Origin of the sequence: Inquilinus sp. CAU 1745 (assembly GCF_039839375.1) — a bacterium.
Lineage (GTDB): Bacteria > Pseudomonadota > Alphaproteobacteria > DSM-16000 > Inquilinaceae > JBDOQU01.
In genome coordinates this window covers 54,547-110,095 of the sequence record NZ_JBDOQU010000007.1, presented here as the reverse complement: position 1 = coordinate 110,095, position 55,549 = coordinate 54,547, and the positions used below count along the sequence as shown (strand labels likewise).

Here is a 55,549-nt window from a genome sequence, read left to right as displayed (position 1 = left end):
GGAGTCTGCTGCCTCGCCGGCTGAAACCCTATTGGGTGTGGAGAGAGCTTGGACTATCGGCTCGCTGAGCGAACCTATACCCAGGTTCACACCCATGGAGGCGCACACGCACCGGATGCTGGGCAACGGCGCTAAACCCGGTCGAGATCGTCCTAAGGTAGCCGATTGAGGATTTAACAGCGGACAGGGCATCCTGATCGATGACCGACACGACGCACGACACGAACCGCTATACCCGCCGCTCCCGGCGGGGCGCCCCGCAGGAGCGGCGGCTGGCGATGATCCAGGCGGCATCCGAGGTGTTCTTCGAGGCCGGCTATGCGGCCGCCAGCATCGACATGATCATCGCACGCGCCGGCGGCTCGAAGCGCGACCTTTACGCCGAATTCGGCAACAAGGAAGGCCTGTTCGCCGCGATCATCACGGAGAACGCGAGTCGGGCCTTGGATGCGCTCGCGCCGGAGCAGCTCACGGGTCATGATCTCCGATCGACGCTACGTCATTTTGGACGGCGGCTTGTCGCCTTGCAGATGGCGCCGCAACTCCTGGCCCTCTATCGTGCCGGGATTGCCGAGAGTACGCGCTTTCCCGATCTCGCCCGAGCCTTCTTCGAAAGCGGTCCTGGCCGGGCGAGCGCACGGCTTGCGGAGGTGCTCGAGGAATACCGCGACCGTGGCGAGATCAAGGTCTCCGACTGCCGGCGCGCGGCCGAGCACTTCATCGGGATGGTCCGCGATGACCTGCACCTCCAGGTGCTCCTCGGATTGCGTCCGCCGCCCAATGACGCCGAGGTCGAAGCGACGGTCGACGCGGCGGTGCGGATATTTCTCGACGGCGTTGGCGAAAACCGGTGACGACCCGGTTCTGAGCGATCGGCGGCATGTCATGCCAGCGGCCTCTCAGGGCATCGGCGCCATGCGGACCATAAGCGGTTATGAAAGTCCCAGACCGCCATCGACAGCAATCACCTGTCCCGTCACCCATTCGGAACAGGGATCGGCGAGCTGCACGATCCACCGGGCCACATCATCCGGCTCTCCGCGCCGCTTGAGCGGTATCTGCCCGCGCTCCTGCTCCTTGACGGCCGCGGCCTGTTCCGCCGAGAGCCCCATCATTCCCGTCAACGCGCCGGATTCGGTCGGCCCCGCCGCGACGGCGTTGACGCGCACGCCATGGGAGGCAAGTTCTAGCGCCCAGCAGCGGGTCAGATGCTCCAGCGCAGCCTTGCTGGCGGCGTAATGGGAGAGCCCGGCAGCGGGCTTGTGACCGAACGTGCTCGATACATTGATGATTGTTCCCCTCGTCGCCATCAGATGTGGAAGCGCCGCCGTGGCGAGCAGACTTGGGCCGAGCACGTTCACGGCGAAGATGTCCGTGATCCGCCCGGCCGTGGCGTCGGCCAGCGGGAGGATGGCGCCCGCGCCGGCATTGTTGACCAGAACATCCAGGCGGCCCCATGTGTCGATCGCCTTGGCGATCGTGCGTCCGGCATCGTCCGGCGCGGCTGCGTTCGCAACCATGCCGGCGATATTGGGGTGGCCGGAGGCCGCCTCGTCGACGAGCGCCGCGCGGCGGCCGGTGATAAGCACCTTTGCACCTTCGGTGGCAAAGCCCAGCGCCGTGGCGCGGCCAATGCCGGAGCTTCCGCCGGTAACGATGACGACCTTACCATTCAACGTGCTCATGATATTTCCTATTCGCGATATTGGGGTGGCCCGTTTCGGACTCAGGCGGATGCCGCCCCGTCGGCGCCTGACTGACGGATGGCCCAGAGGGTAAGCGCGATGCCGATGATCGCCGGCAGTGTGACGGCCGGGAAATCGCGCGGAATGACTGATGGGGAGCAGATGCCGACGGCAACTTCCCATAGGTGGAAAACGGCATGCGCGCTGAGCCACAGCGTCGCGACGGCCCACAGGCCGATGCGGCGTTCCGGCCGGATCATCCCAATACCGAAAGCGACGCCGAGGAAGAGCTGAATGATCCCGATATCGCGGATGAAGTGCTGATTGAAGAAGCCGGTATCGCTTACGCCTGGCACGGAACCGTACCAAGTGGCTGGCGCGACAAGCATGAACAGCCCGTTCACGGACAGAAATATCCCGTTGAAGGCCACCATCACGGACACGGCGATCAACATTGTTCGATCACTCCAGGCCGCCGTTTTCATGCTCGGCTGCCTTGTCCTTGAGGGAAGGAGCGATTGAGCCAATCGGCGAAACATACCGGGGCGATGCGCGGATCGTCGCCCGGGGTCAGCGATTGGTCGTTCAACACCGTGCCGAAGTATTGGGCGTTGGCGTCGGTCACCACCTGGCGCGGGTCCTTGTTTGCATGCAGGAACTGGCGAACCAGTTCGTCGAGACGGATTTGTTCGGGGGCAGCCAGTTCCAAAGTCTCATTCGTCGGCGCCCCGAGTGCGACCTCAGCCAGCGCGTCGGCAACGTCGTCCGACACGACCGGCTGCATAAGGGCGGGAGACAAGCGGATCGTATGGCCGTCGGTGGCCGATTGCGCGATAGCGCCCGTGAATTCGAAGAACTGTGTCGACCGGAGGATCGTGTAGGGGATCTTGGCGGCCTTGATCAGATTCTCCTGCGCCAACTTCGCGCGGAAATAGCCGCTCTCCGGAAGGCGATCGGTACCGACGACGGACAACGCAACGTGATGTCCAACGCCGGCGGCCATCTCGGCTGCAAGAAGGTTGCGGCCTGACGTTTCAAAGAATTCCAGGACGGCGCGGTCCTCGAACGACGGCGAGTTCGCCACGTCGACGACGACCTGGGCGCCTGCAAGCGCCTCGGCCAACCCTTCGCCCGTGATGGTGTTGACGCCCAAATTTGGCGACGCTGCCACGACCTCATGGCCATTCCGGCGAAGCCTGCTTACGAGCTTCGCCCCGATGAGGCCGCTGCCTCCGATAACGACGATCTTCATGTTGCACCTCCGATTGCAGATGGGGCACCGCCGCTGCGCGGGCCGGGAACGGAGCTTTTGCCGCAGGGGCCAGCCGGCCGCGATGGGCCGTCTCAACCCTTGATGAAGGCCAGAAGGTCGGGGTTGATCACGTCGGCGTGTGTCGTGCACATGCCGTGGGGGAGCTTCTCGTAGATTTTCAGAGCGCCGTTCTTGAGCAGCTTCGCCGACAGCGGCGCTGAATCGGCGATCGGCACGATCTGGTCATCGTCGCCATGCATGACGAGCGTTGGGACGTCGATGACCTTCAGGTCCTCGGTGAAGTCGGTTTCCGAGAAGGCCTTGATGCCGTCGTAATGGGCCTTGGCTCCGCCAGTCATTCCCTGTCGCCACCAGTTTTGGATCGCGGCCTGCGATACCCGCGCTCCCGGCCGATTGAAGCCGTAGAAGGGACCGCTCGCGACATCGAGATAGAATTGCGGGCGGTTGGCGGCGAGCTGCTGGCGGAAGCCGTCGAACACCTCGATCGGCAGTCCGCCCGGATTGGCAGGCGTCTTCACCATGATCGGCGGCACGGCGCCGATAAGCACAAGCTTGGCGACACGGCCTCTGCCGTGGCGGGCAACGTAACGGGTCGCCTCGCCGCCGCCGGTCGAATGTCCGATATGGACGGCGTTTCGCAGGTCGAGATGTTCGACCACGGCGGCGACGTCGGCGGCGTAGTGATCCATGTCGTGACCGTCGCCGACCTGGCTCGACCGGCCATGTCCGCGCCGGTCATGCGCGATGACGCGATAGCCCTGCCCGACGAAATAGAGCATCTGCGCGTCCCAATCGTCGGCGCTCAACGGCCAGCCATGGTGGAAGACGATGGGCTGGGCGTTCCTGGACCCCCAGTCCTTGTAGAAAATCTTGACGCCGTCTTCGGTGGTGATCGTGCTCATCGTCTGACTCCTATGTCTGGGTGGGGAATGGGAAGGACACGCTTTGGGGTTTTCCGGGTGAAGATCGAGGTGGGCAGGCCAGCCGCGCCGTTTCGAAAATCGCTTGAACGCTTGCGCATCTAGCCTTTCCTTCAAGTGACCCACCTGGATGGGATGGAGATTGCGCGTTCCGACACGCAGCCGGCATCGTGCCGCCGGATAGGTTGAGGTCGCCAATTGTTAGGTGAACCTGGCGGTCGGCACGACCGGCTCAATTCGAGGTGACATGCAGACCCGGTCATGCGGACAGCAATGTTGGCGTAATTCACAGGAAATCGGATTGTCTGCGCCGTTGCATTTAATTCGCCATACCTCCACGCAATGCATGGATATCCATAGGGTGCGGCTGGGGGTATGGCGGGATTAGGCTGAAGCGTGAGTCTTCCGACAGGTCCAGGTATTGAAAACAATTGCTATACCAAGCGCTGACAATCCCCAGGCTGTCCTTGTCCGGCGGGAGAAGCCAATGACGATGGCGTCCAACTCACTTGGCGAAATCGGCTCCGAAGCAACGCGCGCGCTGCAAATTATTGAGAGTATGCCAGGGCACGCATGGTCGGCCGACGCCGCGGGAAGATTTACTTATGTCAGTCCAAACACCCTGGCCTTCCTCGGCAACGCCCGCGAAGACCTCAATAAATCCGAGGGCGAGGATGAGTTCGGCTGGCGTCGGGTTGTCCATCCTGACGATTATGATCGTGTCGCCGCAAGATGGCGCCATTGTCTCGAAACCGGCGATCACTATGACACCGAGCATCGTCTGCGGTGCTCCGACGGCGTCTATCGTTGGTTTCGAAATTCAGGATGGCCCTCACGCGATAGTCAGGGGCGCATCACCCAATGGTACGGCACGACGATAGACGTTGAGGACCAGAAGCGGGCCGAGGCGGCGTTGCGCGATCGCGAGCGGGAGCTCTCGCAACTCGTGGACATGGTTCCGAGCCACCTCTGGCGGCTGACTCCGGACGGCGAGCCGATTTTCTTCAACAAGCGCATGGTCGATTTCCTTGGCATCGACGTAGCGGATACGGACAGACCGGGCGTGAGCCGACTGGAGGCGGTCATAGAGACCGTCCATCCGGACGACGCAACGAAATTCAGGAACGCCCTCAGCCACTGCCTCGTCACCGGCGAGCGCTTCTCCATGAGATATCGCCTTCGGCGCACCGATGGCGTCTATCGCTGGATGTCCAGTCGCGCCGAACCCATGCGTGATCAGCACGGGCGCATCGTCCAGTGGTATGGCCTCTGTCACGACATAGACGATCAGATGCATGCCGGAGAGGCGCTGCGAGAGAGCGAACGCTCGCTCCGCCAGCTTGTTGAAACGCTGCCCGCACTGATCTACTGCGCCACACCCGAGGGCAAGCCGATATATCGCAGCCAAAAGCTATGCGAATTCCTTGGATTCAACCTTGAAGATAAGGATGAAGAGGGAAAATCTCGGCTAGCCGGCACGCTCGACGCAATTATTCACCAGGACGATCTGGTGGCCGTCAAGGAAAGCTATGGCCATTCATTGTCTACTGGCGAGCCCTATGCGCTGAAGCACCGCCTGCGACGCTTCGACGGTGAGTACCGCTGGGTTGAGACGCGCGCGGCGGCAATGCGCAACGCCGAAGGCGCTATCGAGCAGTGGAACGGCGTCTGCCTGGACATCGAAGATCAGGTCCGTATCCAGGAAGATCTGCGTCTGGCGCAAGAGAGTCTTGCGCGTGCGAGCCAAGCGGCGAGCCTTGCGGAACTCTCGGCATCGATCGCCCATGAGGTCAATCAGCCGCTCGCCGCGGTCGTTGCAAATTCGCACGCCTGCCATCGCTGGCTCACGGCGGAACCGCCCAATATCGAGCGGGCACGGAAAACGGTCGAGCGCATCACTCGCGACGCAAACGCCGCCGCCGACGTCGTGAGCCGTATCCGGGCCTTGTTCAAGCAATCGGCGGGCCCGAGGAGCCGCACGGCTGTCGGCGGCATCATCGCCGAGGCGCGCGACCTCATGGCTGAGGAGGCGGCGCGGCTTTACATCCGTATGGATGTTGAGGTCGAGCGCGATCTTCCGCTTGTCGCGCTCGATCGCGTTCAGATTCAGCAGGTTCTGATCAATCTTCTTCGCAACGGCATGGAGGCGATGGACTCCGTTGCGAGGGACCGAATTCTTCGGATGCATGTATGCCGAATGGGGAACGCGGTTCAGTTCGAGATCAGTGATCGCGGCCGCGGCGTCGAATTTCCCGACAAGGTTTTCCAGCCGTTCTTCACAACCAAGGAGAACGGGATGGGCATGGGATTGGCGATCTGCCGTTCGATTGTCGAGTCCCACGGCGGACGGCTGTGGACAGAGAAGAACGAACCTTACGGAACGACATTCATCTTCACGTTGCCAATCGAGGCGAAAGCAGCGCCATGACGGCGGATGATCATATTGTCTTCATCGTGGATGACGATGCGAGCCTCCGAGAGGCGCTCAGTGAATTACTGGCCTCGCATGGTATGCGCGCCCTCGCGTTCGGATCGGCCGGCGACTATATCAGCGCCGACAAGCCGGACATCCCTGCCTGTCTCATCCTCGATGTCGAGTTGCCGGATATCAACGGGCTCGATCTGCAGAGGCAGATCGCGGAGGGCGATCATCCGCCGATCATTTTCATAACAGGGCATGGCGACATCCCGTCATCCGTCCGGGCAATCAAGCATGGCGCTTTGGACTTCCTGACCAAGCCGTTCAGTGATGCGGATCTCATGACCGCAATTGACGCAGCGGTCACCCAGGATCGGGAAAAGCGATCAGAGCGCGCCGAACTTGGCGTGCTGAAGCAACGCTATCTAGATCTGACGCCACGCGAACGCGACGTGCTGCCCCTCGTGGTGAGCGGTCTCCTTAATAAGCAGGCCGCCGCTGAACTGGGGATCAGCGAGGTCACGCTGCAAATCCATAGAAGGAACGTCATGCAGAAAATGGCGGCGGCGTCGCTCGCCGATCTCGTGCGCATCGCGGAGCGATTGGCAATTCCGATCACCCACTCGCGTCGAACGGGAGGGGCTTGAGCGTGAGCAAGTCAGGACCTGTTGTAGCGATTGTTGATGACGATCCAAGAGTGCTGGAGTCGCTGGAGGACCTTCTGGAGTCGGCGGGCTATGTGCCCCGCAGCTTCTCGTCGGCGGGATCGTTGCTCATCAGCGGACTCTCGGGCGTGGACGTGCTCATCACCGACATTGGCCTGCCCGGCACGGACGGCTTCGAACTTCGGGGCCTGGTGAAGACGGTGCGGCCGGATTTGCCCGTGTTCCTGATCACCGGCCGCCACGAAACCGCCGATCAGGGCCGCGCCCAGGGCATTAGCGGTTTCTTCCGCAAGCCCTTCGACGCCCAGGCCCTTCTAGCGGCCGTCAACGACGCCTTGTTCGATTGAGAAATGGAGGGTGAGCATGAGAGTTGACCAGCCGTTGCCGCAGAGATCGGCGTCCTTGTCATTGCAGCGGAGGAGTGAAGGGGAACACCCGCTTGTCATTATTGTCGATGACGATGCATCTATTAGGGAGGCGCTGTCGGAGTTGATCCTATCGGCGGGCTTCCAGCCGGTCTGCTTTGCCTCGACCCGTGAATTGCTGGACGCCGACGTGCTGGACAGCCCCGGCTGCGTGATCCTCGATGTGCGCATGCCAGGAGCAAGCGGTCTAGACCTGCAGCATCATCTGGCGCGAAACGGCAACCCCAAGCCGATCATCTTCCTGACCGGGCATGGCGACATTCCGATGACTGTTCAGGCGATGAAGGCCGGCGCTGTGGACTTTCTCACCAAGCCGGTGCGGGATCAAACGCTGCTTGACGCTGTTAATGCGGGTCTTGCGATGGATGCGGCATGGCGGGCGGAAGCCGTGATCGTCAGGCGCAATACCGAACGTCTTGAGACGCTGACGCCTCGCGAGCGCGAGGTTCTGCGTGAAGTGGCCCGTGGTCGCGTCAACAAGCAGATCGCCTTCGACCTCGGCATTAGTGAGGTGACGGTCAAGCTGCATCGCGGCAATGTCATGCGCAAGATGGGGGCTGCTTCCATCGGCGAGCTGATCCGAGCGTGGGAAACACTGCCCGCGTCGACGCGCGAGGTCGGCGCGACCTTGACCCCCAGAGAGTCCGCCGCTTCGGAGACAGTGCTGAAGATCGGGGAGTTCAGGAGGATGACTGAGTTTCAGCGCTGACCCCATTGGGCCTGTGGAACTTTATCTTGAACCAGTTGGAGAAGGCCTCCCTTTCCTCCGACGTAAGGTGCAAGCCCTGTTTTGTGCGGCGCCAGAGAACGTCTTCCGGCCTCAGCGCCCACTCCTGCGCGACCAGATAGTCAACCTCCCTCTCATAAAGGTCGGCGCCGAAATGTCGGCCAAGATCCTCAACGCTCGCCGCGCCGTCGACAATCATACGCAGCCGCGTACCGTAAAGCCGTGCATAGTGGCGCAGTAGGCGTTTCGGCAACCAGGGGTGGGTTGAGCGGGTGTCTTCCAGAAACTGCACGAAGTCGGCCCCCGGAAAATCGCCGCCCGGTAATGTCGCGCGAGCCGTCCATGCGCCGCCCATATGCGGAAAGATCTTCGCCAGCCGCGCGGACGCATGCTCTGCGAGTTCACGGAAAGTGGTGATCTTGCCGCCATAGACGTTGAGAATGGGCGCGCCGCCTGCCTCATCGAGATCGAAGCTGTAATCACGGGTGACGGCCGACGGATTTCCCCTGCCATCATCGAAAAGCGGGCGGACGCCGGAGAAGCTTTCCAGCACGTCGCTGCGGTGCAGCTTCTCCTTGAAATAACGGTTCACGGCCGCGAGAAGATATTCGATCTCCGTCTCGTCGACCTTCACGTCGCCCGGCTCGCCTTCATAGGGGATGTCGGTTGTCCCGATCAGCGCCTTGTCGCCTTCATAGGGGTTGATGAAGATGACGCGCCTGTCGTGGTTCTGGACGAGATAGGCGTGCGTGCCGTCCCAGAATTTCGGCACGATGATGTGGCTGCCCTTGACCAGGCGTACATTGCGCCGGCTGTTGACGCCTGCGACACGCCCAACGAAGTTGTTGACCCAGGGGCCCGCGGCATTGACGATGCAACGTGCGCGAAGCGTTCTCGTCTCCCCGGAAACCTGGTTTGCAAGCTCGATGCGCCAATGGCCGTTCTCGCGCCGGGCGCCGACGCAGGCGGTCCGACTGAGAATCTCCGCGCCTTTCTCGGCGGCGTCCACGGCGTTCAGCACCACCAGGCGGGCATCGTCCACCCAGCAGTCGGAATACTCGAACCCCTTGGTGTAGATGTCGAGAAGGGGCGCACCTTCGGGATCGCACCTCAGGTCGAGCGTACGCGTGCCCGGCAGCTTCCTGCGTCCGCCCAGATGGTCGTAAAGGAAGAGGCCGAGACGCACGAGCCAGGCGGGTCGATCCTCCGGGCTGTGCGGTAGCACGAAGCGCATCGGCCAGATGATGTGGCTTGCCGCGTTGAGCAGCACCTCGCGCTCGATCAGCGCCTCGCGCACCAGTCGGAACTCGTAATATTCGAGATAGCGCAGGCCGCCATGGACGAGTTTTCCCGAGCGCGATGAGGTTCCTTCAGCCAGATCGTCCTTCTCGCAAAGAACGACGGACAGGCCGCGGCCGGCCAGGTCGCGGGCGATGCCGACGCCGTTGATGCCGCCGCCCACGACGAGCACGTCGGTAATGCCGGCCCCGCTCACTACCCGTTACCCCGCGAAACCATTCCAATAGCGCCGACGGCCGCGCCAGTCTGGCGCATCCTTCGATTTTCGGCCAAGCGCGCCCATACCGGCGGCAAGGCTTGACGGGCGTCCAAGTAAGCGGCGTAGAGCCGGTCATAGGGTTCGATCAGGGTCGGGTCGGGATCTTCCCGAGCGCCGAGGAGCGGCTTGACCCATGCCGCGATGGATTCGTCCATCGTGGCATAAACGCCGGTCGCCACGGCCGCCATCATCGCTGCTCCCGCCGCCCCCGTCTCTTCGCGTCGGCAAATGCGCACAGGAACTCCGAGCGCAGCGGCGAAAATGCTACGCAGCACTTCGGAACGGGCGGCTCCGCCGGTCAGGCGCACTTCTTCCGGCATGTCGCCCATGGCGCGGTAGCAGTCGCGCGCAGCCAGGGCGAGACCTTCGACAACGGCTCGCAGAAGGTCGGGGAAGCGATGCGCGCTCGACAGCCCGATGAAGCCGGCTCGTGCGTCGGGATCGACGAACGGTCCTCTCTCTCCCGCTGAGATATAGGGATGGTAAAGCACCGCCCCGGGCTCAGTCCCGACCAGCCAATCTTCCATCCGGGCAACCAGTTCGCCGCGGGAGACGGTGTTGCCGAGAGCGCTCGCCACATCATCGACGACGTTCAGAAGCCAGTCGACGTTGAGCGATGCCGCCATGTTCGTCTGCACTTGCGTGACCAGACCCGGCACCGGAAGCGCGATGACGTAGCCTGTCCCTTCGTCGTTGAGAAACACTTGTTCCGGCCGAACCGCCCGCATATGGACGCCGGTCGAGCCGATCGTCGAGGCGGCGACGGAGAGTTCACCGGTGTGGACGCCGGACCCCAACCCCGTCAGCGCCATGTCCACATAGCCGAGGCTGACCGGCGTTCCCGGAATGAGACCGGTCTGCCGGGCGGCCTGCGGCGACAGCTTGTGCGTGGTCGAGGAGCCGTCGAGGATCGGGGGCAGAAGGTATCGGCGCGAGCGAAGGCCGAGGCCTTCTATAACGGAGTCGTCATACTGGCGCGTGCGGAAATTTCCGAAGGTGAAGCTCGCCTCCGAGGGGTCGGTCGCGCGTTCCCCCGTCAGTTTGAGATAGATCCAGTCCTTGCAATGAAGCGCAACGCTGGCGCGATCCAGAAGCTCAGGCTGGTTCTCCTCGATATGGGCTAGTTGGACGCCTTGCTGGCAGGCATTGAGCCCGGTGCCCGTGGCTTCGAAACGCGAGCGCTCGCCCGGCGACCGCGCAAGCCGCCGAACCGTCGGCGCGGCGCGCGCGTCCAGCCATATCCAGGCGTCCGCCACCGGCTGGTTGTCCTCGTCGACGAGCCACGTCCCGTCGCCCTGTCCCGTCACGGCCAGCGCGATCGTGCGGCCGGCGAGCCCGTCAATCTTGTCGCCGAGCCGGCGAAGCGCCGTAGCGCAGTCTTCCCAGGTGCGCGCCATCGGCTGCACCGCGGACCCGTCATGGCCTTCCTGGTAACGGTTGGGCATCGAACTCATTGCGAGTTGTCGGCCGGCGGTGTCGAAGGCGACCGCCTTGATGACGGAGGTGCCCGCATCGACCCCGATCAGAATGTTTCGGTCTTCAGCCATGGAGATGCGCCGCCCGACCGACCGTTCGGTAAAAGCGTGCGAGGGCAGGCGGCCGGCTCATCCTCTGCTTGATGTCGCGCATCGTTCTCTCCTCCGATCACCCTTGCGTCCCTTCCCCCTCCAGAAGCGCACCTGCGGTGCGTTCGTCGACGATCAGTGACGTCACATAGCCGCTCATCAGCACGGAGCGGATGGCGTCGACCTTCTCGCGCCCGCCCGCCAGCGCCACGACGCGACGCCCTTTCAGGTGCGCCAGATCGGGCGAGATGGTGCGGCCGCTCAAGGAGGTGGCCACGGCCCCGCCGGACGCGTCGAAGAAATGTCCCAGCAGTTCGCCGACGCCGCCGGCCCGACGAACCTCGGCTATCTCCTCGGCCTCGATCATCTGGGAGGCCACGAGTTGGGCATCGGGCTGCGCGGTGCCGATGCCGACCACCATAAGTTCCGCGCTGAGGGCGAGGTCGTAAACGTCGCGCACACCGCGTTGGGAGAGAAGGACCGTGCGATCCTGCTCGGTATTGGCGAAGAACGGCACCGGAAGAATGTAGCTCGCCGCGCTGGTCTTGCGCGCGAGGCGGAACATCACATCATGCGGGTTTGCCGCAAAGTTCCTAGTCACCCCGCCAAGCAGCGACACGAAGCGCATTGAGCCGGCGTCGACCGCCGGCATTGCGTCGATTGCGGCGGCAAGCGTGCGCCCATGGCCCAGCCCCATGAGAGTGGCGTCGCCCTCGGCGATCGTCTTCTGAAGAAAGCGCGATCCGGCCTCTCCCAAGGCGCGCAGCGGCAGCTTCTCCTGGTCGAGATCCGGCACGACCTCGCAGCCATCGAGGCCAAAGCGTTTCATGACCCGGGCTTCCAAGGCGATGCATTCGGCAACGCCGCCGATGATGGAGACCTTGACTGCGCCGCTCTCGTGGGCGCTCGCGATCAACCGGCTGGCCGTGGCGCTCGAGATCCCGAGCCGGCGGGCCACCTCCACCTGCGTGATGCCGCCAGCGTAATGAAGCCATGCGGCGCGAACCGAAAGACTGGCATCCTCGACACGCTTCGCTGAAGCCCTGCTCATCGGGCATATCCCTTCCCAAGCTGCGTAGTGTAAGAAATTTCACAATAAGAAATATATTGCAATTCCTATTTAAGTGTCTCTACGATGCGGCCGCGTTGGAAGGACATTGCGCAGGTCGCGCATGTCTCGACGAGAAGGTTCCGGAGGGACGCCGGTAAGGGAATGTTGGATAGGCTGACGTTGCGTCGGCTCCACCTCCCTAACCTCTGTTCGCGCTCCTCCGACCTTCCGGTGATTTCGGTGGCGGGAGGCGCGTAGGTGAACGCTCAAACTGCAACTCGATTGCCACTGCCGGCCGGTCTGCGGTCGGCGCGCGTCGTCGCGGGTGTCGCGGTCGTCGCTCTTCTTGCCGCGATGGCGCTCGACACCACTGTCGTTAAGATCGGCTCTGAAAACGATGTGCGCTCGGCCGGCTTCTCGCCCGAGCAGTTCGCGCGGCGCGAGTTTCCCAAAGTCAAGGAGAGTATAGAAAGCCGCGCGGTGCCGGCTACGACGCTTGCCGCTGCAATCGAAGCGGACAAGGCGGCGGCGGGCCAGGAATACGGCGTTCCCGCGAGTATCGGATCGATCTTTCCCGTGAGCTTTACCGGCGTCGCCGGAGAAGGAAGCTCGGGTATTCACACGGTGGCCGTCGAAGGATTGCCGAACGACCTGGTCATCCGCGTTCAGACCGGCCCGGCGATCAACGGCACCGCATTGCGCGATTCCACCGGCGCTTACAGCTTCGGGGACTTCACCAATCAGATTGAGTATCAGAACGCCGGCGCGGCTCTTAACGAAGAGATGAAGCGCGAGGTGCTCTCTCAGGTCGACATCTCGGATCTGGAGGGCGAAACGGTCAGCGTCACCGGCGTCTTTCAACTCATCAATCCGCAGAACTGGCTCGTCACGCCGGTCGGGCTGGAAGTGCAATGATTGCCGTGACTGAAGCGATCGGCGGCCGGGACTCTGTGGTTCTGTCCGCCCGCAATGTCTCCAAATCCTTTGGCAAGATACAAGCGCTCAAGGATGTCGATTTCGATGTCTTCGGCGGCGAAGTCACGACCCTTTTCGGAGAGAACGGCGCCGGCAAGTCGACGCTGATGCGCATCCTGTCTGGCGTGATGCGTCCCAGCGACGGGAGCATCCTTCTCGATGGCGCGCCCGTGTCCTTTGGCTCCGCCTCTCAAGCGCGCGACCACGGCATCTCCATAATCCATCAGGAACTGAGTCTCGCCCCCAATCTCAGCGTCCGGGACAACATCTTCATGGGCCGCGAGATTCGCCGCCTGACCGGCGTCGACTATGCTGAAGAAGAGCGTCAGACCAGGCGGCTTATGGCCGGGCTGGGAGAGGACATCGATCCGCTCACCCGGGTCGCCGACCTGCGGCTCGGGCAGCAGCAGCTTGTGGAGATCGCGCGGGCGCTCTCGGTCGATGCGCGCATTCTCATCATGGACGAGCCGACCTCCGCGCTCAGCGCCTCGGAGGTCGACATTCTCTTTAAGGTGGTGCGCGACCTGAAAAGCCGGGGCGTCTCGATAGTCTACATTTCTCACCATCTCGAAGAAGCATTGCAGATCACCGACCATGCCGTCGTGTTGCGCGACGGTGTCATGACCGCCCGCGCACCGCGTTCGGAAATCGATCTGGAATGGATCGTGCGCAATATGGTTGGCGAAGATTTCGATCTCGGCTCTCCGCCCACCGGTTACGAAGCCGGCGACGTCGTGCTGTCGATCCAGGGCTTAAGCGTTCCTGACGCCGCTCGTCCGGGACGCTCCGTCGTCGACAGGCTTTCCCTCGACGTCCGAGCCGGCGAAATCGTGTGCATATACGGCCTCATGGGCGCCGGCCGCACGGAACTGTTGGAATGCGTGGCCGGCCGGCTGACTGCCAGCGCGGGCAGAGTCTTCTTTCACGGCGTCGACATCGCCGGCCTGTCGATCGCCGGCAGGATCGCACGGGGGCTGGTTCTCGTGCCCGAAGACCGGCAACGCGACGGGCTGGTCCGGACGATGTCGGTCGGAAGCAACCTGTCTCTTGCAAGCATCGGCGCTTTCACGCGCGGCTGGTTCACGTCCCGGCAGCGCGAAGGCGCGCTTATCGACGACGCAATCCGCGACGTGGGCATCAAGGCGGGTGGAAAGCAGGATGGAATTGAATCCCTGTCGGGCGGAAACCAGCAGAAGGTCGTCATCGGCAAGATGCTGGCGACGCGGCCGGAGGCGATGCTTCTCGACGAGCCGAGCCGCGGCATCGACATCGGCGCGAAGGCCGAGGTCTTCGGGCTTTTGGCCGACGGCGCCCGGCGCGGGCTCGCCGTCATCTACTCCACTTCGGAAGTCGGCGAGTGCCTCTCCATCGCCCATCGCATCGTCGTAATGCATCGCGGGCGAATTTCCGCGGAGTTCGACGCCAACGCCTCAAAGGAACAGATCATGGCCGCATCCGGCGAATCGAAGGCGGCCTGAGGTCCTCAATATGCGAGCGCTCGTGCCATGACAGATTTCAGCAAAGTCCAGAAGTCGGCTGGTTTTTTCGAGAAGGGTTTCGACCTCACCCGGATCCTCATCGAGGGGCGCGCGTTCTTCGCGCTGATCGCGATCGTCGCCGTTTTCTCGGTGCTGTCACCCTATTACTTCTCGATCGGCAACTTTCTGATCATGTCGTCCCATGTGGCCGTATTTGGCCTTCTGGCGATCGGCATGCTCCTCGTCATCCTGACCGGCGGTATCGATCTGTCCGTCGGCTCCACGCTTGGCCTGTGCGGCGTGGTGGCGGGCTTTCTCATGCAGGGCGTGACGCTTCCGGCCTTCGGAATCATCCTCTACCCGCCGGTCTGGGTCGTGGTCGTCCTGACCTGCCTGACGGGAGCGCTGGTCGGCGCGGTCAACGGCGTTCTGATCGCCTATTTCAAAGTGCCGGCCTTCGTCGCCACACTCGGTCTTCTTTATGTCGCGCGCGGCGTCGCCCTCCTTATGACGAATGGCCTGACCTACAACAATCTCGAGGGCCGCGCGGAACTCGGAAACACGGGCTTCGACTGGCTCGGCTTCGAAAGGCTTCTCGGCATTCCGATGGGCGTCCTGGTTCTTGCGGCCGTCGCGATTGTCTGCGGTCTTCTCCTGAACCGCTCCGCCTTCGGCCGCTGGGTCTACGCCACCGGCGGCAATGCGAGAGCGGCCGAACTCTCCGGTGTGCCCGTGCGCCGCGTGACCTTGTGCGTCTACGTACTGTCCGGCATCTGCGCGGCCATTGCGGGTCTCGTGCTTTCGTCGCAGCTGACCTCGGCGGGTCCGACCGCCGGCACGACATATGAACTCACCGCCATTGCCGCCGTGGTCATAGGAGGCGCGGCGCTCACCGGCGGTGTGGGGAATGTCCGCGGAACCCTGCTCGGCGCGTTCGTCATCGGGTTCCTGTCGGATGGTTTGGTCATTATCGGCGTGTCCGCCTACTGGCAGACCGTGTTCACCGGCGCCGTCATCGTGCTCGCCGTCCTTCTCAACTCGATCGACTACCCCGTGCGCGTCCGCAAGACTCCCGCGCGCGGCGCCCGGTCGACCGGGTCGCCGCAAACCGGAGCCTGACAGTCGCCGCGCTTCGGAACCGCCGGCCGGAGCTTTCCGGCCAGATCGATCCAGCAATTTAAAGGGAGGAAAAAGACAATGATCAAAATTACACGCCGCCTTCTCATCGCCACGGCGGCCGCCGCCCCGCTTCTGGCGGGCACGGCCTTCGCACAGGACGGGGGACTCATGACCATCATCGTGAACGATCCCTCGAATCCCTATTGGTACACCGAGGGCGAAGTGGCGCGAGAAACCGCTGAGGAGCTTGGCTATGAGGCCAATGTCAGTGCGCACAACGGCGATACCAACGCCGAAAGCCGCCTGATCGACACGGCGATCACCAACCAGGCGAAGGCGATCATTCTCGATCCCGCCAATGCGGATGGCTCGATCGGCGCCGTGCGCAAAGCGGTGGACGCCGGCATCCCGGTCTTCCTCATCAATGCCGAGATCAATCAGGACGGGTTGGCCGAAGCGCAACTCGTCTCCAACAATGCGCAGGGCGCGGCGCTGGGCGCCCAGCAATTCGTCCAGGAACTCGGCCAGTCCGGAACCTATGTCGAGCTTTTCGGCGCCCCGTCGGACAATAACGCCCAAACTCGTTCGAATGGGTTCGAGACGGTGTTGAGCCAGTATCCCGAACTCACGGAGGTTGGCCAGGAGGTCGCCAACTGGGATCGCACTGAAGGCTATAACAAGATGCAGTCACTGCTGCAGGCCAATCCCGAGATCAACGGGGTCATCAGCGGCAACGACGAGATGGCCCTCGGAGCGATCGCCGCGCTGCAGGAAGCGGGCATTTCAGACGAGGTGGTTGTCGGCGGATTCGACGGTTCGCCGGATGCAGTCCAGGCGATCAAGGACGGGGAACTCGCCTATTCGGTGCTCCAGCCCGTTGCGATCTTTACCGCGGAGGCCGTTCGTCAAGCGCATAACTTCATCGAAACCGGCAGCACAGGCGTCGACCAGGAAAAGCAGCTCTTCGACTGCATCCTGATTACTCCCGACAACGTCGACAGAATGGTCGAACCCTTCGTCATGGAAGGCATGGGCGGCTGATTTCACGGGCGCCCTTCACGGGGCGCCCGCCCCATTACGACCGCTCAAATGAATCTGGCGGACCCCGAAAACGGATTGGAGAGTCCAAATGGCAATAACGGAAGATGAGTTGCGTCAGGCGCTCGTCGAAAAGGCGCGCTGGATGAACGCGTCCGGCCTTAATCAAGGCACGTCCGGCAATATATCGGCCCGTTTCCAGGACAGGATGCTGATCACGCCCTCGGCCACTCCCTACGACTTGATGAAGCCGGAAATGATCGCGTCCATGCCGATAGACGGCGAGTACGGGACGTGGCAGGGCCCGCTGAAGCCGTCGACGGAATGGCGCTTCCACCTCGACATCATGAAGAGCCGCCCAGATGTCGGCGGCATCGTCCATACACACTCGACCTTCGCCACGGTCCTCGCCATTGCGGGCAAACCCATTCCCGCCTGCCATTACATGATGGCGGCTTTCGGCGGCATGGATGTCCGGGTTGCGGAATATGCAACTTTTGGAACGAAGGCCCTGTCGGAGTCTGCCCTCCGCGGGCTTGAAGGGCGGACCGCCTGCCTCCTCGCCAACCACGGAATGATCGCGACCGGCGCCAACCTTGACAAGGCCATGTGGCTTGCCGTGGAGTTGGAGACGATCGCCAAGCAGTATTATCACACGCTTCTGATCGGTGGCCCTAACCTGCTTTCTGAAGCAGATATCACCGATACCGTGAAATCCTTTGGAAACTATGGCCTTCAGGACGACTTAAGCTAACGCAACCGGCAGTGGTCTTTCAATCGTGACGGATTCCTTAGGGCTTCAATGTAACCTCGGCGGCTTACTTTCAAAACGAGTTGAGCCAGGCCGCCCATCAAGGGCGCGCGTCGACTGATTTCCTCACTTCATTTGGCAACCACAGCAACATGCTGACCTTCGGAATGGGCGGTTTCGGTTCTATCTATGCTGGGTCAGAAATGAGTGGCTAACAATAATATATAGATAAAACGTGCAAATAATTCGCGGTTCAATTCCCGCTGAGCGCGGAAAATTCGCATTTTACAAGCTATTAACTCAGTCCCCCTAAACTCTTCCGGCTATTCAGGGGGACAGGATGTCGCTTTTTGAATCCATCGTGGAGACCTCGCACCACGAGCAGGTTTCCAGCAGTGACGTTATACAGGACGCGCTCGTTGCGATCCGTCAGCATTTGGGCATGGAGATCGCCTATTTCTCGGAGTTCGTTGACGGCCGGACAATCTTCCGTCGGGTCGATGCGCCGGGGCGGGAGCATCTGATCAAGGTCGGCGACAGCCATTCCCTTGACGACGTCTATTGCAACCACATCCTGGAAGGCCGGCTTCCGGAACTGATCCCGGACACGTCCCTGGAACCGCTGGCCCGATCGCTGCCGATAACGAGCGCCGCGCCGATCGGCTCGCATGCGAGCATTCCGATCAGGCTGCCCGACGGCAGGCCGTTCGGGATGTTCTGCTGTCTCAGCCCGAAGGCCAACCTGACCCTGAACGATCGCGACCTTGGCACGATGAGGGTCTTTGCCGGGCTCGCCGCCAGACAGCTTCATCTGGAGATCGGAAAGTCACAGGCGGATCGCGAAAAGCGCGCCGCCGTGGAGGCGATCATCGATCAGGGCGGGTTCGATATCGCGTTCCAGCCGATCGTCACCCTCGCTTCCATGGAGGTCGTGTCGGTCGAGGCCCTGAGCCGCTTCCGGCCGCAGCCCTACCGCTCGCCCGACAAATGGTTCGGGGACGCGGCGGATGTCGGCCTGGGCGTGGACCTCGAACTAAGTGCGATCAGGGCGGCGATCGCCTCCTTCCCGGAGCTTCCAAGTCCCATCGGGATGTCGATCAACGCATCGCCGGAAACGATCGTCAGCGGCCGGCTTGGAGAGATTCTGGACGGGGAATATCTCGGCCGCACCATCCTCGAGATCACCGAACACGCTCAGGTTGGCGACTATTCACTGCTTCATCGTGAACTCGGTCCGCTGCGGGATCGTGGAATGAAAGTCGCGATCGACGATGCGGGCGCGGGCTATTCAGGACTTCAGCATATCGTGCAGATGGTCCCCGACATCATAAAGATGGACATGAGCCTGACGCGGGGGATCGACCGGGATCGTGCACGCCGCGCTCTCGCCAGCGCCATGATCTTCTATGCGCGGGAAACCGGCTCGGCCATCGTCGCAGAGGGCATCGAAACCAGCCAGGAACTCCTCACGCTCAAAAGCCTGGGCGTCTCGAGAGGGCAGGGATACCTTCTCGGCAAGCCCGCCAGGCTGAACGAGATCGATCTGCCGGCGATGCCGAGAAGCAAGATGATCGCTTAGCCTTCGCCGGGCTTACTGAAAGAAACCGTCGATCATCGGGGCCAGCATCCCGAAGCGCCTGCCGATAGCCCGCCGGTCCACATTCTCCGGATCCAGCAGAACCTCGCCCAGCGGCCGTTCGTCCAGGCGCACGTCGGCCAGCAGCCCGGCCCGGCTGATCAGCCCGTCGCCGTCCGTGTCCATGCCGGCGATCAGATTGTTCAACCCGGCCGTCTCGATCATCGACAGGCCCAGCATGATCATTCCGCGTTCCTGCTGGCTGGCGGGATTGCCCGCCCAGGCAGCCCAGTCCTGGACCGCGGACTTCACGGCGAACTAAATCCGCTCCAGCAAATGCCGGGACTGAACATTTAGCGACTGACACCCGTAGCGGAGGACCTTGCCAATACATAGAACCCGACATCGATGGTTCCTGTTCTGAAGCCGGCTTCGCAATAGCAGAGATAGTATTCCCAAAGCCTGCGAAACTTGTCCGGAAAGCCCATCTTCTCGATCTTGGGCCAAGACGCCGCGAAACGTTTGCGCCACTCGGCCAGTGTCGTCGCGTAACTGTCGCCGAAGCTTTGTGTCGAAACTAATTTGAGGCCGGCGGCTTCGGCCTGGTCAACGATGATCCGCCTTGTGGGGAGCATGCCTCCCGGGAAAATATGGCGCTGAATAAAATCGGGTGATCGGCGATAGGCGTCGAAACGCGCCTCATCGATGGTGATCACCTGAAGGACAGCGATACCTCCCGCGTTCAGTCGCTCATGCAGGATTTTGAAGTAAGTCGGCCAGTAAGCCTCGCCAACGGCCTCGAGCATCTCGATTGAGACAATCCTGTCATAAGTTCCTTCGACATCACGATAATCCTGCAGTTCCAGAGAAACCGTGTCGGCGAGGTTATCTGCATCCCTCCGTTCCCTGGCGAACGTCAACTGTTCGGAGGACAGAGTGACGCCGCTTACGTGAGCGCCGGAGAGACCCAATCTGATGGCCAACGCCCCCCAACCGCAGCCAATCTCGAGAATATGCTCGCCGCCATGCAGTTCCAGAAGGTCGACAATCCGCGCCAGTTTGACGTCTTGGGCATCTTCAAGCGTCTGGTCCGGCCGCTCGTAAAGTGCTGACGAATAGGTCAAGCTCGGATCGAGCCAGCACCGATAGAAGGCGTTGCCGAGATCGTAGTGGAAGGCGATGTTCTTGCGGCTTCCCGTCTTGCTGTTGGCCTGCAACAGATGCCGCAGCCGATTGAGCATCCGAACGGGCAAAAATCCGGAAAGCCTCCGATCGAGCAGGGCGATGTTGCGCGCCGCCAGTTCCAGGAGCGCCGCAAGATCCGGGCTCGACCAATCGCCGTCGATATAGGCTTCGGCAAAGCCAAGGTCGCCCTGGCTGATAAGCCGCCTTATCCCGCGCCAGCGATGAAGAACAATCGTCGCAGAAGGCCCGTTTCGGGTCCCGCGATGTTCGATCCGTTCGGACGATGGCAGCAAGATCGTTATGTGGCCGAACTCCATCCTGGAGATGATATGGCGCAGAAAACGCGATGCCACGCCCTCGCGGCGCTGGCTCAGATCCCCTGCGCCTCGAATTTCGTTACCGGAGGACATTTGTAGTGTCCCTCGCGGAACCTGCGTCGGCGGGATTTACGAAGCGACCGGTCGTGACCGGCTGGTCGGGCGGCGGCGGTCGATGCTTCAGACCAATGCCCTTGAGCCAGATCATAAGCCCTTCCCAATAGATGCCCGCGATCACCTTCAAGGTCAGCAACGGGTAAGCGCAGAAGACGCGAGCCAGCGATGCATCGGTCAAATTCCGGCGGATCGCCGCAAGCTTGGCGATGATCAGGGGTCCGGCCGTATCACGACCGATTATTGAAACCGCCAAAGTCTCTCCAGGAGGAACGACGGAGAAGGAATAGACCATGTCAGTGGTCATGAACGGCGAGACGTAGAATGATTTCCGACTTTCCTGGCGAATGGGTGCTTTCATGTCGGGCGACACGGGAATGAGATAGTTGTGCCGTTGACCGAACGTGTTGTTCACCTCGTAGAAGATCGCGGAGAGCGAGTTATCACGCCTGTAGCAGAAATAGATGCTGAGCGGATTGAAGGCGTATCCCAAGACACGTGGCATGGTGAGAAGCCGGATCGGGCCGCCAGATTCAATCCTGGCCTCGCGCAAATGCCGCTCGATCCGGTACCGCGGCGATGTGGTCGTTCCCTCGCCGTGATCACGATCGTGGAAGCTGAATAGGTTGAAACGATTGTGCGAAAAGAAGCGGAGCGTGCCTGCCAGGGCGTCGATCTCGTCGAGATCAAGCAGCATGTAGAAGATGCCGTAGCGCAACCGATGCTGCCTTGGCCGCAATCTGTGGTGCATCACCGAGCCGACATAGAGGGCCGAATGGGCACTCGACATCAGGCAGCCTCCGTCTCGGTGGCCGGCGCGGTTTCATACGTGTGGATGCGGCCTGATTCTTTCGCCACTGTCCAAGGCCTCCGCACGCCGCCGGCGGCTTCGGCGACAGCGAGGCCGGCCTGCAGGCCATCCTCGTGGAAGCCCGCGCCAAAATAGGCGCCGCAGAACCAGGTGTTGCGCTTGCCCTGCAACGACCAAAGCCTTTTCTGCGCTTCCATCGCGCGGGCGTCGAAACGCGGATGGCTGTAGTTCACCCGCCTGAGGATCGCGCCGGGGACGATCTCCCGGTGAGGATTGAGCGTCAGGAACAAGGGCCGCTCGCTTTCGACGTCCTGAAGACGGTTCATCCAGTAGGTTACGGCCAGTTCGCGGCCGCAATCATCCTCTCTCGTCATGTAGTTCCAACTCGACCAGACCCGGCGCCGGCTCGGCATCAGGCGAGGGTCCGAATGAAGGACCGCATCATTGTCAATATAATCGAACGAGCCGAGTAGTTGCCGTTCCGCGCTGGTAGGGTCGGCAAGCATATTCAGCGCCTGGTCGGCGTGGGTGGCGATCACCACGTGATCGAAATGGCGGCGATGACCGTCAGGTCCGACAATTTCAATACCGTTTGCGATCCGCGCGACTTTGCTGATCGGATAGTTTGACATTACTTCGGGAACGGCATCGGCGAGAACACGCACATATGAACGGCTGCCGCCGGCCACGGAGCGCCAGCCGGGGCGGCCAGCCAGTTTCAAAAGGCCGTGGTTTTCACAGAATCTGATAAACGACGCCGCCGGGTAGGCCCCGATCTCCGCAACCGGCGTGGACCAGATGGCCGCCGCCATCGGGTAGAGATGATCATTGCGAAATCCTTCACCGTAGCCGGCGGCGTCGAGGTATTCATCCAGGGTCATCATGCCCAGCGCCGCCACATTGCGCGGGGCCTCGCGATAGAAGCGAACGAGATCGCGCAGCATCAGCCAGAATCGCGGGCTGATCGCGTTTCGCCCCTGCGCGAACAGGCCCAACAGCCCGGTTCCGGAATATTCAAGCCTGCCATCGTTGAGCGAGACGGCAAATGACATGTCCGATCGCTTCGTCGCGACGCCGATATGATCGAAAAGTGCTGTCAGATTTGGGTAAGTGGGTTTGTTGAAGACGATGAAACCAGTATCAACCGCAACGTCTGCGGCATCGACAGTGTGGCTGTGTCCTCCCAATCGCTTATCGGCTTCGAACAGGACAACGCGATGTCGTTGTGACAGCAACCAGGCGGCGGACAGACCGGAGATGCCGCTGCCGACAACAGCGATGTCGAGACTACGGTCGGATGTTTCCACGCGGTTCAGCCCGTTCCCACAATCGTCGGTTCTAAACTCTCCAGCCAAAGGATTTTCCTCCGCGCGTCGACCTGTCAGTATTTACGGAGTTCATGACGCGACGGATCACCCCCGGGGCGTGATCCGATCTCAAGTTCCCCTCGTATGAAGGGCAAATGGATGCCGCAGGGTTACAACTCGACTTTAGATGCTCGTGGCAGGCCCGCCCGGCAGCGAGGCGCATTGTCTTGAACGAAGCCAGGCTAGAGGGGGCTTCCCACTCTCCGGAAGCGCTCATCCAACTGATTGAAGCCGTCGCGCGAAACCAGGATCAGGATGCTTTCGCACAGCTATTCGCCTATTTCGCGCCGCGCGTGAAAAGCTTCCTCATGCGTTCCGGGATGGCCGATACTGTTGCCGAGGAGGTGACGCAGGAAGCTATGATCGCGCTGTGGCGTAAGGCGTCCTATTTCGACCCAAGCCGCGCGGGAGCGTCGACTTGGGTTTTCACCATCGCCCGCAACCTGCGGATCGACCGATTACGCCGCACATATGCTGGATCAACGGAACGCCTGTTCAATCCTTTTGACGAACCGGCTACGCCCCTGTCGGCTGAAGACGTCGCGATCACGGCAGAGCGTGAGAAAGAGATAAGGAATGCGCTTGGAACTTTGTCGAGCGAGCAAGCAACCATCGTGCGGCTCTCCTACTTCGCCGAGAAGCCACATACCGAGATTTCACGTGAACTGGGCATTCCACTCGGCACCGTGAAATCCCGGATCCGGCTCGCGTTGAACCGGTTGCGGGCCATATTGGACAGCGACCTATGACGATCCATCACCACCCCAGCGACGTAACGCTCCTGCGTCTTGCGACAGGAATGTTGGGCGCCGGACCGACGCTGGTCGTATCCGTCCATCTCGAAGGCTGCGGGCTCTGCCGCGAGCGCCTGGCTCGGTTTGAGGCCTTGGGCGGCGCGATCCTCGAGGAGCAACCGCCAGCACCGCTTGTCGCGGATTTCTTCGGGCGCACTTTGGCGCGGCTTGAGGTTCCCTATCCGACGCCGGTCGCAAAACCCATGACATGGAAACAGCCTGCGCTGAGCATAGAACTTCCTCACGCAATGCGCCACTGCGATGTCGGCCCGTGGCGATGGCTCGGTCCCGGCTTCAAGTGGAGCAAGGTCAAGATCGCCGGGAGTCCGGACGCCAAGGTCATGCTGCTTAAAGGCAGGGCGGGACTTCACCTGCCCGGCCATGGGCATACCGGCATGGAATTCATGCAGATCCTGTCGGGTTCGCTGTCGGACGCGCGCGGTCAATACTTTCCGGGCGATCTCGACGAAGCGGATGATGAGGTCGATCACAGTCCCTTGGTGGGTCAGGAATCTGACTGCATTTGCCTCGCAGCTCTGGAAGGCGACACGCGTCTTCATGGGGTCCTGGGGCGACTTTTACGGCCGATCGTGGGATTTTGAGCCGTGGTCTTGGCGCCACTGGTTAGGTTCGTACTATCAGTGAAGATTGGCGCATGAACGCGTCTTCGTCATCGGCCGACCTTCTTAATGCGGTCGCCCGGATTGGCGCACCGAAGCCGTGTCGGGGCATACGCTATGGGCGCCATCGCCGGCAGGTCCTCGACATCTATCAGCCATCCGCGCCACGCCCTTCCCCCACGATCGTCTTCTTTTACGGCGGTGGCTGGGAGGAGGGCGAGCGCGGCGATTACTTCTTCGTGGGGTCGGCCTTAGCGACGCGCGGATTTACAACCGTCATTCCCGACTATCGGGTTTTTCCGGAAGTTCGCTTTCCAGCATTTATCGAGGACGCGGCAGAAGCCATGCGCTGGACTGCCGATCACATCACGGAGTTTGGGGGCGATCATGGCCGACTTATCGTCATGGGCCACTCCGCCGGTGCTCACATTGCGGCGATGCTGGCGTTCGACCGGAAAAGGCTTGCCAAGGTCGGGCTCGATGCGAGCCACGATCTCTCCGTCATGGTCGGCCTTGCCGGTCCCTACGACTTCCTGCCGCTTCACAGCAACACGCTGAAGGCGATTTTCGGCCCGGAACCAGCTTTGGCCGCCACGCAGCCGATCAACTTCATCGAAGCCGATGCGCCACCGGTGTTCCTGGCGACAGGCCGGCGTGACAGGAGCGTCGATCCCGGCAACACAATTCGGCTTGCCGAACGCATAAGGTCTGTCGGGGGCGAAGCCGAGGTCAAATTGTATGACCGGGTCAATCACCGCACGTTGATCGGCGCCTTCGCCCGCCCGTTGCGGTTCCTGGCGCCGGTTCTAGAAGATGTCGCCGGCTTCGCTCTGAAACAGAACCAGCGTGAACCGCTTCCGAGCTGGACGGTGGCGCGGGGCAGGATGATCTCATGACGCTCACCGTCGCGATTGTTGCTCTCGCGGTTTGCCTTTCGGCAACGATGGCCGGCGCGTGGCTGGTCGCGCTTCGGACCGGCCGGTCGGGCTGGATCGACGCGATCTGGTCGCTTGCGACCGGATTGTTCGGCGCCGCGGCGGCTTTCCTTCCCTTCGCTGGTGACGAAATCACAACACGTCAGGTACTGGTGGCGATGTTGGCGCTCGTCTGGTCCCTGCGTCTTGGCATGCACATCGCGGTGCGCACTGCCCGTGGCGGCGATGATCCGCGTTACCGGCAGTTGCGCGAAGAGTGGGGAAGCGCCTTCAGGCCCCGCCTGTTCTTTTTCCTACAGATCCAGGCGCTGGTTGCGTTGGCTCTGGCGTTGTCAATCATGACCGCGGCCCACAATCCGGCCCCTGACCTCAGGTTCTTCGACTGGCTTGGCGTCCTTGTCCTGATCCTGGCAGTTGTCGGGGAAGCGATCGCCGACCGCCAGCTTTCCGCATTTCGTGCCGATCCCGAAAACAAGGGCAAGGTTTGCGACACGGGGCTTTGGGGCATGTCGCGCCACCCGAACTATTTCTTCGAATGGCTCGGCTGGCTCGCCTACGCCGTCATCGCCATAGACGCGGACGGCGGTTATTGGTGGGGGTGGCTGGCGCTTGCCGGTCCCTTGCTGATGTACTGGCTGCTGGTGCACGTTTCGGGCATTCCCCCTCTCGAGGCGCACATGCTGCGCTCGCGCGGCGCGGCTTTTCGAGATTACCAACACCGCGTCAATGCCTTCTGGCCCGGTCCGCCGAGCAGCGCGGTCATTGCCGGCAAGAACGGAGCTTCCCGATGAGCCTGGTTGCCTCGGCAATCCGCGCCGTCGAGCGCAGCGAACTTCCCGACCCCATGACGCGGTTGGGCATCAGGTTGTTGGTCGGACGCACAAGCCGGAAGCTCGCTGCCTTTTCGGATCATGAAGAAGGCGATTTCGCGCGCGCCATGGCAGCCCATCCGATCGCCGAGCATGCCGACACCGCCAACGCGCAGCACTATGAGTTGCCCCCAGAATTCTTCGCCCTCACGCTTGGGCCGCGGCGCAAATATTCCTGCTGTCTTTATCCGACGGGACGGGAAACACTGGCTGAAGCCGAGCGTTCGGCGCTCGAAGAGACGGTTGCGCATGCCGGGCTCGCCGACGGCCAGTCGATCCTGGAACTCGGCTGCGGTTGGGGCTCGCTGACGCTGTTCATGGCTGAGCGCTTTCCTCGCGCCAACATCACGGCGGTCTCGAATTCGGCGTCGCAGCGGCTTCATATCGAGGCGGCGGCGGCCGCTCGCGGCCTCGGCAATCTTCGCGTCATCACTGCCGACATGAACACGTTCGCCCCTGGCGGCGGATATGACCGGATCGTGTCGGTTGAAATGTTCGAGCATATGTCGAACTGGCGGCACTTGTTTTCACGGATCAGGACATGGCTGACCCCGGAGGGGCGGCTGTTCATCCACGCCTTCAGCCACAAAAGCAGTCCCTATCGGTTCGACCATCGAAACGAAGCGGATTGGATCGCGCAGTATTTCTTCACGGGCGGCATCATGCCGAGCCACGGCTTGGTCCGGCGTTTCCCAGATTATTTCACGGTTGAAAAGGACTGGCGCTGGAGTGGCCTACACTATGAGCGCACGGCACAAGATTGGCTTGCGCGCTTCGATGCAAACCGTACGCCGATCGACCGCATTCTGCACGACGTCTATGGTTCCGACGCCACCCTTTGGCATCGGCGCTGGCGACTTTTCTATCTGGCGACCGCCGGGCTGTTCGGACATGCGGGCGGACAAGAGTGGGGTGTGAGCCACTATTTGTTGCGCCCGTCATGAAATGGCGATGACCGACTCACTCGTTCGGACCGCCGGGACCCGAATTGTCGCTTACGCTGCCCATGACGATCCTAATGTCGCGGCCTGCAATCTGATTGCTCTGGTCGTTGCCTTTAACCAGCCGCTTTATCCGCTCTATGTCTACTGGGCCGTAAGCGAACATATTTCGCCGACCTTCTTCACATTTCTGCCGACGCCGTTTTTCCTGGCTGTGCCGGCCGTTGCACGCCGGTCGCCAACGACAGGTTGCGCTCTCCTGCCGCTCACCGGCATGGCGAACACGGTGTTGAGCGCAAGCATCATGGGCCAGGCATCGGGCGTCGAGATGTTTCTTATTCCCTGCGCGCTGATCGCGGCGATCTTTTTCCGCCCTTCGCAAAGGGTCGTCGCGCTGGCGCTGGTCCTGTTGGCAGCACTTATTTACCTCGGGCTTGATGGCGCATATGGCGCTCCGATCCACATCTACTCCGCTGACGAATACAACGCATTCTTCAGATTGAACGCGATGAGCGCCGGAATGCTTACGGTGTTTGTCGGGCTTGTCGCCTCGGGGATGCTGAGCCGCCAAGCCTAGGGTTCAGGCTCGTTTACAGCCAGAAGGCCATTCGGCGAGCTCAGTTTGCGCGCCGATTGACAGCTTGCGTCGAGCAAGGCCCTTGCCGCCGGAAGTTGCGGTGAAATTTTCTAAACGGAGGCATCGGAGAACACAGAGATGATCGACAGTGGCCGCAGCTAAGTATTACAACGCCGTCGTGATCGGCGCCTCCGGTGGCATCGGAAAGGCGCTTATAGACTCCCTTGCGGATCGCGGCATTGCTCACATTCACGCGCTGTCACGATCCGCAGCATTGAATCTCCCGGAAGGAGTTCAATCTGGACATATCGACATAGGTGATGAACACAGCATCGCCGCGGCAGCCGACAGCGTTGCAGAGCATGGGCCTGTCGATCTTGTAATCGTCGCAAGCGGACTGCTCCACAACAAGAATTTGCAACCGGAAAAGAGCTACCGGGCGCTCTCAGGAGAGGTTTTGGCTGAGTATTTCGCGGTCAACGCGACTGGGCCGGCCCTCGTCGCCAAGCATTTCCTGCCGCTGCTGTCACGGGAACGGCGAGCCGTCTTTGCGTGCCTGTCTGCGCGCGTCGGCTCGATCGCCGACAACAGGCTTGGCGGCTGGTATGGCTATCGCGCTTCCAAAGCAGCGCTCAACATGCTGATCAGGACGCTGGCTGTCGAGCTTGTCCGCACGAGGCCGCAGGGCATCTGCGCTGGGCTTCACCCCGGGACCGTTGACAGTACTCTCAGCAAGCCGTTTCAGCGCAGTGCGCCTTCGCTCGTTTCGCCGGCGACGGCCGCCGGGAATCTGCTTCACGTTATCGATGGGCTTTCGGTTGATGACAGTGGAGGGGTCTATGCGTGGGACGGGAAGCCGATACCGTTCTAGGTCTGCGCACCGATGACAAAATCCTTTTCATATCCAGCGCTTTGACGACGACGATCCGACTGGAAGCTTCCCTGTGCCAAGGCGGCACTGTCGAAAGAGCGTGGTCTTATGTCGGCGTCTGACCCCGGCTAAACTCAATCCCCATGATCCATGAACCCCGCGCCAAGCGTGTGGCGCGGGGCTTTCTCTCTTCCCGGGTTCGCTATCCGCCGTGTGTCAGCGGAAGGTTTACATAGCTTCCGGCATCAGCACGGCATCGATGACGTGGACGACGCCGTTAGATGCCTCGATATCGGCCTGCGTCACGGTCGCGGTGTTCCCGGCAGCATCGGTGATGACGACGGTTTCGCCATCCATCGATAGCGTCAGCTCGGCCCCGTTTACGGTGGTGACCGGGTGTTCACCGCCATCGTCTTCGATCATCTGGACCACCGCGTCGGATGTCGCTTCGGTTTCAACGACGTGATAGGTCAGGATACCTTGGAGCTGTGCCTGGTTTTCTTCCTCAAGAAGTGTGTCGAGCGTGCCATCGGGCAGTGCTTCAAACGCCTCGTTGGTCGGCGCAAACACTGTGTAGGGTCCTTCGCCGCCGAGCGTTTCGGCCAAACCGGCAGCCTCTACAGCCGAGGCGAGCGTCGACAGGCTCTCGGTAGCGCCGGCAAGTTCGGCGATGGTCTGACCTTCGTCCTGGGCGAAGGCGAGACCAGCAGACGCAGATACGATCAGCGTGGCGGCGGCCGTGCTGCGAAGAAGGGACTTCAACATTGTTGATCTCCTGTTTGCTTGATCCATGCCCTCCTAACGGGCACCCATGCCTACGCAGACGAAGCCCGAGCGGTTCACAAGCAGGCGTTCACGGTTACGTCAGTTGTCGTGATGAAGCCGTCATCGCCCGTTTTGCGGAGACAACGTATTCGAGACAGATTTTCGTCAGAACACGATTGCGGTGACGTGCCGAGCGAAGCTGTCGAGAACCCGTTGCCACTCCCGTCGTTGCTCGTTCACGGAAGGCGTAGGGTCGGCATCGAACGTCTGATTGACGACGACGCCCGCGTCGCCTTCCTTGAATTCAACTCGTACGACACGATCGCCTTCCCGCCATTCGATCACTCGCATCGGCTCGATGGCTGTGTAGGTCGCGACGAAGTCAAAGCCCGAGCCGTTGTGTTTGGATGCGATGCGGAGCTTGAGCAGACCGCCAATTCTGAGATCGTTCGACGCCCACGTGGTCTGCCAATCTTCGGATATGTCCCACTTGAGGATGTCGGCAGGGGCGTTGAACGCTCGCCAGACGATGTCGATTGGCGCGTCGATGAGCGCCTGCGTGGTGATCTTCACCTTCGATCCTGTTCAACCAGAAGGCGATAGCGGGGCGAGCGCCACACCTGACAGGGCGTTTGCGGCGAGTTGGTCGTAGCGGAAAGGGCGCTTGCGATTGCTCCGACCGGGAAAGCCGGAGCGGTTCACACTGCCGTCAGGTAGAGGACGTGAGCGCGCGCGTGATCAGGAAGCCGGCGGTCGCCGAAAATGCTGTCACGAACGTCCCCCAGCAAAGGTCGGCGATGGTCACCACCACCGGCCAATCCCGCAAGGTCGCCTGATTGGTCAGATCGTAGGTGGCGTACGCAAGCAGCCCCAGGAATGCACCGTAGGACAGGGCCGTGGTCCAACGGTCGCTGGCCATGGCGGGCGCGATGGCGAACACCAGGATGCCGGCGATGTAAATCAGGTAGAACAGGACCGCTGGTATGATCTTGAAGTTTTCAAGCAACAAGCCTCCCATCTGAGGGCGATAAAGCCATTTCGCCGCCATCGTCAGCCAGATCGCGTCGATTGCGAGAAATACCAACCCGGTCGCGACATAGGCGATGCCGTAGGTTCTCAAGAGATGTTCCTTTCCGATCCGGGACTGGACGTCCTACGCGCCCAGTAGACGGTTGGATCATCCTGACATCCTCGAGACGGTCGTCTCGGCGCCTCGAAACAACCTCTTCCGCACTTGTGATCCGGACGGGCGAAACCTCCGTAGCAAGAACAGGTAAGCGAATAATGCTGGTCGGGAGATCGACACATGCTTATGCGCGCTGTTGCAATCAGTGCACTTTCGATCGTGGGCTCCGGCGCCGTAGCCGCGCAGGAACTTAGCCCGTACGGCGTATGGCTTCGTGGTGACGGCAATGCGCGCGTGCGAATCGCCCCGTGTGGATCACAGGTTTGCGCGACCAATCTCTGGATCAAGGACACGAGCGAAGGAGAGGAAGTCGGCGACCAGCTCATCATGTCCCTTGAGCGCAAGTCCGACACCGAACTTGTCGGCTCAGCCTACGATCCGAAACGCGATATCACCTATGCGATAACCGTGACTGTAGGAGCCAACTCCCTAACCACGCGAGGCTGCGTTCTGGGCGGTTTGCTTTGCAAGGATGTAAACTGGACACCAGCGAACGAAGGCTGACAGGACTTTTAATAGAGGTTGACCGATCCTGGGAGAAACTGGCAATGGCGAAGAAACTGGAGAAAGGCGACGAAGTCAACTGGGCCACCAGCCAGGGTGTGACGCATGGCAAAGTAGTCAAGAAGCAGATCTCGCAAACCCATATTAAAGGTCACAAGGTTGCCGCTTCCAAGGACAATCCCCAGTACATCGTCCGAAGCGACAAGTCCGGTAGGAAGGCGGCGCACAAGCCGGGCGGGTTGAAGAAAAGGTGAAGCTGCGCCGTCTCGTCATCGTCCTGGGTGATCAACTCGACGGCCGGTCCACCGCCTTCGACGGCTTCGACCCGGAACAGGATGCGATCCTGCAGATGGAGGTCCGCGAGGAAGCCGCTTACATTCCTCAGCACAAGCGCCGCCTCGTCTTCTTCTTTTCGGCTATGCGTCATTTCCGCGACGAGCAGCGCTCGGCGGGGCGGCGGGTCTACTACAGCGAACTTGACGACCCGGCCAATCGCGGCTCGTTCGCCGACGAAATTTCGCGCTGGACGACCGCTTTGCAGCCGAAAGCCATTGTCGTTCTCCAGCCCGGCGATTGGCGCGTCCGCGAACAGCTCGAGAAACTTCGGCCGCCGATCGAGTTTTGCGCCGACCGGCACTTTCTGTGTCCGGACGAGACTTTCGCCGCTTTCGCGGAAGAGCATCCGCGGCTCGTGCTTGAGCAGTTCTACCGGTTCATGCGCCTGCGGCTGGATGTCCTGATCAAGCCGGACGGGACGCCAACCGGTGGGGCCTGGAATTACGACGAGCAGAATCGCGCATCCTTCGGGCGCGAAGGACCGCCGCTGGCGCCCTTCAAGAAAAGCTTTCCTCCTGATGCGACCACCCGCGGTGTGCTGGAACTCGTGAACCGCGAGTTTCCCGACAGCCCGGGCCGGCTCGACGACTTCGATCTGCCGGTGACGCGCGATCAGGCGCTTGCCTCGCTTCAAGACTTCGTCGAGCACGGGCTCGGCCATTTCGGCCGCTTCCAGGATGCCATGCGCATCGGAGAGCCCTTCCTGTTCCATTCGCATCTGTCCGGACCGCTCAATCTCCATCTCCTGCGGCCGCGGGAAGTCGTCGACGCTGTCGTCGCCAACCCCGCCGGCGCGCCGCTCAATTCCGTTGAAGGCTTCGTGCGCCAGATGATCGGTTGGCGCGAATTCGTCCATGGCATCTACTGGCGCTTCATGCCGGGCTATGCCGACCAGAACGCGCTGGAGGCGGACCTGCCGATGCCGCGCTTCTACTGGACCGGCGAAACCGACATGCGCTGCCTCGCGGAAGCGATACGTCACACCATCGATCACGCCTATGCGCATCATATTGAGCGACTGATGGTGCTCGGGCTCTTCTGCCTGCTGCTCGGCGTTCGGCCCTATGACGTGCATCGCTGGCACACGTCGATGTTCTGGGACGCCATCGACTGGGTGTCGCTGCCGAACGCGCTCGGCATGAGCCAACATGGCGATGGCGGCCTGATCGGCACCAAGCCCTATGCGGCGGCCGGCAACTACATCAACAAGATGAGCGATTACTGTCGCCACTGCCGCTACGATCCGCGCAAGTCCGTCGGCGACGATGCCTGCCCGTTTTCCACGCTCTACTGGGATTTCCTGGCGCGGCACGAGCCGCGCTTCTCAAGGAATCCGCGCATGAAGTACCCCTATATGAATCTTGCCAGGAAAGATGCGGGAGATCTCGCGATGATCCGTAAGCGCGCTTCGGCTCTCAAGACGAAACTGACGGCGGAGACCTTCTTATGATCGAGAAGGAACGTCTCAAAGACCTGAACGACCAGCCGGAGCGCGAGGGCGAATACGTCCTCTACTGGGTGCAGCAGTCGCAGCGCGAGGCGTTCAACCCGGCGCTGGAGGCGGCGATAGCTCATGCGAACCGGCTCGAACTTCCGGTGCTCGTCGGCTTTGGGCTAACGGACGGGTACCCGGAAGCGAATGCGCGCCATTATGCCTTCATGCTGGAGGGCCTGCTCGACGTCGAGCAGGCGTTGTCGCGGCGCGGCATCGGTTTTGTCGTTCAACACGGTTCGCCGGATGAGGTCGCGATCAACCTGGCGCGCGACGCCGCGCTCGTCGTCTGCGATCGCGGCTATCTTCGTCATCAGAAAAAATGGTGCCAACACGTAGCCAGCGCTGCGGGCAGGCGCGTGGTGCAGGTCGAATGCGACGTCGTCGTTCCGGTCGAACTCGCCTCGGGCAAGATTGAAACTGCCGCACGGACGCTACGGCCAAAGATCCAGCGGCTACGCGACGACTTCCTGAAGCCGATGCGCCGCACACCGGTGAAGGTCAAAATTGGATCGCGTAAACCACCCCGGTCGATCGATCTTTCCGATGCCCCGGCTTTGCTGGGCAAGCTGAAGATCGATCACAACATCGGCCCGGTCCGCCGCTTCAAGGGCGGCGCCGGCGAGGCGCACCGCCGGCTCGACGCGTTCATCGAAGGTCCGCTTGAAAAGTACGCCGACGCGCGCGGCGAGCCGGCGCGTGAACAGGTGTCGTTCCTGTCAGCCTATCTGCATTTCGGGCAGATTTCGCCGGTCGAGATCGCGCTTTCCGTGTCCAAAGCTAGGGCCGGAAACGCCCACCGCGCCGCCTACCTTGAGGAACTGGTGGTGCGCCGGGAACTGGCGATGAACTTCGTCGAACATCAGCCGCGCTACGACGGCTATTCTTGTCTGCCGGATTGGGCGCGCAAAACGCTGGAAGCGCATCGCGGCGATCCACGCCCGCACACCTATAGCGAGCCGCAGCTCGCCGCAGGCAAGACGCACGATCGTTACTGGAACGCCGCGATGTGCGAGATGCGCGTCACGGGCTACATGCACAACCACATGCGTATGTATTGGGGCAAGAAGATCCTCGAGTGGTCGCCCAGTCCGGAGAAGGCGTTCAAGACGGCGCTCACGCTCAACAATCGCTATTTCCTTTGCGGCCGCGACTCGAACTCCTACGCCAATGTCGCCTGGTGCTTCGGCCTGCACGACCGCCCATGGCCGGAACGCGCCATCTTCGGGAAGGTGCGGTCGATGACCGCCGGCGGACTGGAGCGCAAGATCGACATCGATGCCTATGTGAAGCGCGTCGATGAACTCGCCGAAGCCGAAGCCGGCGAAGCGTGAACCGCGTCAGTTCATCACGGCGATCGAGCCGTTGAGAAGGGTGGCGAACGCCACCCAGAGGGCATAAGGCGCGAACAGCCACGCCGCGACCTTGTCAATCCGGCGCGCCAGCACGATGAACAGCGCGATCGCCCCGAGCAGCACGACGATGATGGCGAAGGCGAGCCATGGCATCTCTGCGCCGAAGAAGATCGGCGACCACAGCCAGTTGAGGGCCATCTGCAGCGCCCAGGCGCCCATTGCTCCACTCTTCGGTGCGATCATCCAGATGCGCCAGCCGGCGACGGCGATCAGGATATAGATGACGGTCCAGACCGGACCAAAAACCCACGGCGGAGGATTGAAAATCGGCTTCGCAAGTGTTTCGTACCACGCGCCAGGCGCGGTTGCGAAGCCGATCGCAATGCCGATGGCGACGACCAGAATGACGAATCCCAGCAGCCAGAATGCGGAGGAGCCGTTCAGAGCAGGAGATTTGGCGTTTGTCGTCGGTCGCATCTTGGAGAAAGTCCTTCAGTCTGCTGTGTGATCATCCTTTGGTGAACGGAGCCTGGTTGCCCTTGGACCTGTCGTCAGCCATACCGACGTGCTGTCCTCCCCTCCGGAATCGAGAAGATCAGACTCTGTAGCGCGGTCGAAAGACCGCCGGTTCTGCCGGAGGGCGCGGGAATCTGGATGGAGGGCAGGCGGCTGGAAGGCATCGGCGGCGATATCCGGATCATGGAGATGGACGTCGACGGACGGGGTGAAGCAAGGCTCTCGTGGCGGTGTTAGTCTCCTTTCAACGCAAGCGTCAGACAATGATGCCGTCGTTGCCAATGAGTTGCACCTGACATCAGCTTAGAAACGGGATTATCGGCAGGCTTTACTGCGGATCGCGGCGATCAGCATGTGCAAAAACTCCTTCATCTCGGAATTCAAATGCAGGACATCTTCCTCGACGGTTATGAGGTCGCGGTTCTCCAACTCGGCCACGCCATCGGGATCGGCGGTATGGCCGGCATGATCGCGGCGAACCACGCTTGAGACCGGCTGCCCGCTGATCAGTTCGTGATAGGCGGCGAAGGCAAAGATCGATAGCGCTTTGTCGGAAAGCTGATCCGTCGATCCCGTCATGGACCTCTCCTTTCAATCCTCACCGACCCAGTTGCGAGCGAGCACGGCGCCGCCGGCGAGGCCGAGAGCCAGAGCTCCGAAGGTTGCCACCATTGATCGTTTCGACACGACCAGTTCCCATCCCGGCGTGAACCGCTTGGGCGTCGCTCCGTAATCCACCATCGCGGCGATCGCGGACATGAGCATCGCATTGCGCAACAGCTCGCCGGACGAGCGCGGCGGCCGGGCGGCAAGCCAAACCTGGAAGGGCAGGGCCCAGAACACGGCCGAGGCCTTGTGCGTTCCATAGCCCAAAGCCGTGTGGGTGATGTCCGCCTTCTCCCGCCGGGCAGCTTCGTCGCCATGAAGCCAATGGCTCGTCGCGTTGGTGGGCTGGAGAGCGCCCTTGCCCTCTGCCCTCGCCAGCAGGGCCAGCGCGGCCGTCGAGGCAACACTCGCCACCGTGCCGGTGACAAGCGCCGAGACGCCGATACGCGTCCATCGGTTCATGGCGCTTGCCTACAAGTTGGTTTTGGCGTGATCGCCCATCGCCGGGCGGCTGTCCGACATGGCCGCGGCGATCATCTTCACATAGCTGACCGTCGTGCCGGGGCTGTCCCAGTATTGAGCGTCCTTCGGCGCGATCTTCAGCACCCGGATCGAGGGATCGTCCGGGCTGCCCCACCACGCCTTGGCGGGCGTCGACCAGAGATCCTTGATCTTCTGCCGGTCGTTGGAGACCTCGGCCCGGCCGGTGACGGAGACATACTTCTGATCGCCTGCATCGGCAAAGACGAGCCCGACATTGGGGTTGCGCTCGATCTCCTCGTCCTTGTGGCTTTCGGCATCGGTGAGGAAATAGATCATATGCTCGTCCCGTTCAACATGGGCGGCCATCGGCCGGGCGCGGATGTCCTCGCCGTCATGCGTGCTGAGCATGCAGAAGCCGATCTTCTTCATCAGCGCCCAGGCACGATCGATATCGTCGTTGCTCATCCTCGTCTCCGTTCGTTCTTGCAGTTTGTCAGAAAATGCGGTGCCTGGGCTGCATGTTCCGACTGCCATAAGGCGAAGCTGGTTTCAGGTTGAACCAACCGTGGCCGAAGAGGATCGTCAGCATAAGTAGGGTCGCCGATCAGCTTCGTTACGTTCTACCAACGGCATTGATTTGTGACTCTTGGGGGATTCCCAAAAGCCGCGGAGTCTGACTCACTGTCATCGACGACCGAAGGAGGTTTCGATGGCGGGAATAGCAGTCACCCGGAAAGATCTGTCGGTGGACCAATTGCGCGCCGCGGCGGCCCGGACGAGCGATGCGCGGGCGGCGCGGCGGATGCTGGCAATCGCACTTGTTGTGGAGGGTGTTGAGCGCAAGGCGGCGGCGGAGAGTTGCGGGATGGACCGGCAGACGCTGCGGGACTGGGTGCATCGCTACAATGCCGAAGGGCTGAGCGGCCTTTCCAACCGCAAGCCGCCCGGTCGCCGGCCCTGGCTGACGCCGGCGCAGAAGGCCGAGCTCGCGGCGCTGGTGGAACGAGGTCCCGATCCCGAGCGGGACGGCGTGGTGCGGTGGCGGCGCAAGGACCTGAAGCGACGGATCGAGGAGATGTTCGGGGTCGTCATGCAGGAGCGCACGGTGGGCGCGCAACTGGCCGAACTCGGCTTCGTGCGCCTGTCGGTGCGGCCGCGTCATCCGAAGGCCGACGAAGCCGCCCAGGAGGCTTTCAAAAAAACTTCGTCGATCGGGTAGCCGCGGCAATCCCGCCCGCGGCACGCGGCAAACCGATCGAAATCTGGTTCCAGGACGAAGCCCGCGTCGGCCAGCAGGGGACGCTGACGAAGGTCTGGGCCAAGCGCGGAAGCCGACCGCGCGGCCTCCGCGACCGGCGTTACAAATGGGCCTACATCTTTGGCGCCGTCTGCCCGGCGCGCGCCGCCATCGCCGCGCTCGTCCTGCCCAAGGCCAACGCCGAGGCGCTGTCCCTGCATCTGGCCGAAATCGGCAGCCAGGTCGAACCGGGAGCCCACGCCATCCTCGTCCTCGACGGCGCCGGCTGGCACATCGCCGATGACCTCCGCATACCCGACAACCTCACCCTGCTGCACCTGCCGCCCTATGCGCCCGAACTCAATCCGGTCGAGAACGTCTGGGAGTATCTGCGCAAGAACAAGCTCGCCATCACCGTCTTCGACGGCTACCCAGACATCCTCGACAAATGCTGTCAGGCCTGGAACTTCTTCGCAAACGACAAGACCGCCGTCGCTTCCATCACCGCCCGAAAATGGGCCGAGGTCAATCTATAATGCCGTTGGTATGAAACGAGATGGCAGGCCGTCATATAGTAGGCCCAGTGTTTCAACCCTGCACGGGTCGACTGCAAGCGAACAACGCGTATGGAATCGGTACCCCGTGACGGATCGATCAGGCTCGGGATGTCGCCGGACAAGGCGATCCTATCAGCGGAGCAACTCCATTCCCACTGCTCGTCCGTCAGATCAGGGGGTTGCGCTTGGCTTTCCTGGCGATCTTGGCCATTCGGCCACAAGCTCTGTTCCGTCCACATCCAGTGTTTGAATCACAGCCCGACCCCGCCCAAATCTCAATCTTCCGATTTTCCAAACAGACTCTTAGAAAATATCCGGCTCGCCGGCGGAAGGACCGTAGGCCGAGCCTAGAAAATCGAAATCACAACCCTTGTCGGCCTGCAAGACGTGACGGGCGAACATCCAGCCATAGCCGCGACCGATCCGATCCGGCGGCTTCTCCCAGGAGATCCGTCGCGCATCGAGTTCCTCCTGATCGACCAGCATATCCAGCGACCGGTTCTGCAGATCGAACCGAATGATATCGCCGGTTCTCAGGAGTCCCAGCGGCCCGCCCGCATACGATTCCGGTGCGACATGCAGGATGCACGCGCCATAGCTCGTTCCACTCATGCGCGCATCTGATATCCGCAACATATCGCGGTGACCCTGCCTGAGCAGAGCCTTCGGGATCGGCAGCATTCCCCATTCCGGCATGCCCGGGCCGCCGAGCGGTCCGACATTTCGAAGCACCAGAACATGATCCGGAGTAACGTCAAGCTTCTCGTCTTCTATCGCCGCCTTCATCTCCGGATAACTGTCGAAGACAAGCGCGGGACCTTCATGCACGTAGAAACGCGGATCGCAGGCTGCGGGCTTGATGACGGCGCCATCGGGCGCGAGGTTGCCTCGTACGACCGCCAGAGAACCCTCGCGATAGACCGGCCTGTCCACAGGCCTGATCACGTCGCTATTGAAGACTTCCGCCCCCTCGAGAGTTTCGCCGAGCGCCTGGCCGCTGACTGTCAGACAGTTTCCATTCAGACGATCGCCCAACTGGGCCATTAATGCCCGCAAACCGCCCGCATAATAGAAATCCTCCATCAGATAGGTCTTGCCCGACGGTCTGATGTTCGCGATCACCGGCGTCACGCGGCTCTTAGCATCAAAATCTTCGAGCGTCAGGTTCACCCCGGCCCGCCGCGCCATGGCGATGAGATGGATTATGGCGTTCGTGGAGCAGCCGGTCGCTGCTGCAACCGTCACCGCATTGTAGAAGGCGTCCCGTGTGAGAATCTTGTCAGGCGTCAGGCTCTCTTCCACCAGTTCAACGATTCGGCGTCCCACGGCAGCCGACATACGGATGTGGTTGGCGTCGGCCGCCGGAATGGAGCTTGCCCCCGGAAGGGTTAATCCGAGCGCCTCGGCAATCGCCGTCATGGTGCTGGCGGTGCCCATGGTCATGCAGTGCCCGTGAGAACGAGCGATTCCTCCTTCGATGCCTTCCCATTCCTTGTCGTCGATATTGCCGGCGCGCCGCTCATCCCAGTATTTCCAGGAATCCGAGCCGGAGCCCAGGGTTTGACCGCGATAATTGCCGCGCAGCATCGGTCCCGCAGGCAGATAGATCATCGGCAGCCCCGCACTCGTTGCGCCCATGATCAAGCCCGGTGTGGTCTTGTCACAGCCACCCATCAACACCACGCCGTCGATCGGGTGGCTGCGGATCTGCTCCTCTGTCTCGATCGCCAACAGATTGCGGTATAGCATCGTCGTCGGCTTCATGAAATTTTCCGAGAGCGCGATCACCGGCAACTCGACCGGAAAGCCGCCCGCCTGAAACACCCCGCGCTTCACGTCTTCGACGCGCTGCTTGAAATGCGCGTGACAGGGGCTGAGATCGGACCACGTGTTCAGGATGCCGATGACCGGCTTCCCCTTCCAATCATCCGGCGCATAGCCCATCTGCATGATGCGGGACCGGTGTCCGAAGCCGCGCAGATCATCTGGCGCGAACCAGCGCGCACTGCGCAAATCGCCCGATACCTTTTTCAGCTTGTCCTTCGCGCTCACGTAATTCTCCTGGCGATAGTGACACTATCGATTGGATCATTCGGATCCAGCGTGTCGTAAGGGTGCTGCTGCGGGAGCATTTCGATACCGCTTCGGCGCCATGGTGCCGGGCCACGTCTCATGACTTCCCGTGTTTCCAGAAGTCGGCAGGGTTCAACCTAAAAAACAAGCGCCGTCAGCATTCGGAAGGTTCGGCAGCCGCTGCGGTCGGGCGGACGGCTGCGGCCAGATCGGTTGTCATCCTGGACACCAACCAGGCATCACCGCCGGCGGCGACGAAGTCGAACCCGGCCGAGAAGTATCGCCGGGCCGTCTCCTCGCCGAAGCCGAGCACGCCACCAGCGAGCCCCGCGTCGTGAATCCTCCCCAGCGCATGGGCAATGGCTTCCTGAACGTCCCGGGCTAGGACATTCCCGACATGCCCCATCGCCGCAGCAAGGTCGCCGGGGCCGATGAAAATGGCATCTACACCGTCGACCGCAGCGATCTCGCCGATCCGCCCCACGGCTTCCGGCGTCTCCACCTGAACGACGATGCATAGATCGTCTATATAGCTATCGAGATAACTCGTCTCGCGCCCATAGCCATTGGCGCGGGTTGTGCCCGAGTGACCGCGAACGCCGTGAGGCGGGTAGCGGGTCCAGGATACGGCGAGTTCGGCCTCTGCGGCCGACTGCACCATCGGAAACATCAGATTACGCACGCCGATATCCATCAGCCGCTTGACCATGACCGGTTCGCTGAAGGGCGGTCTGACCAGGACCTCCGCAGTTCCGCCTTTAGCGGCGCGCAGGTGGTCGGAAATATTCGACAGATCGTTCGGCGCATGCTCCATATCCACCAGGATCCAATCGAACCCAGCATATGCCGCGATCTCCGTGACAGAGGACGATGATAGGCTGAGCCAGAAGCCGGACTGCGGGACTTTTTGTTGCAGGCGCCGCTTGAACTGGTTGTGCGTGGTCACTGCGCTTCCTCCTGGCGTTTCGGCTCTGTCTCCGAGCGCGACTGGATCAGGGTGTAGATCAAGAACACAGTCGCCATGAGTAGAAAGGCCAGGCTGATCGGATGCGTTACGAATTGCGTCCAATCACCATCGAACACGATCATTCCGCGTCGGAGGTTAGACTCGACGAGGTCTCCCAGGATCATTCCGAGAATGACCGGAGCCGTGCCGAACCCATACCTCGACAAGAAGAAGCCCAGCACACCGAAGATCAACATGACATAAAGATCAAACGTGTTTCCGCTGACGGCATAGACTCCTATGACGCAGAACACCAATATTATCGGCATGAGATAGGAATCCGGTATCTGAAGAATCTTCACGAATACTCGGATGCCGAACCATTGTATTAAGATCATGAATATATTTGCCAGGATGAAGGCAAAAAAGATGCCATAGACGATCACTGGTTGTTGGTCGAAGAGAGCGGGTCCTGGCCGCACACCATGAATGACGAGCCCGCCCATCAGGACAGCGGTTGCCGCCTCCCCTGGCACGCCGAGGGTAAGTGTCGGAATCAACGCGCCCCCGATGATCGAGTTGTTCGACGCCTCCGATGCGATCAACCCCTCGTGATGGCCCGTTCCGAACTTCTCCGGTGTTTTCGAAAGGCGTTTGGCCTGGTCGTACGACAGAAAGGAAGCGATACTACCACCCGCCCCGGGAATCGCGCCGATGATGGCCCCGATGAATGTACTCGACCAAAGAGCGCGCCACGAGCCGAACACCAGCCGCCAATGCGGTTGAGTGGAACTCACGTCCTGTTTTGCCTGCACCGGCTGCGAGTCGATTGTCTTTTCGGATATGTCTTGAAAGACCTGAGAAATTGCGAACAGACCGATCAATGCCGGCAGCAGACCGACACCCGACAGGAGCGAGGGCTGATCCATCGTGAAGCGAAGAATGCCCGTCATCGGGTCGGCACCGATCGTCGAGACGAAGAGCCCGATGATGCCGGCGACCAGTCCCTTCAGAAGCGAACGCGACGAAACCGACGCGATGATCACCAGTCCGAAAATACCAAGAGAAAAGAATTCGGCCGGACCGAACCGCAGCGCGAATGCGGCGATCGGTGGCGCCAGCAGAATGAGCAGGATCGCGCCTGCAATACCACCGATGAAGGAGGACGATATCGATATTCCCAGGGCCTTTCCGGCCTCGCCATTGCGGGCCATGGGAAACCCGTCCAACGTGGTGGCGACCGCCGATGGCGTGCCGGGAATGTTCAGGAGAATGGCCGACACGGCGCCACCGGACATCGCGCCGCATAATGCTCCTAGCATCATCCCGATCCCGGCGATCGAACCCATCCCAAAGCTCACAGGGATCAGAAGAGCAATCGCCATTGTGGCGGTCAGACCGGGGAGAGATCCCATTATCAGGCCGAAGAATGTCCCGGCCGCAATTGCAAGTATTACGTCAAAATGCAACAGCAAGCTTAATGCATCCGCATAAACAGACATGGCGTATCCTTTGAGACGACCTGAACCGAGAGGGGGCGATAATCAGGGGAGCGCCAGCCCGAAAAGCCGGGTGAAAAGGAAATAACAGACGATCGAGATGGATACCGCGACGATGACTGAGGTTCCTATCATCTTGCCGGTATGCGCCCGGCCTAGGCTTCCTCTGGAATTCAGCAGGATTCCACAGGTGAGATATCCGAAAATCAGAAAAAATATCGTTCCGACAAGAAAACCAATGGCCTCGAAGCTGACTATGTAGATCACAAGTTCCGCCGCCATCAACGCAAGGCAAATTGCCGTTCTCTTTCTGAAATCCTTTTTCGGCCCCGCCTTGTCTTCCGACACCTTTTTCCGCACATCCAGCACATCCCTGAACAGCACGATGACCATCAGCCCCATCCCCAGCCATAGGATGGCGGAGGGAAACGATCCCGACGACAGCATGCCGGTTCCGGCCGGCAATTGAAGGGCTGCATTTAGCGCAAGCGCCGCAAGGGCAAGAAGCACAAGATCGAAGAGGATCTTTCCAGGTACGAACGCCATGCAGAGCTCCATTTACTTCGGAATAGTTTTACTACGAAGCATAGTGCGCGAATCATATGCCCGGCCAATCCACCGGCTGAGCATATGATACGCAGCCATCAAGTCACCACACCGATAAATACAGAAACCACGCCCGTATCCGGCCTATTGCTTGACCTGTTCGGCAAGCGGGATCATCAGATCCGCCATCTCATCGACGAACGCTTTAAGTTCCTCGCCGTATAGCGGCGCAACCTCGGAGCCCAAATTCTGGATTGCAGCTTGGAAGCTTTCGTCCTCAACAGCTTCCTTGAGCGCCTCTACCCAGACTGCCTTGACGGACTCATCGAGGCCGGCAGGCGTTCCAATGCCGCGCCACTGATGCGCCGTCAGGTCGTATCCAGCACTGGCGAAGGTCGGAGTACCGGGGAGAAGAGAACTGTCTCCGGTGGTGGCCAAGGTATGAAGGGTGTCCCCCTCGACGGCCGAAACCACATCCGATGGAGACAAGACCACACCATCGATGTGTCCGCCCATCGCCGCCGCCACCGCAGTGGAACCTCCGTCGTAGGGTACGAAACTCGGCTCGATCCCGAGTGCGTCGGCAACCGCCATGGTCATGATGTGCGACGATGAGCCAACGCCGGCGAATCCGAGCTTCACTTGATTGGAACCCGTTGTTGCGGATTCCACGAAGCTTTCGAGATCTTCCCATCCTTCGATGTTGCGGACCACCAGGACGTACGGCTCGGTGGTGATCCGGGCAATGTAGTCGAAATCCTCATACTCGAAGTCGACATTGCCCAGGCCCTGGAGCGTGTACAAAGCATTGTTCGGAATCGTCACCGTGTAGCCGTCCGGTTCAGCCGCCAAGGCCTGCATCAGCCCTACGGCCCCACCGCCGCCAGTGACGTTCCTGACGATGATGTTGGTACCCAGGGCCTCTTCCAGGGATGGCTCAAGCGCGCGGACAAAATTGTCCGTCCCGCCGCCGGCCGAGTATGGGACTATCACCTCGATATCCTTGCTCGGAAAATCCTGAGCCTGGGCCGCTCCGATCCCCAGACCTGCGGCGGTTGCAACGACACCGGCGACGATTGAGCGAGACCTGTTCAGCAGTTTGATTTTCATCTTGTCCTCCCATCTGATGTTGTCCCTCGAACGGGATGTCTAACCTGAACTCAAGGCTAGTCGGCGCATCGCCCCGTGACCCTGCGCTGCAGGTCCCCGCGGGCGAGAACGTCCTCGTTCAAAGCCGCGCCGAGGCCCGGCTTCGTCGTAGGATGGATGTAGCCGTCTTCGACAATTGGCAGATCAGTCATGACCTCCCGATAGAAGCCGGCGATGTGTGAGCGCACGGTCTCGGTAATCAGGGAATTAGGCGCGCTCGCCAGCAGATGAACATTGGCCAGCAGCGTCACAGGCCCTGTGCAATCATGAGGCGCGATGGTCCGGTCGAAGGCATGCGCTAGGTTCGCTACCCGGACGCCTTCGGAGAGCCCGCCGACCCAGGCCATATCGAAATTCGCGACGTCGACAGCGCCGCGCCGGAAGGTCTCGCGATACCAAGGGACGGTGCCGAGGTTCTCGCTGGCCGCCACCCGGGCCGACACCCTGTCCTTGTAACGCGAGAGATCCTCGAAATTATCGAGGGCGATCGGATCTTCGTGCCAGTAGATCGAATGATCTTCCAGCGCCTTGGCGATAATGAGCGCCGCCGGCAGCCGCCACAGCCCATGATACTCGATCATGATCTCCATGGCGTCTCCGACCGCCGACCTGATCTGTTCGATCGGCCACAGCGCCTCCTTCAGTTCAGCGCTGCTGATAGTCTCGCCTCTATTTCGAAGAGCGTGAATGTCGAACGGCCAGATCTTCATGGCCGTGATCCCCTCATCGAGGAGTTCTTGAGCGAGGCGTGCCGGCTCGTGGACCTGCAGCAGGAGATCTTCGTGCCTGCCGATTTCTCCCGCAGGACGCTGTTCGCGTGTATAGATTTGCGAGTTGTAGTCTTGCCTGACCCTATTGTTGTAGGCGCTGTTGGCGCAGGTATTGTAAATGCGGATCCGGTCCCGCATCTTGCCGCCCAGCAACGCATGGATAGGTGCGTTCAGCGCCTGCCCCCAGAGATCCCACAGGGCAATATCCACCGCCGAGTTGCCTCGAACTTCCACACTGCGCGTAGGGAAACCGCTGAAATGGTTTCCGATATCCTGGGCGATGCTTTGGCTCAGCGCCCCTCGGCACATGGGGTCCTTGCCGAGTAGGAAAGGCGCGCAGGTTTCATGGACATATGTCGTAATCGCCTCGGGATTCCGGAAAGTTTCGCCAAGACCGATCAGCCCTTCGTCGGTGTGCAAGCGCACCCAGACGAGGTTGCTGAACTCCTCGAGCCGGATCGTTTCGATGCCGGTAATGACCATTCCCGCGCCCCTCACCATTCGACAAACAGCATTCACGTTTGAATTTATCGTGTCAATATATGTATTTCATGATTGAAACTATTATAATTTATCCAGATATTTCAATATTTTATTGCTTTGATCGACGCTTCGATATTACTAATATGGACAACTTCTAGAAATGATGACATGCTGCGTGACAATGGATGAGGGGCACCAATGACAACAGGAAGACACGCCGAGGCGGGCGAAATCAGGCTTGCCGATTACGCTTGCCGCAAGCTTCGTGCGCTGATCGACCGGCATCAGTGGGAAGATGGCGGCAAACTGCCGGGCGAGATTGAGCTCGCAAGAGACATCGGCGTCTCCCGCCCTGTACTGCGCCAAGCGTTGGCGATGCTAAGGGAAGATGGCCTGGTTGTTTCGCGGCGGGGATCGGGAAATTATGTCACGCTGGGCCAGATGGAGGAAAACTCCGCTTATGGGCCGCTACAAAGCCTGTCCGATATTGAGGATTGTTTTCGATTCCGGTGCGTTCTGGAATGCGAAGCGTCAATGCTGGCGGCCCGGGCCAAGGACGGCGTGCTGATCGCAAGAATAGAGGAGGCCGCAGCCAAGATCCTTAATGGAGGCAGGCATGGCGAAAACAGCTTCGATGCCGATTTCGCGTTCCATATGGCCGTCGCTGCGGCATCTAAAAACTGCTATTACGGCATGACCCTTAGAGCGCTACGCCGTCAGATCAAGTTCGGCCACGATCTCAGCAGGCAACTGCGCAATATACCCGGCCACCATTCGTCGAAGCGCGTCGCCAGGGAGCACGACAGAATTCTGCGGGCAATTCAATCAGGAGATCCCGAAGCGGCTCGTGAAGCCATGCGCGTACATATTGAGGCTGGGATCGACCGCCTCTTCGGCCGCTGACGGGAAGGTGCGGCGAACACTACTACAACGCTCTTGCGTAGGATGATCTATAGCCCGCGCCCGGGAGGCTAGCGAGTCGTCCGTGAAAAACAGCCAACCTCCTGATTGAGCGAGTATTTTGGTTCGGGGCAAGTATTCTCATTTGCCGGATTGGGCGTGTTTGACGTCGGTTTCCTTGCAAATTGATTTGCGCTGCTGGTCGTGATTTCATCGTCCTATCGGGACGGCGATGGGGGGCATTTCATGCGACCAAAGGAACGACGGGAGAGCGGGCAGAGCGACCTGTTCCGGGCACGGCTCGACCAGATCGTCGGCCTTGAGCACCCGCTGGCGAAGCTGGCGGAGGCGATCGACTGGCGCTTCCTGAAGGAGCGGTTTGGGGCAGTCCACACGGACGCGCCGGGACACCCGCCCCTGCCGACGCGCCAGCTGTTCTGCGGCGAGGAGTTCTTCCGGCACGAGCTTCCGTTCGACCGCTCATCGCTGACCCGCTGGCGCCAGCGCATGGGCCAAGAGCGGCTCGGAGCTGGCGACAGAGTGCAGCCTTCTATCGGATCTCTGCATCACCCTACGGATCAGCCAAAACCACTTTCCACCCCAGCCGATAATCCTTTGATCTGAAACGATCCGATTTTTCGTTGAAAAGTGGGAAGTGGTTCTCTCAAAAATGGCGGAATTCCGCCACTTCCAAGAGATCTGAAGCGACCGAACGTCTACCTACGGATCAGAAGGCTGAGTCTGGGGTCGTTCATGATCATGCCGCGGCGAGGATCTCCGTCGTTGCTGAGCAGGCAATCCGCCACTCGCCGTCAATCTCCACGAAGTTCAGTCCGAACTGCAGCTTCTCGACCGCCTCTTGCAGCCTGGCAAGTGTGGCTCCCTTGTAGTAGCGGCCCTCGGTCTCGCCCTCGCGCTTGTGGCCAAGGAGTTCCGCGACCCGCACGGTCGGCACGTCGGCGTTGATTAGCAGCGTGTCGAAGCTGTGGCGCAGGCTGTGGCCGTCCTTGCGGAGCTGGTAGATGCCGAGGTTTTTCCGGTACTCGGTCCACTTCTTGGTGATGGCGGTGCCGAGGCGCTGGTGGTGCTTGTCGCGCTTGAGTTCCGGGAACAGGCGTTTCTCGCCCCTTGCCTTGAACTCGCGCCAGCGGTCGATCAGCCCCAGCCGGATCAGGTTCGAGTGGATCGGTAGCACCCGGGCGGCGGAGCGGGTCTTGAGATTCCGCTCGACACCCTTCTGCACGAGGATGCACCAGACGCCGTCGATCTGCTCTATGTCGACAATGTGCAACTGGCATGCCTCCTCGAGACGCATGCCCTGATGCGCCATGATCAGCGGCGCCCAGTAGAACGCGTCCTTGTGCGGCTTGTCGCCGGGCCGGTGCCGGAAATGATGATGCGAGCCGGTGAACAGCGGCGTCTCGAACAGCGCCTTCATCTCCTCCGGCTCGAGCGCGAGGCGCGGCTTCTCGGTCGCGTCGAGTGTCCTCCTGGAATAGCGCTGCCCGCCGAAATAGTTCCTCACCGGCCAGAACTGCCTGGTTTCGCCCCACTTGAACAGCTGGCCGACGAGATCGAGATGCTTGTTGACGGTCTTGGGCGCCATTGTCGTGAAGCTCTTCTCCGCGATGCGCGCCGCGGCGGTTTCCTCATCGATCTCGCCGCCGAGCAGATCGGCGTTGACGGCGGCGAACACCCGGGCGTTCTCCTCCTGCAACCGTTTGATCGCGGCGCTCGGCTTCAGACCCTTGAAGATCGAGCGGCCGTGGAGATCGGGCATCTCGTCCAGGACCAGGCGGAACCGCCTGGCATCGGCCTGGGTGATCTCATCCAATGGCTTGTCGCCGATGATGCTGGTGAACAGGTCGGCCGAACGCTGCGCATCCTTGCCCGTGCCTGGTTTCCAGTCACCCTTCAGCTTGATCTTCAGAAATTCGGCCCAGACGACGCTGAACGGTCGCCCGTGGTCCGGCGAGTCGATCGGGCCGGTAGGTTCCGGCTCGGCGGACGGCTCCGCGGCGGTCCGAGGGTCGGTTTCGGGTTGGGGCTCGGGCGTCGCACCCCCAACTGCCGCGGCCGGCGCAGTATCGGCACGGGGCGCGGCGGGAGGGGTTGCGGCTGCCGGAAGATCGGCTTCGGCGGAGCCCGGCTGCCACGCCGGCGTCAGATCGACGTCCGCGTCATCCTCGAGATAGACCCCGAGCTCGCGCAGGGCGTTGACCGTCTCGGCTCTGGCCATGACGCGCAGGGCGCGGCGGCAGAGCCGGGCGAAGGCGGCGCTGTCCGGATCGACCTCGAGGCCGTGCCGCTCGAGCCCGTCGGCGACGATGTAGGCGATCTGGTCGTGATTGTTGGTCGCCAGCGCGTCGAGCCAGCCCTTGCGCGCGAGCAGGCTGAACCTGGAGGCCCACTCGGCCTCGTCGGGCGCACGCGGCGGCTCGGCCGCGCGGAAGCCGTCGGCGGCGTCGAGCTCATGGCGCAGGATGTCGGCCATCAAACGGGCGACGGTTTCGGAGGGCAGGGAGGTTTGGCTGGCCATGGCGTCCATTGCGACCGGGAACAGGATGTCGGCGATCGCGCTGAGCCGACGGGCTCGGTAACGGGCGCCATCGACCATATGGGTTCGCAGGGACAGCCGGAGTTCGCGGCGGCCGGTTTTTTCCGCGAGCGCGCGGGGCAGGGCGCGGCGCCAGTAATAGGTCCGGCCGCGCCGGGCCAGATGGGTCTGCGTCGCCATCGCGGGCGCGCCTCCATGAGGGGGCGGGCGACGGGTCGACGTCACATCTTGACGTCACAGTCCGATCGGCCGCCCGGATGGGCGAGACCGAACCGGTTGATATCATTGGAAAAGCGGGAAACCTGGCTGGGGGACCTGGATTCGAACCAGGGTTGACGGAGTCAGAGTCCGTAGTCCTACCGCTAGACGATCCCCCAGCGAAGGTGGCGGGTGAATATCACAGTGATCCGGGCTTGTTAACCCTTTCGTTGAACGTTTTTTGCGCTTGCCCCGCGAGGGCCTTGGCGGGGGGAGTCGGGGTGGCTACCATTATCCTGTCGAAATGAGCGGTCGAGGCGGCCAGAGGACAGCGCGTGACGGAGATTCCGGGGGTCGAGCAGCGGCGGGAGACGGGTTTCAGGCCCGCGCCTCGCCATGACCGCCGCGCTGATTACCAGCCGCCGCCGGCCGTCGCGGCCATCGATCTCGGCACCAACAATTGCCGCCTTCTCGTCGCCCGGCCCGCGCCGGGCGGCTTCCGCGTCATCGACGCCTTCAGCCGCATCGTCCGGCTGGGGGAAGGGGTGGGCCGGACCGGCCTGCTTTGTGACGGCGCGGTCGATCGTACCATCGCCGCGCTGCGCGTCTGTGCGGGGAAGATGGCCCGCCGCCGGGTGGCGCTGAACCGCGCGGTGGCGACCGAGGCCTGCCGGCGGGCGGGAAATTTCCTCCAGTTCCAGGAGCGGGTCCGGGATGAGACCGGCGTGACGTTGGAGATGATATCGGCGGAGGAGGAGGCGCGCCTCGCGCTGGCCGGCTGCGCGCCGCTGCTCGACCCCCGGGTCAGCCATGCGCTGGTCTTCGATATCGGCGGGGGGTCGACGGAGCTGATGTGGCTGGCGGTTTCATGCGGCGGCCGGCCGTCCCGGCTCATCGAATCGGTCAGTCTGCCGCTCGGCGTCGTCACCCTGTCCGAACGCCATGGCGGGGACGCCGTCTCGGCCGAGGCTTATGAGGCGATGGTCGCCGACGCGCTGGAGCGCATGGCGCCCCTGGAGGCGCGGCGCGGCATCGCAGCGCGGGTCGCGCGGGGCGAGGTGCAGATGCTGGGGTCGTCGGGCACCGTCACCACGCTGGCCGGCGTCTTCCGGAAGCTGCCGCGCTACGACCGCTCCGTCGTCGACGGCACCTTTCTCGATTTCTCCGCCGCCCGGTCGGTCAGCGACGAACTTCGGGCGATGGATTATGAAGGCCGCGCCGCCCATCCCTGCATCGGACGCGACCGGGCGGACCTGGTGGTCGCCGGCTGCGCCATCCTGGAGGCGATCTGCCGGCTCTGGCCCGTCGGCCGGCTGCGGATCGCCGATCGGGGCGTGCGGGAGGGGATCCTTCTGGACCTGATCGCCCGCCTGCCGTAAACGGGCGGACCTGAAAGGAACGCTTCCATGTCCCGCCCCCCGTCCGGCGCCGGCCCTTCCGGCCGCGGGCTGACCGTCCGCGTCAAGACCGCCAAGCGGCGCTCCAAATCCTCCACCCGCTGGCTCCAGCGGCAGTTGAACGACCCGTACGTGGCCGAGGCCCGGAAGCAGGGCTACCGTTCGCGCGCGGCGTTCAAGCTGCTCCAACTCGACGAGAAGTTCGACCTTTTGCGCAAGGGGCTGCGGGTCGTCGACCTCGGCGCCGCGCCCGGCGGCTGGACGCAGATCGCGCTCGGCCGGATCGGCCCGTCGGGCAAGGCCGTGGGCATCGACTACCTGCCGATCGACCCGATGGAGGGCGCGGTGTTCCTGGAATTGGATTTCCTCGACCCCGACGCGCCCGACCGGCTGCGCGCCGCGCTGGACGGTCCGGCCGATCTGGTGATGAGCGATATGGCGGCTCCGACGACCGGCCACCCCGCGACCGACCATCTGCGGATCATGGCGCTGGCGGAGACGGCTTACGATTTCGCCGCCCAGGTGCTGGCCCCCGGCGGCGCGTTCGTCGCAAAGCTGTTCCAGGGCGGGGCGGAGAAGACGCTGCTCGACGCGCTGAAGCGGGATTTCGAGAAGGTGCGCCACGCCAAGCCCGCGGCCAGCCGCGCGGATTCTTCGGAAACCTACGTCGTCGCCCAGGGATTCCGCGGCGGAAGCTGATCTCTCTCTCGTGGGGGCGCAGGATGTCTCCCTATTGTCTCCGGTCAATTCGCCTCCGCTCCGGAACCGCAGGCCGTCTCTTCCTATTGAGTGGGTACACTCTGACCAATAGGGAGATACGAGATGCAATCGATGCATACAGGCACCGCCACGGCTGGCGGGGAACGGGAAAATGAGCGGCTGATCGCGAGCGACAAGGTGGAGCACACCTCCGTCCGCCGGCCGAACGGCGACAAGATCGGCTCCATCCATCGGGTGATGATCGACAAGCGGTCGGGCCGCGTGGCCTATGCGGTCATGTCCTTCGGCGGCTTCATGGGCATGGGCAAGGAATATTACGCGCTGCCCTGGGCGTCGCTGGAATACAATGAGAGTCTGGACGCCTACGAACTGGACGTGACCGAGGAACAGCTGCGCGGCGCGCCGGAAAGCTCGGCCGACGATGAGTTCGACTGGAGCAACCGCCGCTGGGGCCAGCAGGTCCACGATTACTACCAGGTGCCGCCCTACTGGCTGTAAGCGGCGATTAAGGAAGGAAGGGCGGCCCGATGTCAGGGGCCGCCCCTGATTTCCTTCTCCGCCTGCGCCCAATGGATGTCGGCGCGGCCTTCAGGCTCCCCTTCCTCCTGCCACAGCGCATAGGCGCGGGCGCGGATCTCGTTCTCGTCGAAGCTGCTGGTCGGCCCGTCGGAAGGGACGATCTGCAAGGGCTGCCCGTCCTCGATGGGCGGGTCGGGAATGTCCAGTTCGGGGCGTGAGGTCTGGAATTCGGCGGCTTCGTATCCTGTCGTCTTGGGCATGGTGGCCTCCCATGGGTTCGGCGTATCGATAACCACGGCAATATCGGCGGCGCGGAGTGGTTCCCCGCCCTTCAACAAATCGCGACCGCCATTGATTTCCCGTCCCATGTACCCAAAGATTCAAGGGCTAGCCGCCCCAGATTCAGGATCAGACGCCATGTGGTCGATGTTCAAGAAGCCTGCCATGCCGACGCCGGAGGAGGCGCTGCCCGGCCGATCGACGCCGATGGATGTCCCCGAAGGCCATTTCGTCAGCGGCCATAGGCTGACACCGCCCTATCCCAAGGGGATGGAGGTCGCGGATTTCGGCATGGGCTGCTTCTGGGGCGCTGAGCGGATGTTCTGGAAGATCCCCGGAATCCATGTGACGGCCGTTGGCTATGCCGGCGGCCATACGCCCAATCCGACCTATCGGGAAGTCTGCTCCGGGCTTACCGGCCATAATGAGGTGGTCCGCGTTGTCTTCGATCCATCCAGGATCGGCTATGAGGACATTCTCAAACTGTTCTGGGAAGGCCACGATCCCACGCAGGGGATGCGCCAGGGCAACGATGTCGGGACGCAGTACCGGTCCGGCATCTATGTCCATTCCGAAGCCCAGCGCCGGGCGGCGGAAAGCAGTAAGGACACCTATGGGCGCGCCCTCACAGCCGGCGGTCTCGGCGAGGTGACGACGGAAATCCTGGATGCCCCGCCCTTCTATTTCGCGGAAGATGACCACCAGCAATATCTCGCCAGGAATCCCGCCGGCTATTGCGGCCTCGGCGGCACCGGAATCTCCTGCCCGACCGGCCGCGCGGCGGCGGAGTAGGCCCGGATCATCCGGAATCACCGGCAATCATACGTCTTTCGGATTATGTCCCCGCCTTGAAGGCGCGCTTTCTCCGGTATCTACTGAATCCCTTCCGTAAAAGGCGGTGGAGGGCGGACCATGACGCGCATCGATTGGGTGCTGGCGGGGGAATGGATCAAGAGTTGCAGTTGCGCTTTCGGCTGCCCCTGCGATTTCAACGCCCGGCCGACGCAGGGCTGGTGCAGGGGCTTGTTGGCGATGAACGTGACCCAGGGACGCTTCGGCGACGTCGTGCTGGACGGCGTGAAGTTCGTCGTCATGGTCGATTTTCCGGGCCCGCTTCACGAAGGTCATGGGACGGTCCAGCCGATCGTCGATGAGGGGGCGACGCCATCGCAGCGGGAGGCGCTGTTCGCCATCATGTCGGGGGAGCATTCCGCGGAAGGTACGCTTTTCCACATCACGAGCGTGATCACGGAAACCATGCTCGACCCGATCTTCGCGCCCATCGAATTCCGCTTCGACCGTGAGGGGCGGCGGGCCGCCATCTCGGTCCCCGGCGTGCTGGAGACTGAAACCCAGCCGATCAAGAACCCGGTGACCGGCGCGCCGCATCGTATCCAGGTGGTGATGCCGGAGGGGTTCGAGCATCGGGAGGCGGAGGTCGCCTCGGCCTGGATATCTTCGACCGGGGGCATCCGCTTCGACGTGCCCGAAGGGCACAGTTCGCTGACCCATGTCCGGCAGACGCCGGAGGGGGTCGCCGCCTGAGAAGGGCGCATCGGCATGGAGACGGCCGGAATCGCGGAGCGCATCCTGCGCCACGATCGGGCGATGACCATCGTCGGTCTCGGCCTCGTCTGCCTGCTTTCCTGGGCCTACCTGCTCAGCGGCGGGGCGATGACGTCCTCCGGCATGGAGGGCGACGGGATGGTCGGCATGGCCGGACCGATGGCGTGGTCGGCCTCCCATGCGGCCCTCATGTTCGTCATGTGGACGGTGATGATGGCGGCGATGATGCTGCCCGGCGCCGCGCCCATGGTCCTGGCGGTCGCCGCCGTCGATCGCGGGCACAGGCGCCGGGGGCTGCCCGCTGTTTCCGCGGCGTACTTCGTCCTGGGCTATCTATTGGTCTGGTCTGCTTTCTCCCTGGCCGCCGTCTCCCTGCAATGGGGGGCGGAGGCGGCGATGGGCGTCTCGGCCATGACTTCGGGTGTGGGCGTCGGCGTGGGCGGAGCGATCCTGATCGCCGTGGGCCTCTATCAGTGGACGCCGCTGAAGGATTCCTGTCTCCGCCATTGCCGGTCGCCGCTGGAGTTCCTCACCACGCGCTGGCGGCGGGGCAGGGGCGGCGCCATCCGCATGGGCGTGGAGCACGGCGTCTATTGCCTCGGCTGCTGCTGGGCGCTGATGGCGCTGCTGTTCGTCGGCGGCGTCATGAACCTGCTCTGGATCGCCGCCATAGCCGGGTTCGTGCTCGTGGAGAAGACCGCGCCGGCCGGCCGCCGGGTCGGACGATGGGCCGGCGCCGTCCTGGCCGCGTTGGGCGTGTGGATGCTCCTCGTGGCGTTCTGATTCTGCCGCTGGACGGAGCTATACCCGCCCGTCGACGATCGTCCCGGTTTCATCGAAGGTGGGTTCGGCCAGCCTGACGAACGCCTCCGTCACCTCCTCCGGCGCCGGGTGTTGAGAGGCATCCTCACCGGGGAAGCCGAGTGCGCGCATCTTGGTGCGGACGATGCCGGGGTCGATCATGTTGACCCGGATGTTCGTCTTCTCGGTCTCCGCCGCGTAGAGCTTGACCAGCATCTCCAGCCCCGCCTTGCTGACGGCGTAGGGGCCGAAATAGGGGATGGTGGCGCGCGCGACGCCGGACGTGACGAAGATCGCCCGGCCGGAATCCGACGCCCGCAGCAGCGCGTCGACGGAGCGGATCAGCCGATAGTTCGCGGTCAGGTTCACGTCCATGACCGTGTTCCACATCTTCGTCGCGCTGTAGGCGATCGGGCCCAGCGCGCCGAGCTGCCCGGCATTCCCCACCACCACGTCCAGCCGGCCGTACCGTTCGTAGATCGACCGGCCCAGCAGGTCGATCTGGTCGTGCTTGGACAAATCCATCGGGACCAGCAGCGCCTTCTCCGCGCCCTCTGCCCGGATGGCATCGTCCAGCTCCTCGAGCGCGCCCACCGTCCGGGCCGCCAGAATCAGTTGCGCGCCTTCGGCCGCGTAGCGGCGGGCGACGGCGGCGCCGATGCCGCGCGACGCCCCGGTGACGAGGGCGATCCGGCCTTCGAGTCGGCGGCTGCCGGGCCGACGGGAGGAGGAGCTGTCGGTCATGACGGTCCTGGATGGAGGCGAAGAGGGAAGGGCGGTCAGCCCCGCCGCTCGGCGAGGAAGGTCAGTTCCGCCTTGCGGCTGGCGTCGCCCCTATCGGGCAGCGCCGTCGGATAGTCGCCGGTGAAGCAGGCGTCGCAATATTGCGGCTGCATCCCGTCGCGGCCGGTCTCGCCCATGGCGCGGTAGAGGCCGTCGATGGTGATGAAGGCCAGGCTGTCGACGCCGATCAGCTTCGCCATCTCCTCCACCGAATAATTGTGCGCCAGCAGCTTCTCCTGCGCCGGCGTGTCGATGCCGTAGAAGCAGGGATGGGCGGTCGGGGGGCTGGAGATCCGCATATGGACCTCCCTCGCGCCGGCCTGCCGGACCATCTGGACGATCTTCTGCGACGTGGTGCCCCGGACGATCGAATCATCGACCAGAACCACCTTCTTCCCGTCGATCAGCGCGCGGTTGGCGTTGTGCTTCAGCTTGACGCCCAGATGACGGATCTGGTCCGTCGGCTCGATGAAGGTGCGGCCGACATAATGGTTGCGGATGATCCCCAGCTCGAACGGCATCCCGCTTTCCGCGGCGAAGCCGATGGCCGAGGGCACGCCGCTGTCGGGTACCGGGATGACCACGTCCGCGTCGGCCGGCGCTTCCCGCGCCAGCTCCGCGCCGATGCGCTTGCGCGCCTCATAGACCGACGCGCCCTCGACCATGCTGTCCGGCCGGGCGAAATAGACATACTCGAAGA

At 62.1% G+C, this 55,549-nt stretch carries 58 protein-coding genes, 1 tRNA gene and 1 pseudogene (1 of these 60 cut by a window edge); 31 read left to right on the top strand and 29 right to left on the bottom strand.

The genetic code is table 11. The features are described 5' to 3' along the window. Nucleotides 1-200 precede the first annotated feature (200 nt). A complete protein-coding gene (locus AAFN89_RS10630) occupies nt 201-854 on the top strand; it encodes a TetR/AcrR family transcriptional regulator (RefSeq protein WP_347538844.1) in 654 nt (217 codons plus the stop codon). 78 nt (nt 855-932) lie between these two features. On the opposite strand, the gene AAFN89_RS10625 is transcribed toward AAFN89_RS10630, so the two are convergent. The 4 genes from AAFN89_RS10625 to AAFN89_RS10610 all read right to left on the bottom strand — a co-directional run bounded on the left by AAFN89_RS10625 (nt 933) and on the right by AAFN89_RS10610 (nt 3,860). Then, entirely contained in the window at nt 933-1,685 is a 753-nt protein-coding gene (locus AAFN89_RS10625) for an SDR family oxidoreductase (RefSeq protein ID WP_347538842.1), read from the bottom strand. Between the two features lie 41 nt (nt 1,686-1,726). Continuing rightward, on the bottom strand, nt 1,727-2,140 hold the full coding sequence (locus tag AAFN89_RS10620; protein ID WP_347538840.1) for a hypothetical protein: 414 nt from the start codon (nt 2,138-2,140) through the stop codon (nt 1,727-1,729). A gap of 26 nt (nt 2,141-2,166) precedes the next feature. After that, complete coding sequence (locus AAFN89_RS10615; protein WP_347538838.1) at nt 2,167-2,937, bottom strand: SDR family oxidoreductase; 771 nt, start codon at nt 2,935-2,937, stop codon at nt 2,167-2,169. A gap of 92 nt (nt 2,938-3,029) precedes the next feature. After that, entirely contained in the window at nt 3,030-3,860 is an 831-nt protein-coding gene (locus AAFN89_RS10610) for an alpha/beta hydrolase (protein ID WP_347538836.1), read from the bottom strand. A gap of 505 nt (nt 3,861-4,365) precedes the next feature. Between AAFN89_RS10610 and AAFN89_RS10605 the strand changes: the two genes are divergently transcribed. From AAFN89_RS10605 to AAFN89_RS10590, 4 genes are read left to right on the top strand one after another with little or no spacing between them, the layout of a single operon-like run. Beyond that, nucleotides 4,366-6,306: a PAS domain-containing protein gene (locus tag AAFN89_RS10605; protein WP_347538834.1), complete on the top strand. Its 1,941-nt coding sequence runs from the start codon at nt 4,366-4,368 to the stop codon at nt 6,304-6,306. Further along, nucleotides 6,303-6,944, top strand: a complete 642-nt coding sequence (locus tag AAFN89_RS10600; RefSeq protein ID WP_347538831.1) for a response regulator — start codon at nt 6,303-6,305, stop codon at nt 6,942-6,944. Before AAFN89_RS10605 ends, AAFN89_RS10600 begins: the two co-directional genes overlap by 4 nt. Nucleotides 6,945-6,946: 2 nt before the next feature. Next, nucleotides 6,947-7,309: a response regulator gene (locus tag AAFN89_RS10595; protein ID WP_347539060.1), complete on the top strand. Its 363-nt coding sequence runs from the start codon at nt 6,947-6,949 to the stop codon at nt 7,307-7,309. Nucleotides 7,310-7,325: 16 nt separating this feature from the next. After that, complete coding sequence (locus AAFN89_RS10590) at nt 7,326-8,096, top strand: response regulator transcription factor (RefSeq protein ID WP_347538829.1); 771 nt, start codon at nt 7,326-7,328, stop codon at nt 8,094-8,096. Here AAFN89_RS10590 and AAFN89_RS10585 read toward each other — a convergent pair. The 3 genes from AAFN89_RS10585 to AAFN89_RS10575 form a co-directional block, all read right to left on the bottom strand. Further along, the gene (locus AAFN89_RS10585) at nt 8,068-9,609 is read right to left on the bottom strand and encodes a glycerol-3-phosphate dehydrogenase (protein WP_347538827.1); all 1,542 of its coding nucleotides are present in this window, start codon (nt 9,607-9,609) and stop codon (nt 8,068-8,070) included. The two genes, AAFN89_RS10590 and AAFN89_RS10585, sit on opposite strands and share 29 nt — an antisense overlap. Continuing rightward, nucleotides 9,609-11,219: an FGGY-family carbohydrate kinase gene (locus AAFN89_RS10580; protein WP_347538825.1), complete on the bottom strand. Its 1,611-nt coding sequence runs from the start codon at nt 11,217-11,219 to the stop codon at nt 9,609-9,611. Before AAFN89_RS10580 ends, AAFN89_RS10585 begins: the two co-directional genes overlap by 1 nt. A gap of 97 nt (nt 11,220-11,316) precedes the next feature. Beyond that, nucleotides 11,317-12,288, bottom strand: a complete 972-nt coding sequence (locus AAFN89_RS10575; RefSeq protein WP_347538823.1) for a sugar-binding transcriptional regulator — start codon at nt 12,286-12,288, stop codon at nt 11,317-11,319. A gap of 258 nt (nt 12,289-12,546) precedes the next feature. Here AAFN89_RS10575 and AAFN89_RS10570 point away from each other — a divergent pair, with 258 nt between their 5' ends. The 6 genes from AAFN89_RS10570 to AAFN89_RS10545 all read left to right on the top strand — a co-directional run bounded on the left by AAFN89_RS10570 (nt 12,547) and on the right by AAFN89_RS10545 (nt 19,228). Next, nucleotides 12,547-13,203 carry a DUF2291 domain-containing protein gene (locus AAFN89_RS10570; protein WP_347538821.1) on the top strand — a complete coding sequence of 219 codons (657 nt, stop codon included), beginning with the start codon at nt 12,547-12,549 and terminating at the stop codon, nt 13,201-13,203. Next, entirely contained in the window at nt 13,200-14,741 is a 1,542-nt protein-coding gene (locus AAFN89_RS10565) for a sugar ABC transporter ATP-binding protein (RefSeq protein ID WP_347538819.1), read from the top strand. Before AAFN89_RS10570 ends, AAFN89_RS10565 begins: the two co-directional genes overlap by 4 nt. Before the next feature lie 27 nt (nt 14,742-14,768). Further along, on the top strand, nt 14,769-15,860 hold the full coding sequence (locus AAFN89_RS10560) for an ABC transporter permease (RefSeq protein ID WP_347538817.1): 1,092 nt from the start codon (nt 14,769-14,771) through the stop codon (nt 15,858-15,860). Between the two features lie 78 nt (nt 15,861-15,938). Next, entirely contained in the window at nt 15,939-16,901 is a 963-nt protein-coding gene (locus tag AAFN89_RS10555) for a D-ribose ABC transporter substrate-binding protein (protein ID WP_347538815.1), read from the top strand. 88 nt (nt 16,902-16,989) lie between these two features. Then, entirely contained in the window at nt 16,990-17,652 is a 663-nt protein-coding gene (locus AAFN89_RS10550; protein WP_347538813.1) for a class II aldolase/adducin family protein, read from the top strand. Nucleotides 17,653-17,989: 337 nt separating this feature from the next. Further along, nucleotides 17,990-19,228, top strand: coding sequence for an EAL domain-containing protein (locus AAFN89_RS10545; protein WP_347538811.1), 1,239 nt, complete (start codon nt 17,990-17,992; stop codon nt 19,226-19,228). A gap of 12 nt (nt 19,229-19,240) precedes the next feature. Here AAFN89_RS10545 and AAFN89_RS10540 read toward each other — a convergent pair whose 3' ends face one another. From AAFN89_RS10540 to AAFN89_RS10525, 4 genes are read right to left on the bottom strand one after another with little or no spacing between them, the layout of a single operon-like run. Continuing rightward, complete coding sequence (locus AAFN89_RS10540; RefSeq protein WP_347538809.1) at nt 19,241-19,537, bottom strand: hypothetical protein; 297 nt, start codon at nt 19,535-19,537, stop codon at nt 19,241-19,243. Nucleotides 19,538-19,578: 41 nt separating this feature from the next. Next, on the bottom strand, nt 19,579-20,820 hold the full coding sequence (locus AAFN89_RS10535) for a cyclopropane-fatty-acyl-phospholipid synthase family protein (protein WP_347538806.1): 1,242 nt from the start codon (nt 20,818-20,820) through the stop codon (nt 19,579-19,581). Beyond that, on the bottom strand, nt 20,807-21,631 hold the full coding sequence (locus AAFN89_RS10530) for a DUF1365 family protein (RefSeq protein WP_347538804.1): 825 nt from the start codon (nt 21,629-21,631) through the stop codon (nt 20,807-20,809). Before AAFN89_RS10530 ends, AAFN89_RS10535 begins: the two co-directional genes overlap by 14 nt. Further along, nucleotides 21,631-22,959 carry an NAD(P)/FAD-dependent oxidoreductase gene (locus AAFN89_RS10525; protein ID WP_347538802.1) on the bottom strand — a complete coding sequence of 443 codons (1,329 nt, stop codon included), beginning with the start codon at nt 22,957-22,959 and terminating at the stop codon, nt 21,631-21,633. Before AAFN89_RS10525 ends, AAFN89_RS10530 begins: the two co-directional genes overlap by 1 nt. 227 nt (nt 22,960-23,186) lie before the next feature. Between AAFN89_RS10525 and AAFN89_RS10520 the strand changes: the two genes are divergently transcribed. From AAFN89_RS10520 to AAFN89_RS10490, 7 genes are all read left to right on the top strand, one after another. After that, nucleotides 23,187-23,768 (top strand): sigma-70 family RNA polymerase sigma factor, encoded by a 582-nt coding sequence (locus AAFN89_RS10520; RefSeq protein ID WP_347538800.1) that lies wholly within the window; start codon nt 23,187-23,189, stop codon nt 23,766-23,768. Then, entirely contained in the window at nt 23,765-24,415 is a 651-nt protein-coding gene (locus AAFN89_RS10515; RefSeq protein WP_347538798.1) for a ChrR family anti-sigma-E factor, read from the top strand. Before AAFN89_RS10520 ends, AAFN89_RS10515 begins: the two co-directional genes overlap by 4 nt. A 53-nt stretch (nt 24,416-24,468) precedes the next feature. Further along, complete coding sequence (locus AAFN89_RS10510; RefSeq protein ID WP_347538796.1) at nt 24,469-25,329, top strand: alpha/beta hydrolase; 861 nt, start codon at nt 24,469-24,471, stop codon at nt 25,327-25,329. After that, nucleotides 25,326-26,159: a DUF1295 domain-containing protein gene (locus AAFN89_RS10505; protein WP_347538794.1), complete on the top strand. Its 834-nt coding sequence runs from the start codon at nt 25,326-25,328 to the stop codon at nt 26,157-26,159. Before AAFN89_RS10510 ends, AAFN89_RS10505 begins: the two co-directional genes overlap by 4 nt. Next, on the top strand, nt 26,156-27,181 hold the full coding sequence (locus AAFN89_RS10500; RefSeq protein WP_347538792.1) for a cyclopropane-fatty-acyl-phospholipid synthase family protein: 1,026 nt from the start codon (nt 26,156-26,158) through the stop codon (nt 27,179-27,181). The genes AAFN89_RS10505 and AAFN89_RS10500 overlap by 4 nt, the downstream gene beginning before the upstream one ends. A gap of 7 nt (nt 27,182-27,188) precedes the next feature. Continuing rightward, nucleotides 27,189-27,755 carry a hypothetical protein gene (locus AAFN89_RS10495; RefSeq protein WP_347538790.1) on the top strand — a complete coding sequence of 189 codons (567 nt, stop codon included), beginning with the start codon at nt 27,189-27,191 and terminating at the stop codon, nt 27,753-27,755. Between the two features lie 148 nt (nt 27,756-27,903). Beyond that, nucleotides 27,904-28,626 (top strand): SDR family NAD(P)-dependent oxidoreductase, encoded by a 723-nt coding sequence (locus AAFN89_RS10490; protein ID WP_347538788.1) that lies wholly within the window; start codon nt 27,904-27,906, stop codon nt 28,624-28,626. 228 nt (nt 28,627-28,854) lie between these two features. Here AAFN89_RS10490 and AAFN89_RS10485 read toward each other — a convergent pair whose 3' ends face one another. From AAFN89_RS10485 to AAFN89_RS10475, 3 genes are all read right to left on the bottom strand, one after another. Beyond that, nucleotides 28,855-29,391, bottom strand: coding sequence for a fasciclin domain-containing protein (locus AAFN89_RS10485; protein WP_347538786.1), 537 nt, complete (start codon nt 29,389-29,391; stop codon nt 28,855-28,857). Nucleotides 29,392-29,556: 165 nt separating this feature from the next. Continuing rightward, nucleotides 29,557-29,964 (bottom strand): SRPBCC domain-containing protein, encoded by a 408-nt coding sequence (locus AAFN89_RS10480; protein WP_347538784.1) that lies wholly within the window; start codon nt 29,962-29,964, stop codon nt 29,557-29,559. 136 nt (nt 29,965-30,100) lie between these two features. Then, nucleotides 30,101-30,511, bottom strand: a complete 411-nt coding sequence (locus AAFN89_RS10475; RefSeq protein ID WP_347538782.1) for a DUF2177 family protein — start codon at nt 30,509-30,511, stop codon at nt 30,101-30,103. A gap of 186 nt (nt 30,512-30,697) precedes the next feature. Here AAFN89_RS10475 and AAFN89_RS10470 point away from each other — a divergent pair, with 186 nt between their 5' ends. Genes AAFN89_RS10470 through AAFN89_RS10455 form a run of 4 tightly spaced genes read left to right on the top strand, consistent with a single transcriptional unit; the run spans nt 30,698 to nt 34,243 of the window. Next, nucleotides 30,698-31,081: a DUF2147 domain-containing protein gene (locus AAFN89_RS10470; protein WP_347538780.1), complete on the top strand. Its 384-nt coding sequence runs from the start codon at nt 30,698-30,700 to the stop codon at nt 31,079-31,081. 44 nt (nt 31,082-31,125) lie between these two features. Then, the gene (locus tag AAFN89_RS10465; protein ID WP_347538778.1) at nt 31,126-31,335 is read left to right on the top strand and encodes a DUF2945 domain-containing protein; all 210 of its coding nucleotides are present in this window, start codon (nt 31,126-31,128) and stop codon (nt 31,333-31,335) included. Continuing rightward, a complete protein-coding gene (locus AAFN89_RS10460) occupies nt 31,332-32,867 on the top strand; it encodes a cryptochrome/photolyase family protein (protein WP_347538775.1) in 1,536 nt (511 codons plus the stop codon). Before AAFN89_RS10465 ends, AAFN89_RS10460 begins: the two co-directional genes overlap by 4 nt. Then, nucleotides 32,864-34,243, top strand: coding sequence for a deoxyribodipyrimidine photo-lyase (locus AAFN89_RS10455; RefSeq protein ID WP_347538773.1), 1,380 nt, complete (start codon nt 32,864-32,866; stop codon nt 34,241-34,243). Before AAFN89_RS10460 ends, AAFN89_RS10455 begins: the two co-directional genes overlap by 4 nt. A gap of 6 nt (nt 34,244-34,249) precedes the next feature. Here the strand turns inward: AAFN89_RS10455 and AAFN89_RS10450 are convergent, their stop codons facing one another. From AAFN89_RS10450 to AAFN89_RS10435, 4 genes are all read right to left on the bottom strand, one after another. Then, nucleotides 34,250-34,741 (bottom strand): TspO/MBR family protein, encoded by a 492-nt coding sequence (locus AAFN89_RS10450; RefSeq protein WP_347538771.1) that lies wholly within the window; start codon nt 34,739-34,741, stop codon nt 34,250-34,252. Between the two features lie 354 nt (nt 34,742-35,095). Then, a complete protein-coding gene (locus tag AAFN89_RS10445; protein WP_347538769.1) occupies nt 35,096-35,359 on the bottom strand; it encodes a hypothetical protein in 264 nt (87 codons plus the stop codon). A gap of 12 nt (nt 35,360-35,371) precedes the next feature. After that, complete coding sequence (locus AAFN89_RS10440) at nt 35,372-35,848, bottom strand: hypothetical protein (protein WP_347538767.1); 477 nt, start codon at nt 35,846-35,848, stop codon at nt 35,372-35,374. Between the two features lie 9 nt (nt 35,849-35,857). Next, nucleotides 35,858-36,334 carry a pyridoxamine 5'-phosphate oxidase family protein gene (locus AAFN89_RS10435; RefSeq protein ID WP_347538765.1) on the bottom strand — a complete coding sequence of 159 codons (477 nt, stop codon included), beginning with the start codon at nt 36,332-36,334 and terminating at the stop codon, nt 35,858-35,860. Between the two features lie 244 nt (nt 36,335-36,578). On the opposite strand from AAFN89_RS10435, the gene AAFN89_RS10430 reads away from it, so the two are divergent. Then, a protein-coding gene (locus AAFN89_RS10430) for an IS630 family transposase (protein WP_347538763.1) occupies nt 36,579-37,642 on the top strand; the annotation gives its coding sequence in 2 pieces (ribosomal slippage) (nt 36,579-37,062 and nt 37,062-37,642; 1,065 coding nt in all). A 324-nt stretch (nt 37,643-37,966) separates the two neighbouring features. Here the strand turns inward: AAFN89_RS10430 and araD are convergent. From araD to AAFN89_RS10400, 6 genes are all read right to left on the bottom strand, one after another. Further along, nucleotides 37,967-39,715, bottom strand: a complete 1,749-nt coding sequence (gene araD, locus AAFN89_RS10425) for an L-arabinonate dehydratase (protein ID WP_347538761.1) — start codon at nt 39,713-39,715, stop codon at nt 37,967-37,969. A 175-nt stretch (nt 39,716-39,890) separates the two neighbouring features. Beyond that, nucleotides 39,891-40,682, bottom strand: coding sequence for an HpcH/HpaI aldolase/citrate lyase family protein (locus tag AAFN89_RS10420; protein ID WP_347538759.1), 792 nt, complete (start codon nt 40,680-40,682; stop codon nt 39,891-39,893). Next, nucleotides 40,679-42,184, bottom strand: coding sequence for a tripartite tricarboxylate transporter permease (locus AAFN89_RS10415; RefSeq protein WP_347538757.1), 1,506 nt, complete (start codon nt 42,182-42,184; stop codon nt 40,679-40,681). The genes AAFN89_RS10420 and AAFN89_RS10415 overlap by 4 nt, the downstream gene beginning before the upstream one ends. Nucleotides 42,185-42,226: 42 nt before the next feature. Then, nucleotides 42,227-42,727 (bottom strand): tripartite tricarboxylate transporter TctB family protein, encoded by a 501-nt coding sequence (locus AAFN89_RS10410; protein WP_347538755.1) that lies wholly within the window; start codon nt 42,725-42,727, stop codon nt 42,227-42,229. A gap of 144 nt (nt 42,728-42,871) precedes the next feature. After that, nucleotides 42,872-43,837 carry a tripartite tricarboxylate transporter substrate binding protein gene (locus tag AAFN89_RS10405; protein ID WP_347538753.1) on the bottom strand — a complete coding sequence of 322 codons (966 nt, stop codon included), beginning with the start codon at nt 43,835-43,837 and terminating at the stop codon, nt 42,872-42,874. A gap of 56 nt (nt 43,838-43,893) precedes the next feature. Continuing rightward, complete coding sequence (locus AAFN89_RS10400) at nt 43,894-45,129, bottom strand: mandelate racemase/muconate lactonizing enzyme family protein (protein WP_347538751.1); 1,236 nt, start codon at nt 45,127-45,129, stop codon at nt 43,894-43,896. Between the two features lie 198 nt (nt 45,130-45,327). On the opposite strand from AAFN89_RS10400, the gene AAFN89_RS10395 reads away from it, so the two are divergent. Together AAFN89_RS10395 and AAFN89_RS10390 are read left to right on the top strand one after the other, a co-directional pair. Then, complete coding sequence (locus AAFN89_RS10395) at nt 45,328-46,032, top strand: FadR/GntR family transcriptional regulator (RefSeq protein WP_347538748.1); 705 nt, start codon at nt 45,328-45,330, stop codon at nt 46,030-46,032. 243 nt (nt 46,033-46,275) lie between these two features. After that, nucleotides 46,276-46,560: pseudogene (locus AAFN89_RS10390) on the top strand (IS5/IS1182 family transposase); the annotation flags it as partial. A gap of 226 nt (nt 46,561-46,786) precedes the next feature. Here the strand turns inward: AAFN89_RS10390 and AAFN89_RS10385 are convergent. Continuing rightward, entirely contained in the window at nt 46,787-48,766 is a 1,980-nt protein-coding gene (locus AAFN89_RS10385; RefSeq protein WP_347538746.1) for a site-specific integrase, read from the bottom strand. Nucleotides 48,767-48,889: 123 nt separating this feature from the next. After that, nucleotides 48,890-48,963: transfer RNA gene (locus AAFN89_RS10380), tRNA-Gln, on the bottom strand. Nucleotides 48,964-49,119: 156 nt separating this feature from the next. Between AAFN89_RS10380 and AAFN89_RS10375 the strand changes: the two genes are divergently transcribed. From AAFN89_RS10375 to AAFN89_RS10365, 3 genes are all read left to right on the top strand, one after another. Continuing rightward, nucleotides 49,120-50,163 (top strand): Ppx/GppA phosphatase family protein, encoded by a 1,044-nt coding sequence (locus AAFN89_RS10375; RefSeq protein ID WP_347538744.1) that lies wholly within the window; start codon nt 49,120-49,122, stop codon nt 50,161-50,163. A 27-nt stretch (nt 50,164-50,190) separates the two neighbouring features. Further along, nucleotides 50,191-50,880 carry an RlmE family RNA methyltransferase gene (locus AAFN89_RS10370; RefSeq protein WP_347538742.1) on the top strand — a complete coding sequence of 230 codons (690 nt, stop codon included), beginning with the start codon at nt 50,191-50,193 and terminating at the stop codon, nt 50,878-50,880. 123 nt (nt 50,881-51,003) lie between these two features. After that, nucleotides 51,004-51,399, top strand: coding sequence for a PRC-barrel domain-containing protein (locus AAFN89_RS10365; RefSeq protein ID WP_347538740.1), 396 nt, complete (start codon nt 51,004-51,006; stop codon nt 51,397-51,399). 32 nt (nt 51,400-51,431) lie between these two features. Here the strand turns inward: AAFN89_RS10365 and AAFN89_RS10360 are convergent, their stop codons facing one another. Next, nucleotides 51,432-51,680 (bottom strand): DUF2934 domain-containing protein, encoded by a 249-nt coding sequence (locus tag AAFN89_RS10360; protein WP_347538738.1) that lies wholly within the window; start codon nt 51,678-51,680, stop codon nt 51,432-51,434. Nucleotides 51,681-51,837: 157 nt separating this feature from the next. Between AAFN89_RS10360 and msrA the strand changes: the two genes are divergently transcribed. The 3 genes from msrA to AAFN89_RS10345 all read left to right on the top strand — a co-directional run bounded on the left by msrA (nt 51,838) and on the right by AAFN89_RS10345 (nt 54,048). Beyond that, nucleotides 51,838-52,491: a peptide-methionine (S)-S-oxide reductase MsrA gene (gene msrA, locus AAFN89_RS10355; RefSeq protein ID WP_347538736.1), complete on the top strand. Its 654-nt coding sequence runs from the start codon at nt 51,838-51,840 to the stop codon at nt 52,489-52,491. 120 nt (nt 52,492-52,611) lie between these two features. Further along, nucleotides 52,612-53,244 carry a DUF1326 domain-containing protein gene (locus AAFN89_RS10350; RefSeq protein WP_347538734.1) on the top strand — a complete coding sequence of 211 codons (633 nt, stop codon included), beginning with the start codon at nt 52,612-52,614 and terminating at the stop codon, nt 53,242-53,244. A 15-nt stretch (nt 53,245-53,259) separates the two neighbouring features. After that, nucleotides 53,260-54,048: a DUF2182 domain-containing protein gene (locus AAFN89_RS10345; RefSeq protein ID WP_347538732.1), complete on the top strand. Its 789-nt coding sequence runs from the start codon at nt 53,260-53,262 to the stop codon at nt 54,046-54,048. Between the two features lie 18 nt (nt 54,049-54,066). Here AAFN89_RS10345 and AAFN89_RS10340 read toward each other — a convergent pair whose 3' ends face one another. Beyond that, a complete protein-coding gene (locus tag AAFN89_RS10340) occupies nt 54,067-54,810 on the bottom strand; it encodes an SDR family NAD(P)-dependent oxidoreductase (protein ID WP_347538730.1) in 744 nt (247 codons plus the stop codon). Between the two features lie 35 nt (nt 54,811-54,845). Next, nucleotides 54,846-55,549: the final stretch of an amidophosphoribosyltransferase gene (purF, locus tag AAFN89_RS10335; protein ID WP_347538728.1), read on the bottom strand. 781 nt of this gene lie beyond the right edge of the window; 704 of the gene's 1,485 nt are visible here — the last part of the coding sequence; its start codon lies off the right edge, out of view; it ends in the stop codon at nt 54,846-54,848.

Excerpts from the sequence above, each read along its gene's own strand:
- AAFN89_RS10625 (WP_347538842.1), bottom strand. The coding sequence starts at position 1,685 with ATGAGCACGTTGAATGGTAAGGTCGTCATCGTTACCGGCGGAAGCTCC.
- AAFN89_RS10485 (WP_347538786.1), bottom strand. The coding sequence starts at position 29,391 with ATGTTGAAGTCCCTTCTTCGCAGCACGGCCGCCGCCACGCTGATCGTA.
- AAFN89_RS10500 (WP_347538792.1), top strand. The coding sequence starts at position 26,156 with ATGAGCCTGGTTGCCTCGGCAATCCGCGCCGTCGAGCGCAGCGAACTT.
- AAFN89_RS10610 (WP_347538836.1), bottom strand. The coding sequence starts at position 3,860 with ATGAGCACGATCACCACCGAAGACGGCGTCAAGATTTTCTACAAGGAC.
- AAFN89_RS10445 (WP_347538769.1), bottom strand. The coding sequence starts at position 35,359 with ATGACGGGATCGACGGATCAGCTTTCCGACAAAGCGCTATCGATCTTT.
- AAFN89_RS10350 (WP_347538734.1), top strand. The coding sequence starts at position 52,612 with ATGACGCGCATCGATTGGGTGCTGGCGGGGGAATGGATCAAGAGTTGC.
- AAFN89_RS10440 (WP_347538767.1), bottom strand. The coding sequence starts at position 35,848 with ATGAACCGATGGACGCGTATCGGCGTCTCGGCGCTTGTCACCGGCACG.
- AAFN89_RS10555 (WP_347538815.1), top strand. The coding sequence starts at position 15,939 with ATGATCAAAATTACACGCCGCCTTCTCATCGCCACGGCGGCCGCCGCC.
- AAFN89_RS10535 (WP_347538806.1), bottom strand. The coding sequence starts at position 20,820 with ATGTCCTCCGGTAACGAAATTCGAGGCGCAGGGGATCTGAGCCAGCGC.
- AAFN89_RS10435 (WP_347538765.1), bottom strand. The coding sequence starts at position 36,334 with ATGAGCAACGACGATATCGATCGTGCCTGGGCGCTGATGAAGAAGATC.
- AAFN89_RS10340 (WP_347538730.1), bottom strand. The coding sequence starts at position 54,810 with ATGACCGACAGCTCCTCCTCCCGTCGGCCCGGCAGCCGCCGACTCGAA.
- AAFN89_RS10545 (WP_347538811.1), top strand. The coding sequence starts at position 17,990 with ATGTCGCTTTTTGAATCCATCGTGGAGACCTCGCACCACGAGCAGGTT.
- AAFN89_RS10605 (WP_347538834.1), top strand. The coding sequence starts at position 4,366 with ATGACGATGGCGTCCAACTCACTTGGCGAAATCGGCTCCGAAGCAACG.
- AAFN89_RS10505 (WP_347538794.1), top strand. The coding sequence starts at position 25,326 with ATGACGCTCACCGTCGCGATTGTTGCTCTCGCGGTTTGCCTTTCGGCA.
- AAFN89_RS10560 (WP_347538817.1), top strand. The coding sequence starts at position 14,769 with ATGACAGATTTCAGCAAAGTCCAGAAGTCGGCTGGTTTTTTCGAGAAG.
- msrA (WP_347538736.1), top strand. The coding sequence starts at position 51,838 with ATGTGGTCGATGTTCAAGAAGCCTGCCATGCCGACGCCGGAGGAGGCG.
- AAFN89_RS10385 (WP_347538746.1), bottom strand. The coding sequence starts at position 48,766 with ATGGCGACGCAGACCCATCTGGCCCGGCGCGGCCGGACCTATTACTGG.
- AAFN89_RS10515 (WP_347538798.1), top strand. The coding sequence starts at position 23,765 with ATGACGATCCATCACCACCCCAGCGACGTAACGCTCCTGCGTCTTGCG.
- AAFN89_RS10455 (WP_347538773.1), top strand. The coding sequence starts at position 32,864 with ATGATCGAGAAGGAACGTCTCAAAGACCTGAACGACCAGCCGGAGCGC.
- AAFN89_RS10575 (WP_347538823.1), bottom strand. The coding sequence starts at position 12,288 with ATGAGCAGGGCTTCAGCGAAGCGTGTCGAGGATGCCAGTCTTTCGGTT.
- AAFN89_RS10405 (WP_347538753.1), bottom strand. The coding sequence starts at position 43,837 with ATGAAAATCAAACTGCTGAACAGGTCTCGCTCAATCGTCGCCGGTGTC.
- AAFN89_RS10415 (WP_347538757.1), bottom strand. The coding sequence starts at position 42,184 with ATGTCTGTTTATGCGGATGCATTAAGCTTGCTGTTGCATTTTGACGTA.
- AAFN89_RS10360 (WP_347538738.1), bottom strand. The coding sequence starts at position 51,680 with ATGCCCAAGACGACAGGATACGAAGCCGCCGAATTCCAGACCTCACGC.
- AAFN89_RS10400 (WP_347538751.1), bottom strand. The coding sequence starts at position 45,129 with ATGGTCATTACCGGCATCGAAACGATCCGGCTCGAGGAGTTCAGCAAC.
- AAFN89_RS10410 (WP_347538755.1), bottom strand. The coding sequence starts at position 42,727 with ATGGCGTTCGTACCTGGAAAGATCCTCTTCGATCTTGTGCTTCTTGCC.
- AAFN89_RS10620 (WP_347538840.1), bottom strand. The coding sequence starts at position 2,140 with ATGTTGATCGCCGTGTCCGTGATGGTGGCCTTCAACGGGATATTTCTG.
- AAFN89_RS10530 (WP_347538804.1), bottom strand. The coding sequence starts at position 21,631 with ATGTCGAGTGCCCATTCGGCCCTCTATGTCGGCTCGGTGATGCACCAC.
- AAFN89_RS10395 (WP_347538748.1), top strand. The coding sequence starts at position 45,328 with ATGACAACAGGAAGACACGCCGAGGCGGGCGAAATCAGGCTTGCCGAT.
- AAFN89_RS10630 (WP_347538844.1), top strand. The coding sequence starts at position 201 with ATGACCGACACGACGCACGACACGAACCGCTATACCCGCCGCTCCCGG.
- AAFN89_RS10510 (WP_347538796.1), top strand. The coding sequence starts at position 24,469 with ATGAACGCGTCTTCGTCATCGGCCGACCTTCTTAATGCGGTCGCCCGG.
- AAFN89_RS10470 (WP_347538780.1), top strand. The coding sequence starts at position 30,698 with ATGCTTATGCGCGCTGTTGCAATCAGTGCACTTTCGATCGTGGGCTCC.
- AAFN89_RS10590 (WP_347538829.1), top strand. The coding sequence starts at position 7,326 with ATGAGAGTTGACCAGCCGTTGCCGCAGAGATCGGCGTCCTTGTCATTG.
- AAFN89_RS10580 (WP_347538825.1), bottom strand. The coding sequence starts at position 11,219 with ATGGCTGAAGACCGAAACATTCTGATCGGGGTCGATGCGGGCACCTCC.
- AAFN89_RS10365 (WP_347538740.1), top strand. The coding sequence starts at position 51,004 with ATGCAATCGATGCATACAGGCACCGCCACGGCTGGCGGGGAACGGGAA.
- AAFN89_RS10550 (WP_347538813.1), top strand. The coding sequence starts at position 16,990 with ATGGCAATAACGGAAGATGAGTTGCGTCAGGCGCTCGTCGAAAAGGCG.
- AAFN89_RS10370 (WP_347538742.1), top strand. The coding sequence starts at position 50,191 with ATGTCCCGCCCCCCGTCCGGCGCCGGCCCTTCCGGCCGCGGGCTGACC.
- AAFN89_RS10450 (WP_347538771.1), bottom strand. The coding sequence starts at position 34,741 with ATGCGACCGACGACAAACGCCAAATCTCCTGCTCTGAACGGCTCCTCC.
- AAFN89_RS10615 (WP_347538838.1), bottom strand. The coding sequence starts at position 2,937 with ATGAAGATCGTCGTTATCGGAGGCAGCGGCCTCATCGGGGCGAAGCTC.
- AAFN89_RS10465 (WP_347538778.1), top strand. The coding sequence starts at position 31,126 with ATGGCGAAGAAACTGGAGAAAGGCGACGAAGTCAACTGGGCCACCAGC.
- AAFN89_RS10495 (WP_347538790.1), top strand. The coding sequence starts at position 27,189 with ATGACCGACTCACTCGTTCGGACCGCCGGGACCCGAATTGTCGCTTAC.
- AAFN89_RS10565 (WP_347538819.1), top strand. The coding sequence starts at position 13,200 with ATGATTGCCGTGACTGAAGCGATCGGCGGCCGGGACTCTGTGGTTCTG.
- AAFN89_RS10345 (WP_347538732.1), top strand. The coding sequence starts at position 53,260 with ATGGAGACGGCCGGAATCGCGGAGCGCATCCTGCGCCACGATCGGGCG.
- AAFN89_RS10600 (WP_347538831.1), top strand. The coding sequence starts at position 6,303 with ATGACGGCGGATGATCATATTGTCTTCATCGTGGATGACGATGCGAGC.